The sequence below is a fragment of the Streptosporangium sp. 'caverna' genome (assembly GCF_003203775.1).
Classification (GTDB): Bacteria; Actinomycetota; Actinomycetes; order Streptosporangiales; family Streptosporangiaceae; genus Streptosporangium; species Streptosporangium subroseum.
Map to the genome: position 1 here is coordinate 3,331,105 of NZ_CP029711.1, position 57,671 is coordinate 3,388,775.

The following is a 57,671-nucleotide window of genomic DNA, read 5'->3' on the forward strand; positions in this document are numbered from 1 at the left end:
CCGCTGGTCCGTGACGACGCCAGCGGTGAGTGGCGGCAGGCCGACGACGACGGCGCCAGGGTGGAGCACCTCAAGGGCACCGCGACCGACACGGCCAACGGCGACAACGACAACGAATACTGGCGGATCACCACGACCGACGGCACGCAGTACTGGTTCGGCAAGAACCGCCTGCCCGGCTGGTCGTCGGGCAAGCCGGAGACCGGTTCGGTCAACGCGGCGCCGGTCTTCGGCAACCACGACGGAGAGCCCTGCCACACCTCGGCCTTCGCCGACTCCGCGTGCACCCAGGCCTGGCGCTGGCAGCTCGACTACGTCGTCGACGCCCAGGGCAACGCCATGGCCTACTACTACGCCAAGGAGACCAACTACTACGCCAAGAACATGGCCTCGACCGCCACGGCCGCCTACGTGCGGGAGAGCTATCCGACCCGCGCCGAGTACGGCCTCCGGGCCGGGCAGGCGTACGCCGCCATGGCCCCGGCCCGCGTCGTGTTCGGCGTCTCCGAGCGCTGCCTGTCCGCCTGCACCACCTTCGACGTCGCGCACGCCGCCAACTGGCCGGACGTTCCGGTCGACCAGAACTGCGCCTCCGGCGCCAAGTGCACCGCGATCGCGCCGACCTACTGGACCCGTAAGCGGCTGACCTCCATCACCACGCAGGTGCTGAACGGCTCGGTCTACCGGGACGTCGACTCCTGGGCGCTGGAGCAGCAGTTCCCCGGAACGGGGGACAGCTCCACGCCGGGCCTCTGGCTCGCCAGGATCACCCGGACCGGCAAGGCGACCGCGACCCCCGTCACGATGTCCCCGCTGACCTTCTACGGCACGCTCATGGAGAACCGCGTGGACGGCGCCGAGGGCCGCCCGCCGCTGCACAAGTATCGGCTCACCCGGATCGGCAGCGAGACCGGAGCCGACACCATCGTCGCCTACTCGGGCGCCGACTGCACCTACGGCGCCGCGCCCGATCCGGCGTCGAACACCAAGCGGTGCTATCCGTCCTGGTGGACCCCCGAGGGCTACGCGGACCCGGTCAAGGACTGGTTCCACAAATACGTCGTCACCCAGGTCACCGAGGACGACAAGGTCGCGGGCTCCGGCTCGGAGTCGAAGATCACCAGTTACGAGTATCTCGGCGGCGCGGCCTGGAAGAAGGACGACAGCGAGTTCATCGTCGACAAGCACCGCACCTACAACCAGTTCCGCGGCTACAAGACGGTCAGGACCAAGGTCGGCGCCTCGGTCAGGACCCAGACCGACACGATCTACTTCCGAGGTCTCGGCGGGGAGGCCGCCGACTCCGAGGGCAACGAGGTCAAGGACGACGACGCGCTGAACGGCACGGTCAGGGAGACCGTCACCTACGGCGGCGACGGCGGCCAGGTCGCCTCGGCGAGCGTCTCCGACCCGTGGGTCTCCGCGGTCACCGCCACGCGGGCCCGGCCGGGGCTGCCCGCCCTGACCGCGCGCATGACGGCCGTGGCGGCCCAGCGGGGCCGTACCCTCGTCTCCACCGCGTCCGGCACGGCCTGGCGGCGCACCCGCGCCGACTACACCTACAACGACCTCGGCCTCGTGACCACGGTGAGCGACCAGGGAGACACCGGTGTCTCCGGGGACGAGGAGTGCAAGCGCACCACCTACACCGCCCGCGACACGGCGAACTGGCTGACGTCCTACCCGTCGGCGGTGCTGACCACCGAGGGGACGTGCGCGGCTCCCGGGGCGACCACCTCCGAGACGCGGATGTACTACGACGGCCAGTCCCTCGGCGTGGCGCCCAAGGCCGGGCGGGCCGACGTCACCAGGACCGAGACGCTCGACCACAAGGACGGCACGACCCCGGTCTACGTCGCCACCATCGCCGACCACGACTCCTACGGACGGGTGGTGAGCGCCGCCGACGAGCTGGGACGGACCACCAAGACGGTCTACGCCCCGGCGACGGGGATCCCCACCGGCATGACGCTCACCGATCCCAAGGGCTTCGTGACCAGCACCGTCTTCGACGGGACGCGCGGGCTCACCCTGTCCACGGTCGACGCCAACGGGCGGACCACCTTCACCGACCACGACGCGCTCGGCCGGCTGACGGCGGTGTGGCTGCCGGGCCGCGCCAAATCCGCGAGCCCGCACACCACCTACGCCTACGCGACCTCCGTCACGCTCCCGACGGCCGTGACGGAGAAGGCGCTGCTGGAGGACGGCTCCTACCAGACCTCGATCACCCTGTACGACGGCCTGCTGCGTGAACGGCAGACGCAGAAGGACGCGCACAACGGCGGAAGGCTGGTGGAGGACACCTTCTACGACTCCCACGGGCGGTCCTGGAAGACCAACAGCACCTACTGGAACTCCGCCGCCCCCGCGGCCTCGCTGCTCTCCGTCGCCGACAACCTGGTCCCCGCGCAGACGGTCTCCGAGTATGACGGGCAGAGCAGGGAGACCGCCGAGATCTCCAAGTCGCTGAACGTCGAGAAGTGGCGCACCACCACCACCTACGGCGGCAACTACACCGCCGTCGTGCCGCCCGCGGGCGGCACGGCCACGCTCTCGGTGAACGACGCGCAGGGCTTCACCACGGAGGCGCGGCAGTACAAGGACCGTAACCCGGTCCTGGGCGCCCCGGCGTCCCAGTACAGCGCCACCCACTACGACCTCGACAGGGCGGGCCACCTGGAGAAGGTCACCGACGCGGCGGGCAACGTCTGGACCTACAAGTACGACCTGCGCGGCCGTGTCGTCTCGGTGTCCGACCCCGACGCGGGCACGACCACGACCCGCTACGACGCGGCCGGTCGCGTCTCCAGCGTCACCGACGGCAGGAACATCACCCTCGTCAGCGCCTACGACGAGTTCGGCCGCAAGAAGTCGGTGACCCAGGGCGGCGCCATGCTCGCCGAGTGGACCTACGACACCCTGCCCGGCGGGAAGGGGCTGCTCACGTCGTCGACCCGCTACGACAACGGCAACGCCTACGTCACGGCGGTCAAGGGCTACGACACGGCCGGCCGCCCGACCGGCTCCACCCTGACCGTCCCGCAGGCGGAGGGCGCGCTCGCCGGCTCCTACACCGTCGGCACGACCTACAAGCCGAACACCGGCCTGGCGGCCGGCACCTCCTACCCGGCGGCGGGCGGACTGCCGGCCGAGACCGTCCAGTACGGATACACCAAGCTCGGGCAGCAGGCCTCGCTGAACAGCGGCTCCACCCTGTACGTCAGCGGCACGCAGTACTCGCCCTACAACGAGGTCCTGCAGACCGTGCTCGGCGACGTCGGCGGCAGGGTCGTGCACACCATGGTCTACGAGGACCACACGCGACGCCTGGCCCAGGTGCTCAACGACCGGGAGAAGACGGGCCCGCAGACCATCGACAACGTGACCTACACCTACAACCCGGTGGGCGACCTCACCCGGGTCCGCAACGACCGCAACGACAAGACCTCGGCCGACACCCAGTGCTACACCTACGACCATCTGCGGCAGCTGACCGAGGCGTGGACCGCCGTCGACAACTGCGCGGGGGCGCCCACCGCGACGACCGTCGGCGGGCCCGACCGCTACTGGGAGACCTTCACCTTCGACGCGGCGGGCAACCGGCTCTCGGAGGTACAGCACACCACGGCGGGCGACGCCAAGCGGACCTACACCTACCCCGCCCCGGGGCAGCCGCAGCCGCACACCCTCCGCAAGGTCGAGACCACCGGCCCCGGAGCCCGTACCGACACCTACACCTACGACGCCGCCGGTAACACCGAGCGGCGCGTCACCTCCCTGGGCGACCAGGCGATGGAGTGGAACTCCGAGGGCGACCTGGCCGCCTCCACGGTCGCCGGCAGGCGCAGCACCTTCGTCTACGACGCCGACGGCAACCGGCTGCTGCGCCGCGACGCCGACGCCACGACCCTCTACATCGACGGACAGGAGCTCACCCTCACCAAGGCCACGAACAAGGTGAGCGGCACCCGCTACTACGAGGGCCCGCAGGCCACCGTGGTGCGGACCTCGGACGGCAAGGTCGGCTACCTGATCGGTGACCAGCACGACACCGACGAACTGACCGTCGACGCCTCCACCCTCGCGTTCACCCGCAGGCCCACCACGCCGTACGGCGCGGCCAGGGGAGTCGCGCCCGCCTCGTGGCCCGGCCAGAAGGGATTCGTCGGCGGCGCCGTCGACGCCTCGACCGGCCTGACCCACCTGGGGGCGCGGGAGTACGACGTCGCGATCGGCCGCTTCGTCTCCGCCGACCCGGTGATGGACCTGACCGACCCGCAGCAGATCAACGGCTACGCCTACGCCAACGCCAACCCGATCACCTGGCAGGACCCGACGGGTCTGAGGGTCTGCGACGGCGCCGAGTGCGCCCGGGAGGGCATCCGCCCGGACGGTCAGCCGATCAAGAAGGCCTCCGTCCACAAGTCCACCGGCGTGGTGAAGAACACCAAGAACAAGAAGAAAAAGAGCGGCGGCACCGCCTCCTCCTCGGGCGGCGGAGGCAGCTACAGGATGAACCCGGGCGCCTGCGCGACCTACGAGTGCTTCCGGGAGCTCACCGACGCCCAGTACGCCGCCGACACCCGCAAGCGGCTGGAGGAGCTCAACCGGCTCAACGCCCAGATCGCCGAGGAGCGGGCCAAGAAGGTCCGGGCCGAGATCGAGCTGGCGAAGGAGAAGGAGAAGGCCAAGAAGAAGAAGCGCGGCTGGTGGGACCGGTGGGGCCGTACCGTCGCCACCGTGGCGGTCGGCGTGGCCGGAGCGGTGGCGGTGGGCGCGTGCGGCGTCACCATCGTCTGCGGCATCGCCGTCGGGGCCGCCGTCGGAGCGGCGACCTACTCCACGAGGAACGCCGGGTCCAACCGGTTCAACTGGACGGACTTCGCGTTCAGCGCCGGAACCGGGGCCGCCCTCGGAGGCGCCGGTCGATATCTGAAGGCGGGCCAGGAACTCGCCAAGGCCCGGGCCGGCGTCAAGATTCCGATGTCCACCGAGGTCCTCAGAGGCGCCCGTAATATGGTCGGCAGTCCCAGGCAGACATGGGGGTACACCAATTGGTTCAAGCTCCACAAGCCGTGAGCAGGCTCAGGGCGGCGCTCCGTAAACCGCGCACCTGGGCGGTCATCGCCGGCATGGCGGCGCTGATGTTCGCCGCGGTCCTCCTCCTGCCGGAAGACTTCTCGATCTACGGCGTCATCGCGATCGCGGCTGTCGGCTCGATGCTCATCGACTACTCCGAATAACCGGCTTCTTCCGGATGACAACAAGCGGGGCCCGTCTTACGGCGGGCCCCGTTCGTTCATCCCTGGTAGACCTGCTCCCCGCCGACGAAGGTCATGGCGACCTTCGTCCGCCAGATGTCGGCCTGGGGCTCGGTGAACGGGTCGCGGTCCAGGACGACCAGGTCGGCGCGGTTGCCGGGGATGACGGTCCCCGCGTCGTCGTCGTGGTTGATCCAGGCCGAACCCGCGGTGTACGCCGTCAGCGCGGTGGCCAGGTCCAGCGCCTGGCCGGGCAGGAACGGGGTCTGCGCCGTCGGGTAGTCCGCGTGCACCGAGCCGCCCGGCTCGGTGCGGTTCACGGCCACGTGCATGCCCTGGATCGGGTCGGCGTTGGAGACCGGCCAGTCGCTGCCCGCGCAGAACCGGGTGCCGGCGTGCAGCAGGTCGGCGAACGGATACTGCCAGGAGGACCGCTCGTCGCCCAGGAACGGGATGGTCAGCTCGTCCATCTGGGCGTGGTGGGTGGCCCAGAGCGGCTGCAGGTTGGCCGTCACGCCGAGCCGGGCGAAGCGCGGCACGTCGGAGGGTTCGATGATCTGCAGGTGCGCGATGTGGTGCCGGTTGGCCGGGTCGCTGCCCTCGAAGCTGTCCAGCGCCTCGCGGACGGCCCGCTCGCCGATCGCGTGGAAGTGCACCTGGAAGCCGTGCCGGTCCAGCTCGGCGACGTATTTGTTCAGCAGCGCGGGATCGACGTAGGACAGGCCGGTCCCGCCGCAGCGGCAGTAGGGCTCGATCACCGCGGCGGTGAAGTTCTCGGCGATTCCGTCCTGCATGATCTTGATCGACGTGGCCTGGAAACGCTCCAGGCCCTCGGCGGCCCTCCGGCGCTCCACGAGATCGGGGATCTGCTCGGCCCCGCGCGTGCGGTCCCACCAGAGCGCGCCCACGACCCGGGCCTTCAGCCGCCCCGAGGCCGCGGCGGAGACGTAGGTGGGCAGGTGGTCGACGGAGCCCGCGTAGGAGCCGACGATGGCGTCCTGCCAGCCGGTGATGCCCTGGGAGAACAGGTGCGACTGGGCCTCCACCAGCGCGTCGGCCTGATCCTGGACGGTTGGACGCGGGGTGAGCAGGCCCACCAGGTCCATCGCGCCCTCGTGCAGCACGCCGCTCGGCGTGCCGTCGGCGTCGCGTTCGATCCTGCCGTCGGCGGGGTCGGGGGTGTCGCGGGTGATCCCGGCGAGTTCCAGGGCCCGGCTGTTCACCCAGGCGGCGTGGTGGTCGCGCTGGATCAGGTAGACGGGACGGTCGAGGAAGTCGAGCTGCGAACGGTGGGGGAGGCCGCCGGGGAAGGCCGACATGTCCCAGCCGCCGCCGTCGATCCACGCGCGGCCGGGATGGGATCCGGCGTAGGAGGCGATCAGCTCCAGATACTCCGGCAGGCCGTACACCTCGGCCAGGTCGCACTTGGCCCGCTCCAGCCCCGCCTGGACCGGATGGATGTGGGCGTCGGTGAAACCGGGGGTCAGCAGGCCGCCGCCGAGGTCAACGGTCTCGTGGCCGGGGGCCGCCAGCCGTGCGAGGTCGGACTCCCCGCCCACGGCGCTGATCCGGCCGTCGCGGACCAGCACCGCCTCGGCGAAGGCCTCGGCGGCGAGGAACACCCTGCCGCCGCGGAAGAGGATGTCGCTCATCCGGTCACCGCCGAAAGGCGGATCGCGCCGGTCGCTCGCGAGCCGGGGCGGTCGCAGGCCGGCGGCCCCGCGATCTCACTGCCTTCGTACAAGCGGGTCATTTCTCTCCTCAGCGTCCGGTGATGGAGTCGGCGATGCGGGCCAGCATGGAGGTGCGGCCGAGCCCGGCGTTCTCCCGGGCGTCGGCCCGGCGGTACAGGTCGTACATGGCGTGCACGCCGATCCATCGGAGCGGTTCAACTTCCCAGCCTCGCACCTTGCGACCCACCCAGGGCATGGACGCCAGCTCGGTGTCCTCGCGCAGGATCAGGTCGCGCAGGGTACGGCCGGCGAGGTTGGTCGTGGTGACCCCGTGACCGGTGTAGCCGCCCGCCCAGCCGATGCCGGTGGAGTGGTCCACGTGCACGGTGGCGCACCAGTCGCGCGGCACGCCGAGCACGCCCGACCAGGTGTGTGCCACCTTGGAGGCCTTCACAGCGGGGAACATACCGGTCAGCAAATCCCAAAGCGCCTCGATCGTCCACTCGTGGGTGTGGCCACGATCGTCCACATGTGATCCGTACAAATAGGGTTTGCCGCGTCCGCCGAACGCGATCCTGCCGTCGGCGGTGCGCTGGGCGTAGGTGTAGTAGTGCGCCATGTCGCCGAGCAGTTCGCTGCCCTCCCAGCCGATCGCGTCCCACAGGTCGCCCAGCGGCTCGGTGACGATCATCGAGCTGTTCATCGGCAGCCATGCCCGGTGATACTGCTTCAGCCCGGCGGTGAAGCCCTCGGTGGCGCGGATGACATATTCGGCGCGGACCGTGCCGTACGGCGTGCGGGCCTCCCGGGGGGCGATCTCGGTGACGGGGGTGCGCTCGAAGATCTCCACCCCCAGGTCCCGCACGGTCCGCGCCAGGCCGACGGCCAGTTTGGCGGGCTGGATCCGGGCGCAGTGCGGGCTCCAGATCGCGCTGACCGCCCCGTCCACCCGCATGCGGCTCTCCCGCTCGGCCGGATCGAGCAGCCGGACGTCCTCCTCGGTCCAGCCCCAGTGGCGCTCGTGGGCGAGCAACTCGCGCAGCCGCCGGTCCTGGGCGGCGTTGACGGCGACCGTGGTGACGCCGCCCTTGACGACGTCGGCGTCGATGCCCTCGTTCGCGGTGACGGCGATGACCTCGTCGACGGACTCGAACATCATCCGCTGGAGCCGCTTGGCCGCGTCCACACCGTGGGTCTTCGCATAACGCTCGGGGGTTCCCGCGAGCTCGCCGACCAGCCAGCCGCCGTTGCGCCCGGACGCGCCGTACCCGGCGAACTCCTTCTCCAGCACGATGATCCGCAAGCCGGGGCTGGCCTTCTTCAGGTAGTAGGCGGTCCACAGACCGGTGTAACCGGCGCCGACGATGACCACGTCGGCGTCACGGTCGCCCTCCAGGGGGCCTTTCGCCACGGGGACGCCGAGGGAGCGATACCAGAAGGAGACGTCTCCGTTGACAAAGTCCCCGGCCAGGGGAACACGCGTGCTCATGGCTTTATATCCTTCTATATCCGTTAATTAGAGTGCACCTTCCAACGGAAACCGTTGTACAACCGCTGTGTAACAGCGCAATAAGGGATCTTCGCAGACGTAACGATGGGCTCACTCCTGTGTAGCAGTCCCGTAACAGAGCTGGGTAAGGCTGTCCTCAACAGAGGGAGCGTTTTAATGGGATTTCTGCGGATTCGTACTACCGTCGACGAGCGGCCGGGGCGTCTGGCCTCGCTGGCCGCCGCGCTTGCGGCCAAGGGCGGCAACATCCTGGGTCTGAGCGTGCAGACCGACGCCGACGGCACGGTGGACGAGTTCGTCACGGACATCCCCGCCGGTGCCGAGGCGGTGCGCGAGGCGCTGGAGGCGGCCGGCGGACGGCGCGTCCAGGTTGTCACCGCCACCGCCCACGAGCTGACCGACGAGCCCACCCGCGTGCTCCTGCTCGCCTCCCGGCTGCGCACGACACCCTGGCGGCTGCCCGAGCTGCTCGGAGAGTTGCTGCGCGCCGACGACTCCCGCTGGGTCTACGGTTCGGATATGAGTGATCTTCCGGACCCGACGCTGCTGACCGTTCCCGTGGCCGCGCGCCGGGCGATCCGGGTGCGCAGGGCCGAGCTGCCCTTCACCCTGACCGAGGCCGCCCGGGCCGCCTCCTTCGTACGGCTCGCGCAGCCCCCCGTGCAGCAGACCGGGGCCGACCGCGACATCAAGCTGGCCGACGGCAGCGAGGTCCAGATCCGCCCGCTCACCCAGCTCTACCGCGAGGCCGTCCGCGACCTGCACGATCGCTGCTCGCCCGAGGCCCGCAGGTTCCGCTACTTCACCTCGATGCCGATACTGCCGCCCAAGGTCTTCGACCGGCTCTGCGACCGCAGCCGCGGTCACTCGCTCGTCGCCGGCCACGACGGGCAGGTGGTCGCGCTGGCCAACCTGATGTTCACCCCGGATCCCGGCATCGCCGAGATGGCCTTCCTGGTCGAGGACCGCTGGCAGGGCAGGGGGCTGGGCACGGTGCTGGCCAGGATGCTCGTCCGCCAGGCCCGCGATCTGGGCTTCGCCGAGGTCAGGGCCACCCTGCTCTCCGACAACGTGCGCATGCGCAGGCTCCTGGTCTCGCTCGGCGCGACCCTGAGCTATACCGAGGACCCCGGCGTGGTGGAAGCCAGGCTGGCCGTGGGCGTGATGGCGACGGTATCTCCGAGCTGAACCCATCACCTGGTCTCTCCGGTTCGGGATCGCTCAGGGATTGCGAACCGGAGAGACCAGAGCTCCGTACATGCCACGGTCTCCTGGGAGGCCGTGGCCTCGTGCGTCTCGCGGGAGCCCTGCGCGTCTCACGGGAAGGTCTTCATCCCGGCCGTTTCATGGGAGATCAGGAATCCGGTATCGGGTCCTGCGGCTGGTCCAGGGCGTCCAGGCGGCGCTCGATCCGGTCCAGGCTCTCCTGGATCCGGTCCAACTTGGCGGAGAGCGGCGACCCGACGCCCTGGAAGCCCTCCTCGCTCCTCAGGAGCCGGTCCCGGCCGCGCCGTCCGGTCAGCATGATCACCTGGGCGCGTACGGCCTCAAGCCGCGCCCCCCGGTTGACGAGCACCCGGGCCGCGACCCCCTCGGCCTCGCGGATCAGGCCGAGCAGGATGTGCTCGGTGCCGATGTAGTTGTGGTGCAGGTTGAGCGCCTCCCGCAAGGACAGCTCCAGCACCTTCTTGGCCTGCGGGGTGAACGGGATGTGGCCGTCAGGGGCTTCGTCCCCCCTGCCGATGATCTCTTCCACGTCGTTTCGTACCTGCTCGCCGCTGATGCCGAAGCTCTGCAGGGCGTGGCCGGCGGCGCCGTCCTTCTCGCCGATCAGGCCGAGCAGGATGTGCTCGGTGCCGATGTGGTCGTGGCTGAGGCGCCGGGCCTCTTCCTGGGCCAGGACCACGATGCGGCGGGCACGGTCGGTGAAGCGCTCGAACACGAGGGCCTCCGGGAGAGGTGTCGAGTTGCTTGTGTATCCACTATGCGCCAGACCGCTCGATACGTGAGGGGATATAGGCCACAGAATCCCCTTGAAACCGGGGCCGGACGTGTCCACGGGTGACGTTCCTCGGCGACTTCCGGCGTGCGCGGAGTGTGTGAGGGCGGGCGCGGTCTTCATGACCTCGCAGGTCCGACCGGTGTCGAGGGTGATGCGCCGGTGTCGCGTACCCCCTTGCCGGTGCCGCGTCCTCACCCCGCGAGCCGGCGAACCGATCGGAAACCGGCATGTCATGGCTGACACGGCCAGATCCGGCGCTTCCGTGGAATGAATCTTACATTTTCCTGTGAGATTAACGGCAAATATCTTTTCGGCGCGGACGGGGCGCGCATAGGGTCGGCCGCATGACGATCAACGCGTTCATCGACGCGCTCCCCAAGGTCGAGCTCCACGTCCACCTGATCGGCTCCGCCTCGGTCCCCACCGTGCTGGAGCTCTCCCGCCGCCACCCCGACAGCCGCGTGCCCACGACGGAGGAGGAGCTGCGCGCCTTCTACGGGTTCCGCGACTTCCCGCACTTCGCCGAGGTCTACCGGGCGGTCAACGCCCTGGTCCGCACCCCCGAGGACATCGCGACCCTGGTGACAGGGCTGGCCGGGGACCTGGCCCGGCAGAACGGGCGCTACGTCGAGCTGACCGTCACGCCGTACGCGCACCACATCATGGGCATGCCGATGCGGGAGGTCACCGAGGCGTTCGACCTGGCCGCCCGGCACTCCCGCGACGAGCACGGCGTCCAGGTGGCCTACATCTTCGACATCCCCGGCGAGTACGGCGTCGAGGCGGCCCGGGTCACCCTGGATCACGCCCTGCAGGAACCTCCCGAGGCATTGGTAGGTTTTGGACTGGCCGGAATCGAACAGGAGCGCCCGCAGTACCGCGACGCCTTCAGGGACGCCTTCCGCGCGGCCACCGCCGCCGGGCTGCACAGCCTGCCGCACGCGGGGGAGATGGACGGCCCCGAGCCGATCTGGGAGGCCCTCGACCATCTGGGCGCCGAGCGGATCGGCCACGGCATCGCCTGCCTGGACGACCCCCGCCTCGTCGCGCACCTGCGCGAGACCCAGATTCCCCTGGAGGTCTGCCCCACCTCCAACGTGTGCACCGGGCAGGTCGCCCACATCAAGGAGCACCCGCTCCCACGTCTGCTGGAGGAGGGCCTGTTCGTCACCCTCAACAGCGACGACCCGCCCATGTTCGCCACCACGCTGAGCAACGAGTATCGGGTCGCCGCCGAGGTCTTCGGCCTCGACCGGGAGGCTCTCGTCGGTCTGGCCCGCAATGCCGTCAACGCCTCCTGTCTGGACCCCGCGGGCAAGCAGACGCTCCTCACCGAGATCGACGGCCTCCTCGCCGACCCATCGACGCCGTGAACCACGCGGTCCGCGCCGAGCGCCGTCGAAGGTCAGGAAGCGGTGAGCGCGGCCCGCGCAGCGTCCGACCGCTGGATGTGAAGCGCCGTCTTGATCAGCCGTTCATTCATGATCGGAGCTGAGCGGTCGAAGGCGCTGAGGTTGTACTCCTCGCGGAGAGGCCGCGACTGCCAGGTCACGTCGTTGCGTTATAGCGGCGCCGTCGCTGTACGGCTCCGCGAAGCGCGGGCGCCTCGTCCGGCTCGTCGAGCGAGGACAGCAATTTGTTGAACTGCTCGGAGGACATCAACGTGACGTCGGGCCGGGCGAGCACTCGGCCGGCCTCCGCATGGGCCGCCCGGAGGACGAAGGACGAGATCGGCTCTCCCCGGGCCTGCGCTGCCTGCGTGATGAGCTCCTCGGCTGCCGCATCCACGCTTATCTCGATGCGACGTGTCTTGGCGGTCATCACCTCCACCTCCTCCCGCTGTACGTCGTTCGTACGACTCTTCTCAGACTGTTGCTCACTCTAATAGTCACTGGTCGATCGCTTAGCGTGATTCATGCGATCTTGGCGATAGTCGAATCCGCGTGGAAGAGAAAGGGCGGCCACGAAGGCCGGTGACGGACTCCCTGTAAAGCGGCGGGATCAGGGTGAGGAGATGCGGCCCAGGGAGGCGGGGATCTTGGAGGCGGCGGCCCGGTCCAGCAGGAAGAGGGTGCGCTGGCGTCCGCGGGCGCCGGCCGCCGGGACCTGCATGGTTCCCGACTCCGACAGGGCCAGCCGTACGGCGGCGGACTTCTCCTCGCCGGCGGCGATCACCCAGACATCGCGCGCGCCCTGGATGACCGGCAGCGACAGTGAGATACGGGTGGGCGGCGGCTTCGGTGAGCCGTGCACCGCCATCGCAGGGCGCGTGTCGTACAGCGCGGGCATGCCGGGGAACAGCGAGGCCACGTGGCCGTCCGGGCCCATGCCCAGCATCAGGACGTCGAAGGACGGCGCGGGGCCGTGGTCCTCGGGGCGCGAGGCCCGGCGGAGCTCCTCGGTGTACGCCTCGGCCGACTCCTCCGCGGTCATGCCCGAGTCGGGGCCGCGCATCACGTGGACCCGGGCCGGGTCCAGGTCGACGTTGTCGAGGAGGGCCTTGCGGGCACCGGTCTCGTTGCGCTCGGAGTCGCCGCTGGGCAGGAAACGCTCGTCGCCCCACCAGATGTCCAGGTTGCGCCAGTCGACGGCGTCACGGGCCGGGGAGGCGGAGATCTCGGCCAAAGTGGCGATGCCGACGGTGCCGCCGGTCAGAACCAGTGAGGCCGACCCCTTGGCCGCCTGGTCGTCGACCATGCGGGTGATCACCCGGGCGGCGACCGCCTTGGCGAGCACGTCGGCGTCACGATGGATGATCACAGTGGGAACGCTCACGACGGTTCTCTTTCGAAGGACGAGTTCGGTTCAAAGGAAAAGGATGAGCGCCCCGCGGCAGGCCGCGGGGCGCTCACGGGTCAGGACTTGTGCGTCCGGGCGAGTCGCCGGATCGCGGCCTCGTAGATCTCGTCGGGATCCAGCCGCCTGAGCTCCTCGGCGAGCAGCTCCGACTTCGGGCGCCGGGTCAGAGCGACCTGGCGGTCCGGCTGGCCCGGGCGGGACAGCATGGCCATGCGGCCGTCGCCGCGGGTGATGACGATGTCGCCCTCGGTCGTGGAGAGCTTCACCGCGGTCAGCCCCGGGCCCGCCGATTCGGTGACCTTCACCGAGGCGCCGAGACGCTCGCCGAGCCAGGCCGCCAGCAGCAGGGCGCTGGCGTGGCCGGTCACGGCCTCCACGGTGCCCTTCTTGACCTTGCCCACCGGCTGGTCGAACGCGGCGGCCAGCAGGCTCCGCCACGTCGTCAGCCGGGTCCAGGCCAGGTCGGTGTCACCCGGAACGTAGCCGTGAGCCCGGCCGGCGATCGCCGCGACCGAGTCGGCCGCCGCCCGCGCGTCGACGATGCGGCGCTGGGCGAGCATGCCGATCGGGTCCTTGGCCGGGATGTCGGGGCAGTCGCCCGGCCACCAGGCCACCACCGGAGTGTCGGTGAGCAGCAGCGGGCTGACCACCGAGTCGGCGTGCTTGGTGAGCTCGCCGTACAGGCGGAGCAGAATCACCTCGCCCGGCGTGGACTCGCCGAACCGAAGCTCGGCGTCGAGCCGGTTCGACTCCTTCGGATCGCGAGAGATGACAACCAGTATCCGGGAGGGGTGCTCCCTGGCCGCCTCGGTCGCTGCCCGTACCGCGTCGTACTGCTCGCTCTCGTCGCAGACCACCACCAGGGTCAGCACCATGCCGACCGCAGGGGTGCCCATCTGGTGCCGCAGCGCGGTGAGCTGGGAGGAGATCTTCGACGCGTTCGTGCCGCTGAGCATGAAACTCGTCATCTAGAGCCTCCTCCAGACGCGGCCGTCGCGGGCCATCAGTTCGTCAGCCGACTTGGGGCCCCACGTGCCCGCCGGGTATTCCTCCGGCGGTCCCTGGGAGGCCCAGAACTCCTCGATCGGGTCGAGGATCTGCCACGACAGCTCGACCTCGCGCTGGTGCGGGAAGAGCGGCGGATCGCCGATCAGCACGTCCAGCAGCAGCCGCTCGTAGGCCTCGGGGGAGGACTCCATGAACGACTCGCCGTAGGCGAAGTCCATCGAGACGTCCCTGACCTCCATCGCGGTGCCGGGCACCTTGGAGCCGAACCGCACCGTGATGCCCTCGTCGGGCTGCACCCGGATGACCAGGGCGTTCTGCCCCAGGATCTCGGTGTCGTCCTTGCTGAACGGCAGGTGGGGCGCGCGCTGGAACACCACGGCGACCTCGGTCACCCGGCGGCCGAGCCGCTTGCCGGTGCGCAGGTAGAACGGCACCCCGGCCCAGCGGCGGTTGGCGATCTCCAGCTTGATGGCGGCGTAGGTCTCGGTGATCGATTCGGGCGAGATGCCCTCCTCCTGCGTGTAACCGATGACCGGGTCGCCACCCTGCCAGCCCGGACCGTAACGGCCGCGGGCGGTGGACAGCGACAGGTCCGACGGCAGCCGCACGGCCTTGAGGACCTTCTCCTTCTCCCTGCGCAGCGAGTCGGCTCCGAACGACGTCGGATCCTCCATGCCGACCAGGGCCAGCAGCTGCAGCAGGTGGTTCTGGATCACGTCACGGGCCGCGCCGATGCCGTCGAAGTAACCCGCCCGGCCGCCGATGCCGATGTCCTCGGCCATCGTGATCTGAACGTGGTCGACGTAACCCCGGTTCCAGATCGGCTCGAACAGGTTGTTGGCGAACCGCAGCGCCAGAATGTTCTGGACGGTCTCCTTGCCCAGGTAGTGGTCGATGCGGAACACCGAACTCTCCGGGAAGACCGCGCTGGTGATCGCGTTCAGCTCCTGGGCGCTCTTCAGGTCGTGCCCGAAGGGCTTCTCGATCACAACCCGGCGCCAGCTCCCGGGAGGGGCGTCCGCGAGGTTGGTCCGCTTGAGCTGCTGGACCACGAGCGGGAAGAACTTCGGCGGCACCGACAGGTAGAAGCCGTAATTGCCGCCGGTGCCCCGGGTCTCGTCGATCTCCTTGAGCATCATGGCCAGCGCGTCGAACGCGCCGTCGTCGGTGAACTCACCCGGGCAGAAGAAGATGCCCTCCGACAGCTGCTTCCAGACCTCCTCGCGGAACGGCGTCCGCGCGTGCTCCTTGACGGCCGCGTGGGTGAGCTCCGCGAAGTCCTGGTCCTTCCAGTCACGGCGGGCGAAGCCCACCAGGGAGAACCCCGGGGGCAGCAGCCCCCGGTTGGCCAGGTCGTAGATCGCCGGCAACAGCTTCTTACGCGCCAGGTCGCCGGTCACACCGAACAGCACCAGCACGCACGGCCCCGCCACACGAGGAATGCGCTTGTCACGCGGGTCGCGCAGCGGGTTGGCCGCCGCCACCGCTTCGGTGGTGGCGGCGACCGCGGCCGCGGCCGCCGAAGTCATGGGCTCCCCGGCTTTGACATCGGAGTTTATGGGCTCCTCGGCTTTGACCTCGGAGTTTTCCTTGTTCATTCAGACCTCCAGCGGCCCATTCAGGCCTGCCGGGCGGCGGCGAGCAGACGCTCGACGCCTGCCACGCGATCGGTCAGGTGCAGCCGTACGGTGGGACGTCCGCGCTTGGCCAGCGCACCCTGGTCTCCCAGAGCCTGGGCCAGCTGCAGGCGGCCCAGGGTGTACGGCTTTCCGGGAACCTCGATGTCGTTCTCAACGGCCCCGGTGATCTGCAGGAACACTCCGTTCTGCGGGCCACCCTTGTGGTACTGGCCGGTGGAGTGCAGGAACCGCGGGCCCCACCCGAAGGTGACCGGGCGCTCGGTCCGCGTCGCGAGCTGGCCGCGCAGCGTGACCGGGTCGGCCCCGCTCCACGCGTCGGTCATCTCCTCGAACGAGGCGCCCTCGGGGTAGGGGGCGTCGAACGCCGCCTCCCGGTCGAGGTAGGCCATGATCGTGAGATAGCCGTCTTCGGGGATCGCGTCCAGCAGCCGGGTGAGCACGTCGGACAGGTCCTCGGGAGCCTCCGAGCCCGGCAGCTCGCCGTACACCTCGACCGGGCCGTCGACCAGGATCGGCGTGCCGACCGGCAGTTCGGCCTGGTCCAGCAGCTCGCCGGTGTTCTCCTTGGACTCGGCCACGTTCGGCTGGCTGAACGGGTCGATGCCGAGCACGCGGCCGGCGATGGCCGTGGCGTACTCCCAGACGAGGAACTGCGCGCCCAGCGGACCGGTGACGGTCACCGCGCCGTCGGTGTCGATCCCGACGACCAGCTCGTCGTCGATGCCACTCGGGTCGGCGCCGACGACGGGCAGGATGCCCTTGCCGGACTTGCCGGTGGACTCGGCGATGAGCTGCTCGATCCAGTCGGGCAGGCCGTTGATCTCCGAGAGGTCGTCCTCGATCACGAGCTTGTCACGCCCGTCGGCCGCGGCGGCGCCGAGGGCGGCGCCGAGGTCCAGGCCGGGGTTGCCCTCGGTCTGCGACAGCAGCGGCTGCACGGCGGCCGCGTCGTCGAGCAGCTCCTTGACGTCGGCTCCCGCGAGGGCGCTGGGCACCAGGCCGAACGCCGACAGGGCGCTGTAGCGGCCGCCGACGGTGGGGTCGGCCAGGATGACCGTGTAGCCCGCCTCGATGGCGCTCTGCTCCAGCGGGGAGCCGGGGTCGGTGACCACGACGATCCGGTCGGCCGGGTCGATCCCCGCGTCGCGGAAGGCCTTCTCGTAGATTCGCCGGTGGCTGTCGGTCTCGGCCGTGCCGCCGCTCTTGCTGGCGACCACCAGGATCGTGCTCTCCAGCCGGTCTTCGAGCGCGCGGCGCACCTGACCGGGGTCGGTGGTGTCGAGCACGGTCAGCGGCACGTCGGCGCTCGTCGTGATGACCTCGGGGGCGAGCGAGGAGCCGCCCATGCCCGCGAGGACCACGTGGTTCAGGTTCTCCGCGCGGGCCCGCTCGACCAGCTTCTCGATCTCGGGAAGCAGCTCACGGCTTGTCAGCGGAAGGGTGAGCCAGCCGAGGCGGACGGTCGCCTCGGGCTCGGCCTCCGGGCCCCACAGCGTGGGGTCCCCGCTCGCCAGGGCGGCGGGGACCCCTTCGGCGACGAGGCGGCCCACGGTCTCGGAGGCGAGCTCGGCCAGATTCTCGTCGTCGAACGTTACGGACACTGACATGCGTTCAGGCCTTCTTCAGTTCGGCGTCGACGGTTGACAGGAGCTCGGTCCAGGACGCCTTGAACTTGTCCACACCGTCTTCCTCCAGGAACCTCACGACGTCGTCGTAGTCAAGGCCGACTTCCTTGAGCGCGGCCATGGTGTTCCAGGCGTGCTCGTAGAAGGGGCGAACGGTGTCGTCGGTGATCTTGCTATGGTCGGCCACGGCGTTGAGGGTCTTCTCCGGCATCGTGTTGACCGTGCCGGCCGCGACCAGGTCGTCGACGTAGAGGGTGTCGGGGTAGTCGGGGTTCTTGGTCCCGGTGGAGGCCCACAGCGGGCGCTGCGGGCGAGCTCCGGCGGCGGCCAGGGCCTGCCAGCGCGGGGAGTTCATGACGTCCTCGAAGGCGGCGAAGGCCAGGCGGGCGTTGGCGACCGCGGCCTTGCCCTTGAGCTCCAGCGCCTCGGGCGTGCCGATCTTGTCCAGGCGCTTGTCGATCTCGCTGTCCACGCGGCTGACGAAGAACGAGGCCACCGACTCGATGCTCGACAGGTTCAGGCCGTTCGCCTTCGCCCGCTCCAGGCCGGTCAGCCAGGCGTCCATCACGCCGCGGTAGCGCTCGAGGGAGAAGATCAGCGTGACGTTGACGCTGATGCCCTCGGAGATCGCCTGGGCGATCGCGGGCAGGCCCTCGACCGTGGCCGGGATCTTGATGAACAGGTTGGGACGGTCGACCATCCACCACAGTGCGCGGGCTTCGGCGATCGTCTTGTCGGTCTCCCTGGCCAGGCGCGGGTCGACCTCGATCGAGACCCGGCCGTCCACGCCCTGGCTGGCGTCGTAGACCGGCTTCAGCACGTCGGCGGCCCAGCGGATGTCGTAGGTGGTGATGGCGCGCACCGCCTCCTCGAGGTCCACTCCACGCACCTTCAGGTCGTGGAGCTGGGTGTCGTAGGCGTCGCCCTTGCTCAGCGCCGAGGCGAAGATCGTCGGGTTGGAGGTGACGCCGACCACGGACTTCTCGCGGATCAGCGACTCCAGGTTGCCGGTACGGAGGCGCTCGCGGCTGATGTCGTCCAGCCAGATGGAGACGCCCTGCTCCGAAAGTCTCTTCAGGATCTCACTCATGATCAGTTTCCCGTCGTCTCGCCCTTGTCGGCCCCGGTCTTCGCGAGGCTGGCCTTCGCGGCGGCAGCGACTCGCTCGGCGGTGAGGCCGAACTGCTCGTAGAGGGTCTTGTATGGAGCAGAAGCACCGAAGTGCTCCAAGCTCACTACTTCCCCGTCATCTCCCACGAACTCCCGCCAGCCCAGTGCGATTCCCGCCTCCACGGCGACGCGCGCGCGGACCGCGGAGGGCAGCACCGTCTGCTTGTAGGCGGAGTCCTGGGCCTGGAACCACTCGACGCACGGCATCGACACGACCCGGGTCGGGAATCCCTCCGCCTCCAGGAGCTCGCGGGCCCCGACGGCCAGCTCGACCTCGGAGCCGGTGCCGATCAGGATCACCGCGGGCTGGCCGTTGGAGGCGTCCTGCAGGACGTAACCGCCCTTGGCGACCTTCGTGGCGTCCCCGCTGCCCTCGTAGACCGGCAGGTTCTGCCGGGTCAGGGCCAGCGCGGCCGGCCGGTCGTTGTGCTCCAGCACGGTCCGCCACGCGGCGGCCGTCTCGTTGGCGTCGGCGGGGCGGACCACGTCGAGGCCCGGGATGGCGCGCAGCGCCCACAGGTGCTCGACGGGCTGGTGGGTCGGGCCGTCCTCGCCCAGACCGATGGAGTCGTGCGTCCACACGTAGGTGACCGGCAGCTTCATCAGCGCCGCGAGCCGTACGGCGGGGCGCATGTAGTCGCTGAAGACGAGGAACGTGCCGCCGTAGGGGCGGGTGCCGTTGTGCAGCGCGATGCCGTTGAGGATCGACCCCATGCCGTGCTCGCGGATGCCGAAGTGCAGCGTGCGGCCGTAGCGGTTGCCGGGGAACTCCTTGGTCTGGAACTCCTCGGGGATGAAGGACGGCTCGCCCTTCATCGTGGTGTTGTTGGACTCGGCCAGGTCGGCCGAACCGCCCCACAGCTCGGGCAGCACCGGCGCGAGGCTGTTGAGCACCTCGCCGGAGGCCTTGCGGGTGGCGACGGAGGCGCCGGTCTCGAAGACGGGGAGCGCCTCGGTCCAGCCCTTGGGGAGCTGTCGCGCGGAGATGCGCTCGAACTCGGCGAAGCGCTCGGGGTTGGCGTCGCGCCAGCTCTGGAAACCCTTCTCCCACTCGGCGTGGGCCGCGCGGCCCCGCTCGACGACCTCGCGGGTGTGCTCCAGAACCTCGGCGGGGACGTCGAAGCTCTTGGCCGGGTCCTGCCCCATGATCGTCTTGGTGGCGGCGACCTCTTCGGCGCCCAGAGCCGAGCCGTGGGCCTTGCCGGTGTTCTGCTTCTTCGGCGCGGGCCAGCCGATGATGGTGCGCAGGCGGATGAACGACGGCCTGCCGGTCTCGGCGCGGGCGGCCTCCAGGGCCTGGTGCAGCGCCTCGACGTCCTCGACGTAGTCGCCGGTCTGCGTCCAGTCGACGGTCTGGGTGTGCCAGCCGTAGGCGTCGTAACGCCTGACGACGTCCTCGCTCAGCGCGATCTGGGTGTCGTCCTCGATGGAGATGTGGTTGCTGTCGAAGACGACGATCAGGTTGCCCAGCTTCTGGTGGGCGGCGATGGCGCTGACCTCGTGGCTGATGCCCTCTTCGATGTCACCCTCGGAGGCGATGCACCAGATCGTGTGGTCGAAGGGGCTCGTGCCCGCTTCCGCGTCCGGGTCGAACAGGCCGCGCTCGCGGCGGGCCGCCATGGCCATGCCGACCGCGTTGCCGAGGCCCTGGCCGAGCGGACCGGTGGTGGTCTCGACGCCGATGGTGTGGCCGTGCTCCGGGTGGCCCGGGGTCAGGCTGTTCCACTGGCGCAGTGCCTTCAGGTCGTCCAGGCTGAGGCCGTAACCCGAGAGGAACAACTGGATGTAAAGGGTAAGGCTGCTGTGTCCGGCGGAGAGGACGAACCGATCCCTGCCCACCCAGGTGGGATCAGAGGGGTCGTGCCGCATGGCCTGCTGAAAAAGCAGGTAGGCGGCGGGCGCCAGGCTCATCGCGGTGCCCGGGTGGCCCGAACCCGCCTTCTCTACCGCGTCCATCGCCAAGGCCCGTACGACGTCGACCGCCTGACGGTCCAGGTCGCTCCATTCAAGGGCTGGCACGAGTTCGCTGCTCAAGTGCTCGTTCTCCGGATCTTGTCGTGTAATGATGGCGCCGGTCTGGTATTTCCCGCCCACACCGGACCCTAACGGTTCGGCCTCGCCTGCTGCTGCGCAGGCCCACGTCGGGGCGAGTCCGCGGGGGCGATGAGGAGCGCGGACGGGTTCCCGGAGGGGATCCCGTCGCGCGGCTTCAGCACCCCATGCCGGGACCGGCCCCCCCAACAACTACAGTGAGTTCTCAAAGCTGGCTGGTGCCCGCAATTCACGGATCCGCTCTAATCAGAGGTTACGCGTTGACCCCGCACGTGCTGGAAGCGCCTTAGATGGTGCTGACCGACAAGCAATCGATGACCCCTCCCGGGGCGGCCGCGGCATCCGATGCCGCGCCGCACTCGTTCGGCGACACGGTGAAGGCGTATATCGCCCTCACCAAACCGCGGATCATCGAGCTGCTGCTGATCACAACACTACCGGTGATGTTCCTGGCCGCACGAGGCCTGCCACCGCTGTGGATCGCCGTCAACACCCTGGTGTTCGGCACCCTCTCGGCCGGCAGTGCGAACGCCCTGAACTGCTACATCGACCGTGACATCGACGCCACGATGCGCCGCACCCGGCGCCGCCCGCTCGCCCGCGACCTGGTCCCGCCGACCAACGCGCTGATCTTCGGCGTCATCCTCGGGGTGCTGTCGACTCTTGGCCTCGGGTTGATGGTGAATTGGCTCGCGGCGGGCCTCTCGCTGGCCGCGAACCTCTTCTACGTGCTCGTCTACTCGATGATCCTCAAGCGGAGGACCTCCCAGAACGTGGTGTGGGGCGGCCTCGCCGGCTGCATGCCGGTGCTGATCGGCTGGGCGGGTGTCACCGGCAGCCTCGACTGGGCCCCGGTGGTCCTCTTCGGCGTGGTGTTCTTCTGGACGCCTCCGCACACCTGGACCCTCGCCATGCGCTACAAGGAGGACTACGCCGCGGCGAAGATCCCCATGCTGCCGGTGGTCGCCACCGAGCGCCGCGTGGTGCTGGAGAGCATCGTCTACACCTGGGCCACGGTGCTCTGCTCGCTGCTGCTGTGGCCGATCGCCGGGACCACGCTGATCTATCCCGCCGTGGCCCTCGTCCTCGGCGCGGCCTGCCTGTGGGAGGTCCACCGCCTTCTCGGCCGGGTCAACGCGGGCAAGACCGGCGTGGACCTGCGCCCGATGCGCTTCTTCCACTGGTCCAACGCCTACCTGGCGCTGCTCTTCCTGGCCGTCGCCATCGACTCGATGTTCGTCTGAGCCGGTTCAGGCGAACATCCAATCCTGTTAGGGCCATCGCCCCCGTGACCGTTCACGGGGGTTCTTCTTTTCCGGTTTTTTGGCGTCGAATGTGTCTTTCGTGGTTGACCCCAGGTCAAGCGCGGGGGTGGAGGGGACAGGTCGTGGTTGATCGGTTACGGTTGCCACATGGCAAGCCGTGATCCTCGGTGGGTGCTCAGGGAGCGCCCGTCTGTCGCACTGATCGCGGGGCTTGTCCTTACCGGGTTGTGCGCGCTGGTGTCGTTCTCCTTCGACGTGCTGAACGGTGATCCGGTCTACTTTTTCATCGCGCTCGGGCTGGCCCTGGCGCCGGTCCCCGTCCTGCTGGCCGCCGTGCTCGCGCTCGACCGCATGGAGCCCGAACCCCGGAGCAACCTGATCTTCGCGTTCGCCTGGGGCGCGGGCGTGGCGGTCCTCGTCGCCGGAGTCATCAACTCCTTCAACCTGTTCTACATCGAGAACGCCGTCCGGATGGGCTACGACTACGCGCGCAACGTCGCCGCGACGTTCGGCGCCCCGGTGGTCGAGGAGACGATGAAGGGGCTGGTCCTGCTGGGCCTGCTCAGGTTCAAGAGGGCGGAGCTCGACGGGCCCACCGACGGCATCATCTACGCCAGCATGGTCGGCTTGGGCTTCGCGATGAGCGAGAACGTCAGCTACTACGTGGCCGCTCTCGACGACCTGGGCGCGCAGGGCCTGGCGGTGACCGTCGTGCTGCGGGGGATCCTGTCGCCGTTCGCCCATCCGCTGTTCACCTCCATGATCGGCGTCGCGGTGGCCTACGCGGCGCAGCGCCAGGGGCCGATGCGGATCTTCGTGATCGCCGCCGGCTGGATCGGCGCGATGGCGCTCCACGGGATCTGGAACGGCTTCGCGTCCTACGTCGGCATCGGCGGCCTGGCCATCGCCTACCTGCTGCTGATGGTCGTGCTGTTCGTCATGATCTGGATCGTCTTCCGCGACCGCAAGCGCATCGTCGGCCTGATCCAGAGTTATCTGCCCGCCTACCAGCCGACCGGGCTCGTCGCCCAGTACGACGTCAACATGCTCTCCTCCCTGCCCGGACGCCGCCACGCCCGGCAGTGGGCGAAGACACACGGCGGCAGGGGAGGGCTGCGGGCGATGAACGACTACCAGCTCGCGGCCACCGAGCTCGGCCTGCTCCACGAGCGGGCCAGGCGCCGCGTGATCGACGAGCGCACGTTCGACGAGGAGCAGCAGGCGCTGCTGGAGTGCATGGCGGGCGCCCGCGCGCAGTTCCCCGCGCCGCCGGCCGCGCCCCCCGGCGGCGGTGCCTCATCGGGATACCGGCCCGGCCAGGGCAGCCCGCCCAACCTGCCGGGCGCCTCCTACCGGCGTCCGTTCCCCGGGTACGGCGCTCACCCCGACTGAAGCGCGGCGTCCAGGCTCGTCTCGCGCGGACCGGGGAAGACCGGGTCGGAGTCGAGGACCACGGAGTCGAGAAGCCCCTTCGCCGAGGCGAAGAACTCGCGGGCCGCGAGGGCGTAGGTGGAGACCCACTGTTTGCTCGAGTCGTCGCCGACGCCGAAGGTCTCCACGCCCGCCGTACGGCACAGGGTGACGGCCCTGGGCAGGTGGAAGACCTGGGTGACCACGGTGAGCCGGTGGGCGCCGAACACGGTGCGGGCCCGCACGCACGAGTCCCAGGTGTCGAAGCCCGCGTAGTCGAGGACGAGCGCCCTGCCCGGCACTCCGCGCGCGAGCAGGTAGTCGTGCATCACGGTCGGCTCGTCGTATCCCACCCGTCCGTTGTCGCCCGAGAGCAGGATCGCCCTGACCTTGCCCGCCCGGTACAGCTCGGCGGAGATGTCCAGCCGCCTGGCCAGCATGGGCGTCGGGTTCTCCCCGGTGATGCCCGCCCCCAGCACCAGCGCCACCGGCGCCTCGGGGACCTCGGCCATCCAGCCGGGGGAGTCGGCGACCACCCGATGTCCGGAACTGGCCAGCCAGACCCAGGTCAGCGGCGCGATCATCAGCACGCTCAGCAGCACCGCGCCCTGGTAGGAGAGCCGGAAGGTCCTGCGTGACACGCGCATCCGGTCATTGTCCCGGTTGGGCGCGGGTGGCGTCGAGCCTGTCCCGGTCGAGCATGGGCGGCATCGAACCTGTCCTGATCCGGTCCTGTGTGGCGCTGATCCGTCCCGTCGGGTCCCGGGTGGCGCCAAATCCACCCCGGTCGGGTGTGGCCGGCGCCGTACCCGTGCCGATCAGGCGTTGACGGTGTCGAGCTCGTCCCGGTTCGTGGCGGTTGTGTCCAGCGGGCCCCGCGACCGCATCATGAACACCACCCGCAGTGTGCAGATCCACACCAGCGTCGAGCCGAGCACGTGCAGGTCGACCAGGGCCGCGGGCACGCCCAGGAAGTACTGGACGTATCCGACGCCTCCCTGGGCCAGCTCGACGATCAGCAGCACCAGCGCCGCCCGTCGCACGTAGCCCGGTGCGTCGGTGACGTGAACCGCGAACAGCAGCGCGAACGTGAGACCGACCACGATGTAGACGAAGTCGGTGTGGATCCTCACCACGCTCTCGATGTCGAACTGGAATCGGGAGGCCATCTGGTCGCCGGAGTGCGGCCCGGTGCCGGTCACCACCACGCCCGCGATGAGCAGGACGAACACCGCGGCGGTGAGCGCGAAGCCGAGCGTGCGGATGTCGCGGTGGACCAGGCGTCGCGGTGGGGCGTCTCCCTCGCGTGAGCGGGCGTACAGCGCGTAGGCGGCGGCGATCAGGCCGGTGGAGATCAGGAAGTGCACGCTGACGGTGACCGGGTTGAGCAGGCTCCGCACGACCAGGCCGCCCCAGAGCGCCTGCGCGGCCACGCCGACGGGCTGGATCCAGGCCAGCCGGACCAGGTCGCGGCGGCGGGGAAGGAGTCTCATCGCGTTGATCAGGCAGACCAGGGCGACGGCCAGGACCAGGAAGGTCAGCATCCGGTTGCCGAACTCGATGGCCATGTTGATCGGCGCGGTCTCGCCATGGGCGGCGGGGATGAAGCTGCCGGGGGTGCACCTGGGCCAGGTCGGGCAGCCCAGGCCCGATTTGGTGACCCGCACGGCCGCGCCGCTCACCGTGATGCCCGCGTTGACGACCACCGCCGCCAGCGCCCATCGGCGCATGGTGACGGGGGTGGGGGACCACACGGTATGCCACAGTTTCACGGCATTGCGGCCGATCTGGTCAAGGAGGTGCTTCACGGCTCACATGTTAGGCGGCGAGGTGGTCGGTCCTGCTCTGGACCCCATGCGCGTCCCGCCTCGGGCCGTGCACGTGTCCACCGTGGAGCGCGTACGCGCCCGGCTCGCGGGCCGTGTGCGCGTCCGTCTTGGACTCCGCACGCGTCCGGCTTCCGGTCGTGTGCGCTGCGGTGCGCGTCCTGTCCTGGGCCGTACGCGTCCGGTTTCCGGCCGCGTGCGCCGCCGGTGTCCGTACGGCCTGCCCCGGTGCGTACGGCTTGCCTCGCGGGCCGTCCGGGTAGGGGTCGCTGAGTCGGAGAACGTGAGCTACGTCCCATTGATCCCCTCAAAGGTATGTGACATAGTACTGGCGAGTCGAGGCGCGGAGCGAGGTGAGTCATGCCGGACGTCGTGGTGGTCGGCGCCGGGATCGTCGGGGCTGCCTGCGCCTACTACGCGGCCCGAGCGGGACTGGACGTGGTGGTCGTCGACCGCGGGGCCGTGGCGGGCGGCACGACCGGTGCGGGAGAGGGCAACGTGCTGGTCTCCGACAAGGAGCCGGGCCCCGAGCTCGATCTGGCGCTGCTCTCCAACCGCCTCTGGCGTGACCTGGCGAGCTCCGGCCCCGGCGACGGGTTCGAGTTCGAGTCCAAGGGCGGCCTGGTGGTCGCCGAGACCGGCGAGGTGCTCGGCGCACTCACCTCCCTGGCCGCCAATCAACGCCTTGAGCACACCGTGGTCGCCTCCGACGAGCTCGGCGACTACGAGCCCCACCTGACCCGGGACCTCGCCGGAGGCGTGTTCTACCCTCAGGACGCCCAGGTCCAGCCCATGCTGGCGGCGGCCAGGCTGATCCGGCAGGGCGCGGAGAGATTCGGCCAGAGCGCCCTGATGCTGCGCACCGGCGTCACGGTCACCGGCTTCGTCCGCGACGGCGACCGGGTCACCGGTGTCACGACCGACCAGGGCGACATCCTCGCCGGAGCCGTCGTCAACGCCGCGGGAACCTGGGGCGGCGAGATCGCCGCGCTGGCCGGAGTGCGCGTCCCCGTCCTGCCCCGGCGCGGCTTCATCCTGGTCACGGAGCCGCTCGAAAGACCGCTGATCAGGCACAAGGTCTACACCGCCGCCTACGTCACCGACGTGGCCAGCGATTCGGAGGGCCTGGAGACGTCCGCCGTCGTGGAGGGCACCCCGGCGGGACCCGTGCTCATCGGCGCGAGCCGCGAGCGGGTCGGCTTCGACCGTACGGTCTCCATCCCGGTGCTGGAACGCCTCGCGGCCCAGGCCGTCGCGCTGTTTCCCGCGCTTGCCGAGCGCAGGGTCATCCGGGCCTACTGCGGCTTCCGCCCCTACTGTCCCGACCACCTCCCCGTGATCGGAGAGGACCCCCGGGCCCCCGGCCTCTATCACGCCTGCGGCCACGAAGGCGCGGGAATCGGCCTGGCCCCGGCCACCGGCCACCTCATCGCCCAGGCCCTGATCGACGACCGCCTCGACCTGGACCTCCGCCCCTTCCGCCCGGACCGTTTCACGAAGGAGGACTCTCGATGAGGCAGCCGTACCGCCTGGTGCGGGCGCGGCCGGAGCCGGAGTTCGAGATCAGCGTGGACGGCGTTCCCGTCCCGGTGGTCCCCGGCCAGACCGTCGGCGCCGCCATGCACGGCGCGGGCATCCGCTCCTGGCGCACCACCAGGTTCGGCGGGCGCCCCCGCGGGCTGTTCTGCGGCATAGGCGTCTGCTTCGACTGCCTGGTCACGGTGAACGGCAGCCCGTCCCTGCGCGCCTGCCTGACCGAGGCCCGCCCGGGAGACCTGGTGACCACCGGCCACGACGCGGGCGACGGTCCGCACGGCGACGCGCCCCGCCCCGGCGAGCCCTTCTCCGGCGGTTTCTCCTCCGACGCGCCGACCCATGGCGCGTCCACTCCCGAGGCGTCCACGTCCGGCGCGTCCGATCCCGATGTGCCCGGCCTCGGTGCGGACGGGGAGCGGTGAGCGGCCGATGAAGCCGATCTACGATCTCGCCGTCGTCGGCGCGGGCCCCGCCGGAGTGGCCGGCGCGCTCACCGCGTCCCTCGCCGGGTTGAGCGTCGTGCTCGTCGACGCCGGAGCCAGGCCCGGCGGCCAGTACTTCCGGCAGCCGCCGGAAGGCTTCCACGCGGAGAATCCCGGAGCGCTCCACCACGGCCTCGGCGGGTTCATGCGCCAGTGGGACACGCTCCGCGGCCGGGCCGACATACTGCTCCACCACCGGGTCTGGGCGGTCGAACGCTCTGATGAGGCGATGACCGTACGGTGCCTGGAGGGCGACCGCGAGGAGCGGCCCCGCACGGTCACCGCGCGCAGGCTGCTGATCGCCACCGGCGCGCACGACCGGCCGGTGCCGTTCCCCGGCTGGGACCTGCCGGGCGTGCTCACCGCGGGCGGCGCGCAGGCGCTGCTCAAGGGCGACCTCGTGGTCGCGGGCCGCAGGGTCGTGGTCGCCGGGACGGGGCCGTTCCTCCTCCCGGTCGCCGCGGGGCTGGCCGACGCGGGCGCGGACGTGCTCGGGATCCACGAGGCCAACGGCCGTTTCGGGCTGGCGGGGCACCCGCTGCTCGCCGCGGGCAAGGCCGGGGAGGCCCTCGGGTACGGCGCGCGCCTGGCCCGCCACCGGGTCCCCTACCACGGCCGCCAGGCGGTGATCGCCGCGCACGGCGACCCCGGCGGCACCGCGCTGACCCACGTCACCGTCGCCAGACTGGACTCCGGCTGGCGGCCGATCGCGACCAGAACCGTCGAGTGCGACACCCTCGCCTACGGCTACGGCTTCGTTCCCCAGCTCGATCTACCGGTCCAGCTCGGCTGCGTGACCCGTCACGACATCGACGGCAGCCCGGTCGTCGCGGTGGACGCGGGCCTGCGCACCAGCGTGCCCGGCGTCTACGCGGCGGGGGAGTCCACCGGCGTCGGCGGGGCCGTGCTCGCCGAGGTCGAGGGCCGCATCGCGGGCCGGGCCGCCGCCGCGGACCTGGGCCGCCGGGTGCCGCCCGATCCGGCGCTGTCCCGGCGCAGGGACAGGCTCGCCGCCTTCGCGCGGGCGCTGCAGAGCGCCTACCCGGTGCGGCCCGGCTGGATGGGATGGCTCCGCGACGACACGCTGATCTGCCGCTGCGAGGAGGTGCCCCTGTCGGCCGTGCGCGAGGCACAGGAACTGGGCGCCGTCGACGCGCGCTCCGTCAAGCTGCTGGCGCGCCCCGGCATGGGCTGGTGCCAGGGCCGGATATGCGGCTACGCGGTCGCATGTCTCGCCGGTGAGGACCCCGCGGCGCCCCGGCGCCCGATCGCCCAGCCCATCAGGCTCGGCGACCTCGCCGCGTCGACCCGGCCCCCCTCGGACTGACCCGGCCACCTCGGGCTCTCCCGAGCCTCTCGGCTGTGACCCGACCCCATTGGAAGGAAGATGACGATGACGACCCGCCCGAAGCCCTGGCACGGCGTGATGGTGGCCACCGCGCTGCCCCTCGGCGAGGATCTCTCCGTAGACCTGGACGGCTACGCCGAGCACTGCCGGTGGCTGGTCGCCTCCGGGTGCGACGGCGTGGTGCCGAACGGATCGCTGGGCGAGTATCAGACGCTGACCCCCGAGGAGCGGGCCTCGGTCGTGGAGACCGCCGTCGCCGCCGTCGGCGGGGACCGGGTCATGCCGGGAGTCGCCGCCTACGGCGCGCTGGAGGCCCGTCGCTGGGCGGAGCAGGCTCGCGACGCCGGGTGCCGGGCGGTGATGCTGCTCCCGCCGAACGCCTACCGGGCCGACGACAGGATCGTGGTGGAGCACTACCGCGAGGTGGCCAAGGCGGGCCTGCCGGTGGTGGCCTACAACAACCCCTTCGACACCAAGGTGGACCTCACCCCGGCGCTGCTCGCGCGGCTCCACGGAGAGGGGCTGATCGTGGGGGTCAAGGAGTTCAGCGGCGACGTCCGCCGGATCTACGAGATCGCCGAGCTCGCCCCCGGCCTGGAGGTGCTGGTCGGCGCCGACGACGTGCTGCTGGAGCTGGCTGTGGCCGGCGCGGTCGGCTGGGTGTCCGGTTTCCCCAACGCGCTGCCCACCTCCACCGTGGCCCTGTACCGGGCGGCCATGGCCGGGGACCTGACCACCGCGCTCCCGCTCTACCGCGCGCTGCACCCGCTGCTGCGCTGGGACTCCAAGCCCGAGTTCGTGCAGGCGATCAAACTCTCCATGGATCTGGCCGGGCGCAGGGGCGGCCCGTGCCGCCCGCCGCGACTGCCGCTCATCGCCGAGCAGGAGGCCACCGTCCGCGCCGCCACCGAGAAGGCCCTGGCCGAGGGTCTGCGCTAGGCGGTCGTTCCCGGACCCCACGGCCGCGGACGACGCCCGTCGCGCCCGGCCGCCGGTTCGGGAGGCACCTCCGGCTCCGAATCCTGTGCCGCGGTCGTTCACCCAGAAAGCGACCGTAGGCTCGAAAAGCAGTCACCCCCCGCGAGGAGAATCAATGAGGACAAAAAGGGTCTTTCATGCGGTGGACTCCCACACCGAGGGCATGCCCACCCGTGTGATCACCGGGGGAGTGGGAGTCATCCCCGGCGCGACCATGGCCGAGCGCCGGAAGCACTTCCTGGCCGAGATGGACCACATCCGGACCCTGCTCATGTATGAGCCGCGCGGCCACTCCGCGATGAGCGGGGCCATCTTGCAGCCGCCCACCCGGCCCGACGCCGACTACGGCGTGCTCTACATCGAGGTCTCCGGCTGCCTGCCCATGTGCGGCCACGGCACCATCGGCGTCGCCACCGTCCTGGTGGAGACCGGGATGGTCGAGGTCGTCGAGCCGGTCACCGTCATCCGGCTGGACACCCCCGCGGGACTGGTCGTCGCCGAGGTCCAGGTCGAAGACGGCGCCGCCATGGCCGTGACCATCACCAACGTGCCCTCGTTCAGCGTCGGCCTGGACCGCACGGTCAAGGTGGCGGGCATCGGCGAGGTCACCTACGACCTGGCCTACGGGGGCAACTACTACGCGATCCTGCCGATCGAGTCGGTGGGCCTGCCGTTCGAGCGCTCGCACAAGCAGCAGATCCTCGACGCGGGCCTGGCGATCATGGGTGCGATCAACGAGCAGGACGAGCCCGTCCACCCGCTGGACGACGGCTTCCGGGGCTGCCACCACGTGCAGTTCACGGCGCCGGGTTCGGACGCCGGGCACTCGAGGCACGCGATGGCGATCCACCCCGGCTGGTTCGACCGCTCGCCCTGCGGCACCGGCACCAGCGCCAGGATGGCCCAGCTCCACGCCCGGGGCGAGCTCGCGCTGAACACCGACTTCGTGAACGAGTCGTTCATCGGCACCCGTTTCGTGGGGCGGCTCGTCGAGGAGACGGAGGTCGCCGGCCTGCCCGCGGTGGTCCCGACCATCACCGGGCGGGCATGGGTCACCGGCACCGCCCAGTACTTCCTCGATCCCCGTGACCCCTTCCCCGAGGGCTTCCTGCTCTGACGCGCTCCCCGATCCGGGAGGACTCCGTCGGCCGATTCCCATCGGGCCACGTCCGGTGTCGACCACGCAGGTCGAGAGGATCCACAACGAATCGACCGGCGGAGTCCTGGGAGATCGAGGATTCCCGGGCGGTTCACGGTCGTGATCGGCCGCTCGGCGGGCACGTCCGGGCACGACCGAGAGCGGTTGTGCCCGGCCTGACCGGGGGTCACGGTCGGGGGGGTGCCTCCTCGTGTGGCCCCCGTCACATGCGGCGAAACAGTGTATGAACGTTAACGGTCTTGTTTCGGCCCTTGACGCGCACATCCACGCAAAGTGCAATGTCACACATCATTCGATGTGAGGAGCCGCGCATGCGTGCCATCCCCTTGAAATCCCTCGCCTCCCTGGCCGTTCTCGGTCTCCTGGCCACCGGATGTGGCCAGGGTCTGCTCGGTGGCGGCGACAGCGGCGACCAGGCGGCGAAGAAAGACGGTCCGATCCTCCTCGGGATGCTCATCCCGCAGTCGGGCAGCGAGGCCGCCATCGGCCCCTATATGAGCAACGCGGCGCAGCTCGCGGTCGACGAGATCAACGCCAAGGGCGGGGTGCTCGGACGCCAGCTGGAGCTGAAGACCGCCGACGACGCCTGCGACGCCCAGTCGGCGGCCGCCGGGGCGAACAAGCTGGTCACCGAGGCGGTGGACGTCTCCGTGGGCGGTTACTGCTCGGGTGCGACGCTACCGACCCTGCCGATCTTCGGCAAGGCGAACATCCCGATGATCATTCCGGCCGCCAACTCCCAGGAGCTGGTCGACCAGAAGCTCAAGCACGTCTTCCTGATCAACGGCACGGGCTCCCAGCAGGCCATGGCCGCGGAGAAGTGGATCACGAAGCAGGGCGCCAAGAGCGTCGCGCTGATGCACGACAACACCAGCTACTCCAAGGACATCGCGGTCCGCACCCAGGCCCTGCTGGAGGCTCCCGGCGGCGCCGAGCCCGTGATCACCGAGGCGGTCACGCCCAAGGAGAGCGACTACAGCGCCAACATCACCAACGTGCTCGACAAGAAGCCCGACTTCGTCTACTGGACCGGCTACTTCCAGGAGGGCGGGCTGATCGCACGCCAGCTCCGCCAGGCCGGGTACAAGGGCTCGATCATGGTCGGGGACGGCTCGGTCTCGCCCAAGCTGATGGAGATCGCCGGCGCCGAGGCCGCCGAGGGCGTCTACGCCACGATGACCCAGACCCCCGACACGCTTGAGGGCGCGGAGGGCTGGATCGCGGCCTACCAGAAGAAGTACAACGCCGCCCCCGGCCCCTACTCCAACCAGGCCTACGACGCGGTGCGGCTGGCCGCCGAGGCGATCACCAAGGCGGGCGGCACCGACGGCGCCAAGGTCATCGCCGCACTCGAGGCGATCGACGGGTTCCCGATGTTCTCCGGGCCCCTGAAGTTCACCCCCGAGCACACCCTGGCCAGCGGCGGCTTCCAGATCCTCGTCGTCAAGGGTGACAAGTTCGCCCTGCAGGACGCCCTCAAATGATCAGAGTGACGCGGGCGGTCGATGAGGGTGCCGACGAGCTCGGCACCCTGGTCCTCCGGCCGGTGAAGGAGGCCGCCGCGTGACCCAGCTCGTCTGGAACGGCCTGTTCGTCGGCTCGTTCTACGCCCTGGTGGCCCTCGGCTACAGCATGGTCTACGGGATCATCAAGCTGCTCAACTTCGCCCACGGCGACCTGTACATGCTCGGGGCGTTCGTCGGCTTCGCCATTCTCGGCGCGGTCGGCGGCGTCTCCCCCTCCATGGCCCTGCCGCTGCTGCTCGTGGTGCTCCTGGCGACCATGGTGGTCACCGGCCTGGCCGGGGTGGCGCTGGAGCGGATCGCCTACCGGCCGCTGCGCCGCGCGCCCCGGCTCTCTCTGCTGATCACCGCCGTCGGCGCGTCCTTCGCCCTGGAGTACGGCATGCGCGCCGTGGCCGGCGCCGACCCGCAGGTCTACCCGGTCCGGCTCGGCGGCACGGCGATGGAGGTGCTCGGCGCCCGGCTGACCCTCCAGCAGCTCGTCCTCATGGGCGTGGCCGTCGTGCTCATGATCGCTCTCAACCTGCTGGTCACCCGGACCCGGGAGGGCCGGGCGATGCGGGCCATCGCGCTGGATCCGCGCACCAGCGCGCTGATGGGCATCAACGTGAACTCGGTGATCTCCCGGACCTTCTTCGTCGGCTCGGCCCTGGCCGGGGCCGCGGGGGTGATGGCCGGGGCCTACTACGGGAAGATCGACTTCATGATGGGCTTCCTGATCGGGCTCAAGGCCTTCACCGCCGCGGTCATCGGCGGGATCGGCAACATCCCCGGCACGATGCTCGGCGGGCTGCTGCTCGGGCTGCTGGAGTCGTTCGGCACGTACTGGCTGGGCGGGGAGTGGCGCGACGTGTTCGCCTTCGGGGTGCTGATCCTGTTCTTGACCGTGCGGCCCACGGGCCTGCTCGGCGAGCGCGTCACGGAACGCGTATGAGCACGACCAAGGTCCGCCGCCTCGGCACGGACAAGCCCCCGACCCGGGCGTCGAGGCTGATGCGGAACAAGTGGGCCGGGACCGCCGGGCTGCTGATCGCGCTCCTCGCGCCCTTCGTCGACGCCACGCCGTACGCACTGTCGATCATGACCAGCGCGGCCATCGCCGTGATGCTCGCCGCCGGGCTGAACATCGTGGTCGGCTACTGCGGCCTGCTCGATCTCGGCTACGTGGCCTTCTTCGCGGTCGGCGCGTACACCAGCGGCGTGCTCGCCACCCGCTTCGACCTGCCGCTGCTGGCCACCGTGCCCATCGTCATCGTGGTCACGGTCATCGCCGGGATCATCATCGGCGCGCCCACCCTCCGGCTCCGCAGCGACTATCTCGCCATCGTGACCCTGGGCTTCGGCGAGATCATCCGGATCACCGCCAACAACCTGGACGTCACCGGCGGGCCCTCGGGGATCTACGGCATCCCGCACCTGGTCGAGAACAAGGTGCTCTTCTACTACGTCACCGTGGTCGTCGTCTCGCTGGCCGTCCTCGGCGCGGCCCGCCTGGGCCGCTCCCGGCTCGGCCGGGCCTGGCGTTTCGTCCGGGAGGACGAGGACGCCGCTGAGGCCATGGGCGTGCACACCTACCGCGTCAAGCTCGCCGCCTACATCGCCGGAGCCGTCTGGGGCGGCCTGGCCGGCGTCCTGTTCGCCTCCCAGCTGTCGGCGATCTCCCCGGGAAGCTTCACCTTCCTGCAGTCCGCGCTGGTCCTGATGGCCGTCGTCCTCGGCGGCATGGGCTCGATGCCCGGCGTCGTCATCGGCGCCGTCGTGATCAGCCTCCTGCCGGAGGTCCTCCGCGGCCTCGCCGACTACCGTTTCCTGCTGTTCGGCATCCTTCTCATCATCGTCATGCTCCTGCGCCCGCAGGGGCTCTGGCCCGCCCGTTCCAAGGAGGTCTCGTGAGCCTGCTGAGCGTGGAGGACCTGCGCCTGTCCTTCGGCGGGCTGGCGGCCATCGACGGGCTCTCGTTCTCGGTGGACGAGGCGGAGATCGTCTCCGTCATCGGGCCCAACGGTGCGGGCAAGACGTCGGCCTTCAACTGCGTCACCGGTTTCTACCGCCCGACCTCGGGCCGGATCACCCTGCGGGACAAGAACCTCCTCGGGCTGAGACCGTCGGCCGTCGCTGGTCTCGGCGTCGCGCGGACGTTCCAGAACCTGCGCCTGTTCGGCGAGCTGTCGGTCCTGGACAACGTGCGGGCCGGGTCGCACCTGTGGCTGCGGCAGAGCGTCCTCGACGCCCTGCTGCACACCCCCCGCTACCGCCGCTCCGAGCGCGAGTGCACCGAGCAGGCCCACCACTGGCTGGACTTCGTCGGCCTGCGCGGTGACCGGTACGGAGCCGCCCGCAACCTGCCCTACGGCGAGCAGCGCCGTACGGAGATCGCCAGGGCGCTCGCCCGCCGTCCCGACCTGCTGCTGCTCGACGAGCCCGCGGCCGGGCTCAACCACGGTGAGAAGGAGGAGATGCTCGACCTGATCCGGCGCATCCAGGAGCTGGGCGTGGCCATCGTGCTCATCGAGCACGACATGGGCCTGGTCATGGAGGTCTCCGAACGCGTGGTCGTGCTGAACTTCGGCAAGGAGATCGCCGACGGCCGCCCCGAGGACGTCCGCGAGAACCCGGCCGTCATTGAGGCCTACCTCGGGAGCGACGCCCATGCTTGAGATCCACGGACTCGACGTCCACTACGGCGGCGTGCACGCGCTGCGCGGCCTGTCCCTCACCGTCGCGAAGGGAGAGATCGTCGCCCTTCTGGGCAACAACGGCGCGGGCAAGACCACCACGCTGGCGGCGGCCTCCGGCCTGGTGCGGCCCAGCGCCGGAAAGATCGTCTTTGACGGCAAGGACATCACCAGGGAGAAGCCGCACAAGATCACCGCAAGCGGCCTGGTGCACGTCCCCGAGGGCCGCAAGATCTTCAGTACGCTCACCGTGCATGAGAACCTGCAGCTCGGCGGCTACCTCGTCCGGGACCAGGCCGAGATCCGCAGGCGGATCGAGCGCGTCTACGAGCTGCTGCCCCGCCTGGCCGAGCGGCGCGGCCAGCACGGCGGCACGCTCTCCGGCGGCGAGCAGCAGATGCTGGCCATCGGCCGGGCACTGGTCACCGGGCCCAGTCTGCTGTTGCTCGACGAGCCCTCGATGGGATTGGCCCCGCTGGTGGTCGCCTCGGTCATGGAGCTGATCGCCGGTATCAACGCGGACGGCACCTCGGTGCTGCTCGTCGAGCAGAACGCGACCGTCGCGCTCAAGATCGCTAACCGGGGTTACGTCATCGAGAACGGCGAGTGCGTGCTCGACGGCCCCGCCGCCGAGCTCCGCGAGGACGCCCGGGTGGTCGAGGCCTACCTCGGCGGAGTGCGGCGGAACGGGGGCACGTGATCTTCTCCCCGCGGCCTCCCCGAAGCCGAAGCCAGAGGTCTCCACGCTGGAAGGACTCAGGATGATCGAGACGATCGACTACCACACCGCGGGGGAGCCGTTCCGGATCGTCGTCGCCGGGGCGCCGGGCATCCCCGGTGACACGGTGCTGGAGCGCCGTGAGGCGGCGGGGGCTCCGGAGATCGACGCCGTGCGGCGGCTGCTCTGCCACGAGCCGCGCGGGCACGCGGACATGTACGGCTGCTTCCTCGTCCCTCCGGACGACCCCGGCGCCCATCTCGGCGTGCTGTTCTGGCACAAGGACGGCTACTCCACCGCCTGCGGCCACGGCACCATCGCACTCGGTGTGTACGCCGTGGACAGCGGGCTGGTCAAGGCCGACCCCGACGGGGAGACCGACGTGGTCGTCGACGTCCCCTCCGGCAGGGTGACGGCCAGGGTCCGCTGCGTGGCGGGCCGGATCGAGGCCGTCACCTTCAGGAACGTCCCCTCCTACGTGGTCGCGCGAGGCGTCCGGCTGGGCTCTGCTCCCGGCGTCCCCGGCTCCGGCCCGCGGCCCGCCGGGGCCCAGGACGCCGGCACGGTGGGTGGGAGCCGTCCGCCGGAGCCCTCCGGGACGGAGCGCCCCGCCGGGATCCAGGACGCCGGCGCCGCGGTGAGCGGGGGCCGCCCGCCGGAGCTCGCCGGGCTCGCCGGCGTCACCGTCGACGTCGCGTACGGCGGGGCCCTCTACGCCTCGGTTCCGGCCGCGGCGTTCGGGCTGAGCGTGGTCCCCGAGCATCTCACCGAGCTGATCGCGCTCGGCCGGGCGATCAAGGCCGCCCTGGCCGGCCACCCCGCCGCCAGGCATCCGGGCGACGACCGGCTCTCCGGGATCTACGGCGTCATCTTCCACGACGAGCTGGGCCCCGGCCACCAGCGCAACGTGACGGTCTTCGCCGACGGAGAGGTGGACCGCTCGCCCTGTGGGTCGGGCACCGCGGCCCGGCTGGCGCTGCTGCACGACGACGGCTTCACCGGCACGCTCGTCCACGAGAGCATCGTGGGCACCTCCTTCCGCGCCCGGGTGGCCGAGGTGACCGACGAGGGGGTCGTCGCCGAGGTGGAGGGCATGGCCTACCGCACGGGGGAGCACCGGTTCGCCCTCGATCCGCGCGACCCGGTGGGCACCGGGTTCACCCTCCGGTGAGCGGCCTGCCGTACCTCGACGGGGAGAGGTTGCGCGAGCTGGTGCCGATGGCGCGGGCCGTACAGGTGCTGGAGGACGCGCTGCGCGACGGGCTCGACCCGGAGGAGACGCCGCGGCGGCCCGTCGTGGAGGTCCCCGCCGGGCAGCTGCTGCTGATGCCCGCCGCGTGGGGACGTCACGTGGGGATCAAGATCGCCGCAGTCGCCCCGGCCAATCCCTCGCGCGGGCTGCCCCGGATCCAGGGCACCTACCTGCTCATGGACGGGGAGACCCTGGCCCCGCTGGCCACACTGGACGGTGTGGCGCTGACCTCGCTGCGCACCCCGGCCGTCTCCGCGCTCGCCGTACGGCACCTGGCCGGACCCGGCGCCGCGACGATGGCGGTGTTCGGCACGGGCCCGCAGGCGTGGGGACACGTCGAGGCATTCCGCGCGGTCCGCCCCGTGGACCGGGTGATCGTGATCGCCAGGGACCGGGGGAGGGCGGAGGCGTTCGCCGGGCGGTGCGCGGACGAAGGGCTCCGGGCGGACACCGTGGCCGGTCTCGGACAGGCCGATCTCATCGCCTGCTGCACGAGCGCCAGGGTGCCCCTGTTCGACGGTAGGCTCGTCCGCGACGATGCGACCGTGGTCGCGATCGGCTCCCACGAGCCGGACGCCCGGGAGATCGACGATGATCTCGTCGCCCGTTCCACCGTTTTCGTCGAAGCCCGCGGCGCCGCCCTGGCCGAGGCAGGGGATCTGATCATCCCGTTGCGGAACGGTACGATCACCGATGGTCATCTCGCTGGGAACCTCCGGGAACTGATCACCGGTGCCGTGCCCCCGGGACCGGGCCCCAGGGTGTTCAAGAGTGTGGGCATGGCCTGGGAGGACCTGGTGGTGGCGGCCGCCGCCTACGGGGCGTGGACGCGAGCGAGATGAGAGGCGCCGGTATGAGTTCTTCGGCGGACAACCGGCTCGACCTGCCGGTCGTGAGCGAGCGGCAGAGCCTGCGAGAGCAGGTGGCTCACGCGCTGAGGGCGGCACTGATCACCGGTGAGATGAGGCCGGGCACGGTCTACTCGGCGCCGGTGCTGGCCGCCCAGTTCGGGGTCTCGGCGACCCCGGTGCGCGAGGCGATGCTCGACCTGACCAAGGAGGGCCTGGTCGAGGCGGTGCGCAACAAGGGTTTCCGGGTCACCGAGATGTCCGACCGCGACCTGGACGAGCTCACCGAGATCCGCAGGCTCATCGAGGTGCCCACGGTGGCCCGGCTGGCCGGCACGGACCGCGCGGAGAGCTTCGACCTGCTCCGCCCGGTGGCTCAGGAGATCGTCGACGCGGCGGAACGCGGCGACCTGCTCGCCTACGTCGACGCCGACCTCCGCTTCCACGTGGAGCTCCTGGCGCTGGCGGGCAACGTCCACCTCGTGGAGGTGGTGCGCGACCTGCGCAAGCGGGCCCGGCTGTATGGCCTGTCCGCCCTCCACCAGCGGGGCCGTCTCCCCGACTCCGCCCGCGAGCACCTCGATCTGCTGGAACTGCTCGCGGCCGGCGACGCGGGCGCCGCCGAGCAGCTGATGCGCGACCACATCCAGCACGTCCGGGGAATCTGGGCCCGGCCCCCGCAATAGCCCCCGACGCGGCGCGGCCGGTCGGCGTCTGCCACGTCATCCATGACCACGATGTGGCCGTGGCCCGCGACGCGACGCGGCCCTGCGGCCGGTCGGCGGCGCCACGGCCACATCGACGGTCGGTGCGTGTCGCGGGTCGCGCCCACGCCGACGGTCGGTGCGTGTCGCGGGTCGCGCCCACGCCGACGGTCGGTGAGTGTCGCGGGTCGCGCCCACGCCGACGGTCGGTGAGTGTCGCGGGTCGCGCCCACGCCGACGGTCGGTGAGTGTCGCGGGTCGTGCCGACGGTCAGCGGGTGCTGCGGGTCGCGCCCACGCTGGCGATGACCACGCAGCCGATGGCGGCCCACTCGCGCACCTCGAGCACCTCGCCCAGCACGAGCAGGCCGACGATCGCGGCCACCGCGGGCTCCAGGCTCATCAGGATGCCGAACACCCGCTTGGGCATCCTGCGCAGCGCCTCCAGCTCGATGGAGTAGGGGATGACCGATGACAGCAGGCCCACCCCGAGCCCGATCAGCAGCAGCTCCGGCTGGAGCAGGTCGGCCCCGCCGGTGGTGATCCCCACGGGGGCGATCACCACGAATGACACGATCATCGCGAAGGAGAGGCCGGTCGTGCCGGGGAAACGCCCGCCCACCGAGGCCGACAGCAGGATGTAGCCCGCCCAGCAGACCGCCGCGACCAGCGCGAACCCGATCCCGGCCCAGCTGATCCGGGAGGTCGCCGTCCCCCACGGGGCCAGCATCACCACGCCCGACCCGGCCAGCACGACCCAGATCAGGTCCATGCGGCGGCGCGAGGCGGCCACCGCCACGCCGAGCGGGCCGAGGAACTCGATCGCCACGGCGATGCCCATGGGCAGCCGCGCCAGGGCCTCGTAGAACGACAGGTTCATCACGCCCAGCGTCACGCCGAACGCCACGCCCGCCCCGAGGTCGGCCCTGGTCAGCCCCTTCAGCCGGGGCCGGGCGACCACGCCCATGATCAGCGCACCCATCGCGATCCGCAGGAACACCACCGCGCTCGGCGGCAGCTGGGAGAACAGGTCCTTGGCGAATCCCGCGCCCACCTGCACGGACAGGATGGCCAGCAGCACCAGCCCGGACGGCGGGATGGCGTCGGACGCGGCGCGCAGCAGCGCTCCGGGCCTGGGCAGCCCGGGCTCGTACGGCTCGGCGGGCCCGTCCAGGGCTTGGGCGGTCACGGGACTCCTCGGTGCCAGGTGCAATGGGGTGATTCAGACCTTACTGTCGGTCCGACCCTACTCATGGAGGGTGCCATTTCCAGGGCGATGTCCGTCATGTGAGACGACCCCGCTGCCGTGGGGCGTCACGATTGTTCCGGCGGTGTGGAACATCGCGATCATGCCCGCCGGGCATGGAATGTCACGGTTCTTCCCGTCGGAGGCAGGGGGCGTCGTGGTCATGCCCGCCGGGCATGGAATGTCACGGTTCTTCCCGTCGGAGGCAGGGGGCGTCGTGGTCATGCCCCTCCAGGCGCGGAACGCCATGGTCGTCTCCGGGGGGGCCTCGCGGTCAGGTCCGCCGGGTGTAGAGCGCCACGGTCATGCCGGGCACCCGTCCCGTCCGCCACGCCCTGTCGCGGACGAACCCCTCCCCGACCAGGGTGATGACCTTGTCGACGCGAGAGCCCGCCTCGGGGGCGCCCCGCCAGATCACCCAGACCCGTTCGACCCCGCCGACGGCCGCGGCGACGTCGGTCCGTTCCGGATAGCCGAAGGACTCCGGCAGGGGGTCGTCGCCCAGGAGCAGCACGTCGTCGGGGAGGCTCGCCCCGCCGTAGTAGCGGAAGCCCTCACGCAGCGAGGACCGTCCGTAGATGATCGCGTCGCCGGGACGGGCCTCGCCCGTGATGACCCGTACCGCCCGGGGGAAGTTCTCGTGGTGGCCGTCCTCCCCGCGGAGGTCGAGCTGCCCCGGCAGCCCCGCGGCCAGAAAGCCCGTCAGCGTGAGGGCGGTGAGCACGTGGGGCACCGAGGCCAGGGCGATCCCGGCCAGCAGCGCGTAGGCGGGCACCGTCGCGAACAGGTAGCGGTCGACGTAGATCGGGGAGACCAGGTGGGACAGGGTGAACAGCAGGAGGGGCGGCAGGACGGCCCAGCCGGCCAGAGCCGTCATCCAGAGCCGGTCGGCGCGGAGCCGCCGCCACAGGAACAGGGCGGACAGCGCCAGGACCAGCAGGACGCATCCCGCGAGCGAGGTGCCCCCCACCATCTTGGGCAGTGCCAGGAACACGTCCGGGCCGGGCAACGTGATCCAGCTGATCGCGTGCCGTTCGTTGAAGCCGATCACGACCCAGACCGCCCCGGGAAGGCACCCGAGGGCCATGCTCGGCAGCATCCTCCTCAGGAGGCCCCTGTCGTACAGCGTCACCGCGAGCAGGTGGGCGGCCAGCACGAGCAGCGCGAACACCTGGGTGCAGCCGAGCAGCGCGACGGCCGCCGCGTATCTCCACCAGCCGCCGGGCCGCTCGGGCTCCTCCGCGGCCCGGTGCAGCGCCCAGATGGCCAGGACCGTGGCGGCGGCCGCGAACGCGTAGGAGCGGATGTTCTGCCCGTGGTAGGAGACCGAGGGCACGAGCATGTAGACGGCCGCCGCGGCCAGGCCGGCGGGCGGGGAGTGCAGCCGCCGTCCCAGATCGGCGATGAGCGCGGTGGCCACGCCCGTCGCGATCGCCGAGGGCAGCCGCAGCCACCACTGCGCCTGGCCGAACTCCATCCACAGGTGCATGAAGCCGTAGTAGGGCAGGAAGTGCCCGTCGATGTTCAGGGCCAGCTCCCAGAGCCCGCCCGCGCTCCGGCCGGCCGCGCTGAGGGTGGCCAGCTCGTCGGATGACTGGGAGACCGTCGATGAGCCGACGACGGCGACAAGCGTGGCAACAATCCCGATGGCCAGACTTGGCCACATTCGCCCCGAATGTCGTGTCGCCGATACGGATGAAGATCGCGTTTCGGTAATGATCACTCGGAGGATGCTAAAGCGTGTTGATCATTCCCAGCGAAAAGTTCGCGAAGTTATGAAAAGTGACACCACGGCCCAGGCCGCGAGGATGGCCACCGCGGCCAGCGGCAGCCCGGCGCCGTCGGTTAGGACCGAACGGAGCCCGCCGGTCAGCGCGGAGATCGGCAGCGCCTCCAGCACCGGCCGCACCGACTCCGGGAACTTCGAGAGCGGGAAGACGACCCCGCCGCAGCCGAGCAGTACCAGGTAGACGAGGTTGGCCCCGGCGAGCGTGGCCTCCGCGCGCAGGGTGCCCGCCATCAGCAGGCCCAGACCGCTGAACGCGGCGGTGCCCAGCAGGATCAGCAGGACCAGGGAGACCACGGCCAGGGGGGAGTGCGCGGGACGCCAGCCCAGGGCGATCGCCACCCCGCTGAGGACCACCACCTGGATGATCTCCACGGCGACCACCGCGAGAGTCTTGGCCAGCATGAGCCCGGTCCGCGACAGCGGGGTCGCGCCCAGCCGTTTCAGCACGCCGTACCGGCGCTCGAAGCCGGTCGCGATGGCCTGCCCGGTGAAGGCCGTGGACATCACGGCCAGCGCGAGCACGCCGGGGGTCATGAAGTCCACCCGGGAGCCGCCGCCGACGTCCACCAGCGGGGCGGCCGAGAAGCCGACGAGCAGCAGCACCGGAATGATCATTGTGAGCAGGAGCTGCTCGCCGTTGCGGAGCATGGACCGGATCTCCGCGCCCGCCTGCGCCAGCACCATCCGGCGGAGCGGCGCGGCACCCGGGGCGGGTGCGAAGTCCAGGGTCGTCACGATGCTCTCCTGCGGTCTGGCGCGGGCCGTGCCCGTCGATGGGCGGGCCGCATGCGGCGGTGAGGGGAGTGCGGGGAGCGAAGAGGCGTCATCGGAGCTCACGGCCGGTCAGTTCGAGGAAGACGTCCTCCAGGGTGCGGCGCTCGATGCTCAGGTCGTCGGCGGTGACGCCCTCGGCGGCGCACCAGGTGGTCACGGTCGCCAGAAGCTCGGGCCCGACCTGTCCCTCGATGATGTAGTGCCCCGACGGCGACTCCTTGGCCGCGCTGCCGCCCGGCAGCGCGGCGAGCAGCTCGTCCAGGGAGAGCCCGGGCCGGGCGCGGAAACGCAGTTGCCGCTCGGCGCCGGTCAGCGAGGTGGGCGTGCCCTCGGCCACGACCCTGCCGTGGTCGATGATCACGATCTGGTCGGAGAGCTTCTCCGCCTCGTCCATGTGGTGGGTGGTGAGCACCACCGAGACCCCGGCGGTGCGCAGGTCGCTCACCAGCTCCCAGCAGGCGTGCCTGGCCTGCGGGTCCAGGCCCGCGGTGGGCTCGTCGAGGAAGACCAGCTCGGGGCGGCCGATGACGGCCGCGGCCAGCGACACGCGCTGCTGCTGGCCGCCGGACATCCTCCGGTACGGCGTGCGGGCGTGCTCCGTCAGTCCCAGGCGGTCCAGCAGCTCCGCCGGGTCCAGGGGGCTGGCGTGGAAACGGCTCATCAGGCGCAGCCACTCCCCGCAGCGCATCGCCGGGGGCACGCCGCCCGCCTGGAGCATCACCCCGACCTTCGCCCGCAGCTCCGCCCTGGAGGGGTCGAGCCCGAGCACGTTCACGGTGCCGCCGTCGGCTCGCCGGAACCCCTCGCAGATCTCGACGGTCGTGGTCTTGCCCGCGCCGTTGGGGCCGAGGATCGCGGTGACCGCGCCGCGGGCGGCACTGAAGGTGAGGCCGTCGATCGCGGTCGTTCGGCCGTATCTCTTGACCAGATCGATGATCTCGACGGCTGGGGACTCCATGGCCACGAGTTTAGGGACTGCCCGTGCCGGTCACGCGCCCGGACCACCTGCCAGGAGCCTGTTCTGCCCGGCGTCCACCCGGCTTCCGGCGGTGAAGGGCTCCGGCCGGATCCCGCGGAAACCATCGGCCCTCCGCGGCCTCCGACCTGGGAGCGCGGCCGCATGGGGCCGTCCGCCGGCCCGCCGGTCCGGTGCCCGGACACCCGGTGGGGCGGGCGTCTCCGCTCCCGCTCTTCCACCCGCCCGAGCATCACATATAGGTATTTTTACCGAAATTTCCGTTACTAAGGAATTCGGATGACCCGGTCGTGGTTTAGACCCTCTGGCCCTCGTGGGTCCATCGTGGCCTGCGAGGAAAAGGGGATCGGGTATGACTGCGGCCGTCATCGCGCCGGAGGTCGCGCCGATCACACGGCGCAGGGGACTGCTGCTCATCCTGGGCGCACTGTCGGCGATCGGTCCCCTCTCGATCGACATGTACCTGCCCGCGCTGCCCGCCATCGCCGGGGAGATGGCCGCCGGACAGGCGGAGGTGCAGCTCACCCTGACCGCGTGCCTCATCGGCGTCGCCGTGGGACAGGTCATCGCGGGCCCCCTCAGCGACGTGCGCGGCCGGCGGACGCCACTGTTGCTCGGCATCGCGGCCTACGCCGTCGCCTCCCTGCTGTGCGCGTTCTCGCCCTCGGTGTACGGGCTGGTCGGATTCCGCCTGCTCCAGGGCATCGCGGGCGGCGCCGCGCTGGTGATCGTCCGCGCGGTCGTCCGTGACCTCTACGAGGGCGCGGCCATCGCCCGCATCTTCGCCACCCTCATGCTCGTCAGCGGTCTCGCGCCGATCCTGGCCCCGATCGCGGGCGCGCAGCTGCTCAACTACACCTCCTGGCGCGGCGTCTTCGTCGTGCTCAGCGCCGCGGGGCTCCTCCTGCTGGCCGCCGCGATGTTCTGGGTCCGGGAGACGCTCCCGTCCCACCGGCGCGAGGGAGGCGGGCTCAAGCACACCCTCGTCACCTTCGGCCACCTGCTCCGGCACCGCTCCTTCATGGCCAGCGCGCTGGCCGGCGGCCTGGGCTTCGGCGGCCTGTTCGCCTACATCTCCGGCTCGCCGTTCGTGCTCCAGGAGGTGTACGGCGCCTCGCCGCAGACTTTCTCCCTGGTGTTCGCGCTGAACTCCTTCGGCCTGACCATCACCGCGCAGATCGGCGGCCGTCTCGCCGGTCGAAAGATGACCCCCGAGCGGCTGATCCTCGTCGGGCTGTTCCTCAACGCGATCGGAGCCGTGGCACTGCTCGCCACCGCCCTGTTCGACCTGCCCCTGGGGGTGCTGATCGCCGCGCTGTTCGTGATGATGTGCGGCGCGGGCTTCGTCCTGCCGGGCAGCGGCGCGCTCGCGCTGGCCGGCCAGCCCCAGCAGATCGCCGGGAGCGCCTCGGCGCTGACCGGTGTGCTGCAGTTCGCGATCGGCGCGGTCGCCGCCCCGCTCGTGGGGATCGGCGGCGGAGGTTCGGTGCTGCCGATGGCTCTGGTCCTGGCCGGGTTCACCCTCGCGGCGATCATCGCCTTCGTCGGTCTGCGGTGGTCGCCGAGGAGCGTTTCCGCAGGTTAGGTAAGCCTTACCTGCGTGACAAACCGCATTCCCGGGGGGTCCGATACCGGTTGTCACCCGGGAAGTAATTAAGGCACACTGATGTTGTGAAATACGTGACCGAGATGTCAGGCACCGAGGAGACCGCCGTCGTGCGGCTCTCCGGCGTGTCCGCCGAGCGGAGCACGCGTGCGCGTGTCGCCCGGCTCATCCTGGAGCACGGACCCATCACCGCCGCCTCCCTCGGCGAACGGCTCGGGCTCACCCCCGCCGCCGTCCGCCGCCATCTGGACGCGTTGCTCGCCGACGGCCTGACCGAGGTCCGTACGGCGAGGCCCCGCGGCCAGCGCGGACGCGGGCGTCCGGCGAAGATGTTCGTCATCACCGACGCCGGGCGGAGCGCCTTCGAGCACGCCTACGATGGGCTCGCGGGAAGCGCGCTGCGTTTCCTCGCCGAGCGCGTGGGCGAGGAGGCCGTGGCCGAGTTCGCGCGGTCACAGGTGTCCGCTCTCGTCGAGCGCCTGCGGCCGGAGATGAGCGAGGTCCCCGTCGACCAGCGCGTCCGCGTCCTGGCCGAGGCACTGTCGGCCGAGGGCTACGCCGCCTCGGCGAGCAAGGCAAACCTCGGTGGCGAACAGCTGTGCCAGCACCACTGCCCGGTGGCGCACGTGGCCGCGGAGTTCCCGCAGCTCTGTGAGGCCGAGACGGAGGCGTTCGCGCAGATCCTCGGCACTCCCGTGCAGCGGCTCGCGACCATCGCCCACGGCGACGGCGTATGCACCACTCACGTCAGCCCCCACAGAACGACCGAGCCGGGTGCGAAAGAGCGTAGGACCAGCTCGAAGGCATCGGGGCCGGGGCAGTCGTCAGCAATCCACGAAACGATCGACACATTGAGTAAGGAGACCGGAAGGTGACTGTCACCGACCGCCCGGAGCTGGAAGGCCTCGGGAATTATAAGTTCGGCTGGGCCGACTCGGACCTCGCTGGTTCCACAGCACGTCGTGGCCTGTCCGAGGAGGTCGTCCGCAACATCTCCGCTCTCAAGAACGAGCCGGAGTGGATGCTGGAGCTCCGCCTGAAGGGCCTGCGCCTGTTCGGCAAGAAGCCCATGCCCAACTGGGGTTCCGACCTCAGCGGCATTGACTTCGACAACATCAAATACTTTGTGCGCTCCACCGAGAAGCAGGCCGCTTCCTGGGAAGAGCTGCCCGATGACATCAAGAACACCTATGACCGGCTTGGCATCCCGGAGGCGGAGAAGCAGCGCCTGGTCGCCGGCGTCGCCGCCCAGTACGAGTCCGAGGTCGTCTACCACCAGATCCAGAAGGACCTTGAGGACAAGGGTGTCATCTTCGTCGACACCGACACCGCGCTCAAGGAGCACGAAGAGCTCTTCAAGGAGTACTTCGGCACCGTGATCCCGGTCGGCGACAACAAGTTCGCCGCCCTGAACACGGCCACGTGGAGCGGTGGCAGCTTCATCTACGTGCCGCCGAACGTCAACGTGGAGATCCCGCTCCAGGCCTACTTCCGGATCAACACCGAGAACATGGGCCAGTTCGAGCGCACCCTGATCATCGTGGACGAGAACTCCTACGTCCACTACGTCGAGGGCTGTACGGCGCCGATCTACTCCTCCGACTCGCTGCACAGCGCGGTCGTGGAGATCGTCGTGAAGAAGGGCGCCCGCTGCCGTTACACGACCATCCAGAACTGGTCGAACAACGTCTACAACCTGGTCACCAAGCGCGCCGTTGCCTACGAGCACGCGACCATGGAGTGGGTCGACGGCAACATCGGCTCCAAGGTCACCATGAAGTACCCGGCCGTCTACCTCATGGGCGAGTACGCCAAGGGTGAGACGCTGAGCGTCGCCTTCGCGGGCGAGGGCCAGCACCAGGACGCCGGCTCCAAGATGGTGCACCTCGCGCCGCACACCAGCTCCAGCGTCATCTCCAAGTCCGTCGCCCGTGGCGGCGGCCGCACCTCCTACCGCGGTCTGGTCCAGATCGAGGAGGGCGCGTACGGCAGCGCCAGCACCGTCAAGTGTGACGCGCTGCTGGTCGACCAGATCAGCCGCTCCGACACCTATCCCTACGTGGACGTGCGTGAGGACGACGTCTCCATGGGACACGAGGCCACGGTCTCCAAGGTCTCCGACGACCAGCTCTTCTATCTGATGAGCCGCGGTATGGGCGAGGACGAGGCGATGGCGATGATCGTGCGCGGCTTCGTCGAGCCGATCGCGCGTGAGCTCCCGATGGAGTACGCCCTCGAGCTGAACCGCCTGATCGAGCTGCAGATGGAAGGGGCCGTCGGCTGATGGGTCTCGAAACCAAACCTCTGTCGACACTCCACGAGAAGGCCTCGTACAACGTGGAGGACTTCGCGGTCCCGACCGGCCGCGAAGAGGAGTGGCGGTTCACCCCGCTCTCCCGCCTCAAGGGTCTGCACAGCGGTGCCGCGACCTCCGGGAGCGTGGCCGTCCACGTGGACGCCGCCCCCGAGGTCACGGTGGAGACCGTGGGCCGCGACGACCAGCGGCTCGGCAAGGCCTACGTGCCCGCCGACCGGGTCAGCGCCCAGGCCTACGCCGCCTTCGAGAAGGCCACCGTGCTCACCGTGGCGCGCGAGGTCGTCGCCTCCAAGCCGACCGTGATCACCTTCACCGGATCCGGTGAGGGCCACGCCTACGGCCACACGGTCGTCAGGCTCGAGCCGATGGCCGAGGCCGTGGTCGTCCTGGACCACCAGGGCAGCGCGGTCTACGCCGACAACGTCGAGTTCGTCGTGGGCGAGGGCGCCACGCTCAAGGTCGTCAGCCTGCAGGACTGGGCCGACGACACCGTGCACGTCTCCCACCACCACGCCCAGCTCGCCAAGGACGCGACCTTCCGCAGCTTCGTGGTCACCCTCGGCGGCGACCTGGTACGGCTCTCGCCGTCGGTCTCCTACGCGGGGCCCGGCGGCGACGCCGAGCTGATCGGCCTCTACTTCGTGGACGCCGGCCAGCACCTGGAGCACCGCCTGCTGGTGGACCACTCCCAGCCGAACTGCAAGAGCAACGTCGCCTACAAGGGCGCGCTGCAGGGTCAGGACGCCCACGCGGTGTGGATCGGCGACGTCATCATCAGGGTCGAGGCCGAGGGCACCGACACCTACGAGCTGAACCGCAACCTGCTGCTCACCGACGGCGCCCGCGCCGACTCGGTGCCGAACCTGGAGATTCTCACCGGTGAGGTCGCCGGGGCCGGCCACGCCAGCGCCTCCGGACGCCTGGACGACGAGCACATCTTCTACCTCCAGGCCCGCGGCATCCCGTTCGAGGACGCGCGCCGCCTGGTCATCCGGGGCTTCTTCGCACAGCTCCTGGAGAAGATCGAGCTTCCCGAACTCCGTGAGCGGGTGCTCGCCAAGGTTGAGGCGGAGCTCGAAAAGTGACCTTCGAGAAAGTCTGCAAGCTGGCCGACATCCCCGATGACGGTGTGATCGGCCTGGAGGTGGGGGAGACCCCGATCGCCCTGGTCCGCCAGGGCGAAGAGGTCTTCGCCCTGCACGACGTGTGCTCCCACGCCGAGGTGAAGCTCAGCGAGGGCGAGGTCTACGAAGGCACCCTGGAGTGCTGGCTGCACGGCTCGTGCTTCGACCTCCGCTCGGGCAAGCCCACAGGTCCGCCCGCCAACAAGCCCGTTCCCGTATACCGAGTAAAGATCGACGGCGATGACGTCCTCGTCTCGCTTTCGAAGGAGTCATAACAGTGTCTGATGTGAGCCGAGTCCCCTCGGGGTCCACCCTTGAAATCCATGACCTGCACGTCGCCGTCGGAGACAAGGAAATCCTGCGCGGTGTCAACCTGACCGTGAAGGCCGGCGAGACCCACGCCATCATGGGCCCCAACGGCTCGGGCAAGTCCACGCTCGCCTACGCGATCGCGGGCCACCCGAAATACACCATCACCGGCGGCCGGGTCCTGCTGGACGGTGCCGACCTGCTGGAGATGAAGGTCGACGAGCGTGCCCGCGCGGGCCTGTTCCTCGCCATGCAGTATCCGGTCGAGGTCCCCGGCGTCAGCGTCTCCAACTTCCTGCGCACCGCGGTCACCTCCATGCGCGGCGAGGCTCCCAAGCTCCGCCAGTTCGCCAAGGACCTGAAGACCGGCATGGACGCCCTGTCCATCGACGCCGCCTTCGCCCAGCGCAACCTGAACGAGGGCTTCTCCGGCGGCGAGAAGAAGCGCCACGAGATCCTCCAGCTCGAGCTGCTCAAGCCGAAGATCGCCGTCCTCGACGAGACCGACTCCGGCCTGGACGTCGACGCGCTGCGCGTGGTCTCCGAGGGCATCAACCGCTTCCGCTCCTCCGGCGAGACCGGCGTGCTGCTCATCACCCACTACACCCGCATCCTGCGCTACGTGAAGCCGGACTTCGTCCACGTCTTCGCCGCGGGACGCATCGTGGAGCAGGGCGGACCGGAGCTCGCCGACAAGCTCGAGGCCGAGGGCTACGAGGCATACACGAAGGCATCTGCGTAATGAGCACAGGCTTTGACGTGGAGAGGATCAGGAAGGACTTCCCCGTCCTCTCCCGGGAGCTGCCCGGCGGCAGGCCGCTGGTCTACCTTGACTCGGGAAACTCCGCTCAGAAGCCCACCCAGGTGATCGAGGTCATGCGCGATCACCTGGCCATGCACTACAGCAACGTCGGCCGTGCCCTGCACGCGCTGGGCGCCGAGTCCACCGAGGCGTACGAGACCGCCCGCGACAAGGTCGCCGCCTTCATCGGCGCACCGAGCCGCGACGAGATCATCTTCACCAAGAACGCCTCCGAGGCGCTCAACCTGGTGGCCTACGCCTTCGGCAACCCCATCACCGAGGACCCCCGTTTCCGGCTCGCCCCCGGCGACGAGATCGTCATCTCCGAGATGGAGCACCACTCCAACATCGTGCCGTGGCAGATGCTCGCGCAGCGCACCGGCGTGAGGCTGAGGTGGTTCTCCGTCACCGACGAGGGCCGCCTGGACCTGTCGAACCTGGAGGAGCTGGTCAACGAGCGCACGAAGATGGTGTCGATCGTGCACCAGTCGAACGTGCTCGGCACGATCAACCCGGTCGCCCAGGTGCTCGCCAGGGTCCGCGAGGTCGGCGCGCTGATGATGCTCGACGCCTCGCAGTCGGTGCCCCACCACTCGGTGGACGTGGCCGCGCTGGGCGTCGACTTCCTGGCCTTCACCGGGCACAAGGTCGTCGGCCCCTCCGGGATCGGCGTGCTGTGGGGCCGCGGCGAGTTGCTGGACGCCATGCCCCCGTTCATGGGCGGCGGCGAGATGATCGAGGCGGTCTGGATGGACCGCTCGACCTACGCGCCCGCGCCGCACAAGTTCGAGGCGGGCACCCCGCCGATCGTCGAGGCCATCGGTCTCGGCGCCGCGGTGGACTACCTGTCCGAGATCGGGATGGACGCCATCGCCCATCACGAGCACGAGCTCACCGGCTACGCGCTCGACGCGCTGGGGGAGATCCCCGGCCTGAAGGTGATCGGCCCGAAGAGTCTCGAACAGCGCGGTGCGACTGTTTCATTCACTCTTGAAGGGATTCACCCGCACGACGTCGGGCAGATCCTGGATGACAACTTCGGCGTGGCCGTGCGGGTGGGGCATCACTGCGCCCGCCCGCTCCACCTGAGGTTCGGGATTCCCGCCACCACGCGGGCGTCCCTCTATCTTTACAACACTCCGGCCGAGATCGACGCCCTGGTCCGCGGCCTCCATCACGTGCGGAAGGTGTTCGCCTAGTCATGCCGGAGCAGTCAAGCCGGCGAGCGGGCAACGAGCCGGCCGGGCCCCTGCGGGGCGCGGTCACCGGTGACGCACGGGCATACGGTGCAGCGAACGAGAAGGTGAGCACGACCATATGATCGCCGAGTCCATGTACCAGGAGCTGATCCTGGAACATTACAAGCATCCACAGGGGCGAGGTCTCAGGGACCCGTACGACGCCGAGGTTCACCACGTGAACCCGACGTGCGGCGACGAGATCACCATGCGTGTGAAGGTGGGCGACGGCGGCAAGGTCGAGGACGTCTCCTACGACGGCCAGGGCTGTTCGATCAGCCAGGCCGCCGCCTCCGTTCTGCACGAGCTGACCACGGGCTCGACCGTGGACGAGACGCTCGCCGTGGTGGACGAGTTCACCCGGCTCATGCAGGGCAGGGGCAAGGTGGAGGCCGACGAGGACGTGCTCGGGGACGCCGTGGCGTTCGCCGGGGTCGCCAAGTTCCCCGCCCGGGTGAAGTGCGCTCTACTGGCTTGGATGGCCTACAAGGACGCGGTCGTTAGGAGTTCTAAATGAGCAAGGCTGTTGAGACGCCGACGACGGCGTATGACGGAGATGTCTCCCTCGACGAGATCATGGAGGCCCTCAAGGACGTCGTGGACCCCGAGCTGGGCATCAACGTGGTCGACCTGGGCCTGATCTACGGGGTCAACCTCGACGCCGCGGCGCCCGGCACCCCGCCGATCGCCACCATCGACATGACGCTGACCAGCGCGGCCTGCCCGCTGACCGACGTCATCGAGGACCAGGCGCACTCCGCCCTGGACGGCATGGTCTCCGATGTGAAGATCAACTGGGTCTGGCTGCCGCCGTGGGGCCCGGACAAGATCACCGATGAGGGTCGCGAGCAGCTCCGCATGCTCGGATTCAACGTTTGATCCGCACTTCCAGGTACGGCTCGCGCCCTCGGGTGCGAGCCGTACCGAATTATGTGAGAGGATGCCCGGTGCCGGGAAGAAAAGCCCGGCACGGAGTGTTGACTCCATTCGACGGACAAGCGTCCATCTCATGATGGACGCCCCGACCGAGCCTGGCACTGCGAACGCCGGGTATGCTTGATCGTGGTTTGACTGCGTGCGGGTAAGCTAGACCCGCCCCGTGCGGTGCGCCTCGACTTGCACCGCACTACCGCCCCCATGTGGGTGTTGATTGAGCGCGGCCTCAGGCCGCGCGTTCCAGGCTCGTCCTTTCGCAGAAGTGACGTGCCCCGTACTTCTATCGAAAGGCACGAGTCTTCGTGACCATGCTTGACGCTGCCCTGCCCGAAATCACCGAGATCTCTGAGGCCCCCGCCGGCCCGTCCGAGTTCACGCTCCTCGGCCTGCCGAAGCCGCTGGTGACCGGGCTTTCCCGCCAGGGCATCGACAGTCCCTTCCCCATCCAGCGGGCCACGATCCCCGACATTCTCGCTGGAAGTGACGTCCTCGGTCGCGGCCAGACCGGCTCCGGCAAGACGCTGGCCTTCGGTCTGCCCATGATGACCCGCATCTCCGGTTCCAAGGCCCGCCCCGGCCACCCGCTGGCCATCATCCTGGTGCCGACCCGCGAGCTGGCCATGCAGGTCACCGACGCGCTCGAGCCCCTCGGCCGCGGTCTGTCCCTGCGGATGAAGACCGTCGTCGGCGGCATGTCCATGGGCCGCCAGATCGAGGCCCTGCGTCGTGGTGTCGAGGTCGTCGTGGCCACGCCGGGCCGCCTCACCGACCTGATCCAGCAGGGCGAGTGCACGCTGGACGAGGTCCGCGTGACCGTCCTGGACGAGGCCGACCACATGTGCGACCTCGGATTCTTCCCGGTCGTCAGCGCGATCCTCCAGCAGACCCCGTCCGACAGCCAGCGCCTGCTGTTCTCGGCCACCCTCGACGGCGACGTCGACAAGCTCGTCCGGCGCTTCCTCACCAACCCGGTGACCCACTCGATGTCCCCGGCCCTGTCGTCGGTGGACACCATGGAGCACCACGTGCTCGAGGTTCACCGCGACGACAAGTTCCCGGTGACCGCCGAGATCGCCAACCGCGAGGGCCGGACGATCATGTTCGTGCGCACCCAGCACGGAGTGGACCGTCTCTGCAAGCAGCTCGCCCAGGTCGGCATCAAGGCCGGCGGCCTGCACGGCGGCAAGCGCCAGAACCAGCGCACCCGCATCCTGGCCGAGTTCAAGGAAGGTGCGATCAACGTTCTGGTCTGCACCGACGTCGCGGCCCGCGGCATCCACGTCGACAACATCAGCCTGGTGCTGCACGTCGACCCGCCGCAGGACCACAAGAGCTACCTGCACCGTGGTGGCCGTACCGCTCGTGCGGGGGAGAAGGGCACCGTCATGACGCTGGTGCTCCCCAACGAGCGTCGCTCCACCGACGCGATGACCCGTCGCGCCGGCATCAAGCCGTTCCGCATCAAGGCGACCCCGGGCCACCCGCGCCTGGAGGAGGCCGCCGGTGCGCGCCGTCCCAGTGGCGAGCCGATCCCGGTCTGGGAGCCCTCGGCCCCCGCGACCAAGCAGCGTCAGCGCCGTGAGGGCTTCGGCGGCAGCGGTGGCGGTGGCGGCCGTGGCCCGCGCCGGTTCCGTGAGCGTCCCACTCACAGCGGTGGCGGCGAGGGCTACCAGCCCCGTGAGCGTCCCGCCGGTGACGACAACCGCGGCGGCGCCGCGAGTGGCGGCTACCGCTCCGACCGTCCGGCGAGCGACCGCCCCACCGGTGGTGGCTACCGTTCGGACCGTCCGGCCGGTGACCGTCAGCCGTTCCGCGCCGACAGGCCGAGCACGGGCGGCGGCTACCGCTCCGACCGTCCGGCCAGTGACCGCCCCACCGGTGGTGGCTACCGTTCGGACCGTCCGGCGGGCGACCGTCAGCCGTTCCGCGCCGAGGGCCGTCCCGACAACCGCGGTGGTGGCCACTACGGCCGCTGATCATCTCAGCGATTGATCAACGCATAGAACGACCCTGAAAGGGCCGGTACGGCAGTCGCCGTACCGGCCCTTCTGTCATCTCCGACGGGGAGCCACCGATGCCGCGGGCGGGTGGGCGATCCCTGTCTCCGGACGTCTCCGGGCCGGGCAGGGCTTGATGGAAACCCCGGGGCCGGTGAGGGGCGACGGGTTTTTCCAAGGGCGGGCAGGACGCGGGGAGAAAATTGTTGGACGGCCGAGGAGGAGACTGCCAACCTCTGATCATGACGACGCGAACGTTCGAGGAGCTGGTCGCCGAGGCCGCGTCCGTCTCGGTCGACGGCTGGGACTTCTCCTGGCTGGACGGCCGGGCGACGGAGGAGCGTCCCTCATGGGGTTACTCACGGCTCGTGGAGGAGCGGATGGCGCACGCCGTCGCCGCACTCGACATCCAGACCGGTGGGGGTGAGGTGCTCGCCGGTGTTCCGCGGCTCCCCACCCTGACGGTCGCCACGGAGTCCTGGCCCCCCAACGTCGCGCTCGCCACCGCGAGGCTGCGACCACGGGGGGTCGCGGTCGTCGTCGCCGACGAGCCGAGGCTTCCGTTCGGTGACGACGTCTTCGACCTGGTGATCAGCCGCCACCCGGTGACCACGTGGTGGGAGGAGATCGCCCGGGTGCTCCAGCCTGGAGGAACGTATCTCTCCCAGGAGGTCGGCCCGGGGAGCGTCGGGGAGCTGACGGAGTTCTTCATGGGACCGCAACCGTCCGGCTCGGCCCGTGACCCCGAACGTGCCAGGGTGGCGGCCGAGGCCGCCGGTCTCGAGGTGGTCGACCTTCGCCCGGAGTCCCTGCGCATGACGTTTCGCGACATCGGCGCCGTGATCTACTTCCTGCGGAAGGTGATCTGGATCGTGCCGGGGTTCACCGTCGACCGGTACCGCGGCGAACTCGAGACCCTCCACGACCGGATCCTGGCGACGGGGCCCTTCGAAGCGCATTCGACGCGGTTTCTCATCGAGGCCCGCAAACCGGCCTGACGGCCCGCGGGCTCGCGCGGCGAAAACCGAGTCGGACGATCCTTGAACCGGTCCGACCGCCCCCGGCTCATGGGGCGAAGATCGAGGCGGACGGTCCCTGGTTGCGGGCAACCAGGGACCGCCGGTGTCACGGCGGCGAGGGAACCGCCGCCGACGGCTCCTCGCCGAGGACGCGATGGCCGCACTCGCGGTTGCCTCGTCCCCGAACGCTCCGGTCGGAGCGACTTCCTGGGTGCCGCTGTCCGGCATGCTCACCCCCGTTGTCCGGAAACGCAGAGTGATCAATCGGAGACTTACGGCCAGAGTCATGGGTGAGTAAAAAGGCTGATTTGTATCTGTGCAGGTGAGGTGATCATTGGGGTCGGGTCATTTGCGTACGGCCTGTGACACCGAACAGGCTCGGTCGGACTCGCGTTGACTTGTATAAGTCCTTGCTGAAATTCTGATGTCTGTGCATGCGTTCGATGTCCTGGGGGATCCGGTCCGGCGCCGGATCCTGGAGCTGCTCGCCGACGGCGAGCAGGCGGCCGGCGCGATCAGCGCGATCGTTCAGGAGGAGTTCGGGATCTCCCAGCCGGGGGTGTCGCAGCACCTGCGAGTGCTGCGCGAGAACGGCTTCGCGACGGTCCGGGCCGAAGGCACCCGCCGCCTGTACGCCGTCGATCCCGCGCCCCTGCGGGAGGTCGACGTGTGGCTCGAACGCTACCGGCGCTTCTGGACCCCGCACCTGGACGCGCTGGCCACCGAGCTCGCACGGGGCAAACGCGCCCGGCGCATGGCCGGTGAATCCGGGGGCGCTTCCGGAGCGGAGCCGGTGAAGCCGGGGAGCGTGCCGGAGCGGGGCCGGTGAAGCCGGGGAGCCAGGGGAAGTCCATGAACCCCGGAAACCCATGAACCCCGGAAACCCATGAACCCCGGGAATGCGGCCCGGCGTGGGGTCGGCGACGCCGGCTGAGGCCGGGCGCCGCCTGCCGGCGCCCATCGGGTCCATTCGTGGCATGTCGATGACCCCGGGATGCCGGTGCCCGTCGAGATCTATCCGTGCGGGACGCCGGAGGGCGGGGGAGCGGTGCTGCCGCGGGGGGTGAGGCGAGCCGCCTCGTCCTCGAAGGCGCCCACGTCCTCCCCGGCGATCAGGGCGAGCAGCCGGCGGGCCGCGTGCCCGCCGTACGCCGAGATGTCGCGGCTGAGGGCGGTGAGCGGGGGCCGGACCACCTGGGAGAGCGGTGAGTCGTCCCAGGCGACGATGGACAGGTCGCGCGGGACGTCCAGGCGCAGGTCCTGGGCCGCCGACAGCCCGGCCACGGCCATGATGTCGTTGTCGTAGACGATCGCGGTGGGCCGGTCGGGGGAGCTGAGCAGCCGCCGGGTGGCGCGCGCGCCCTCCTCGCCGGTGTAGTCGGTGTGCACCGTCACCTGCTCGGCCACGCCCTCGCAGGCCTCGGCGAACGCCCGGTCCCGCAGCGCCGTGTGGACCAGGCGGGGCAGTCCGGCGACCCTGGCGATCCTGCGATGCCCCAGCGCGACCAGGTATTCCACCGTCTCCCGCACGGCGCCGCCGTCGTCGGACCAGACGGAGACCAGCGCCCCCGACTCCGACGGATGGCCGATCACCACGGTCGGCAGCCCCAGCGCCTCGAACTCGGCCACCCGGGGGTCGCCGACGTGCAGGTCGACGAGGATGGCGCCGTCGACGCGGCCCTCTCCCCACCAGCGGCGGTAGACCGCGACCTCCTGCTGGTGGTCGCCGACCACCTGGAGCATGAGCGCGTAGGAGCGGGCGGAGAGCTCGCCCTCGATCCCGCTGATGAGCTCCATGAAAAACGGCTCCATGCCGAGGGTGCGGGCGGGACGGCACAGGGCCAGGCCGACGGCGCCCGCCCGCGCGCCGTTCAGCGCCCGGGCGGCGCTGTTGGGGCGCCAGCCGATCTCCTCGGCGATCGCCATGATCCTGGCGCGGGTGCTCTCCGAGACGCCGGGCTGCCCGTTGAGGGCATAGGAGACCGCTCCCTTGGAGACTCCGGCCTGCCTGGCGACGTCGGCGATCGTCGGTCTTCTCATGATCCCCCTCGTTGACGGAGGCGATTATAGCTGAACCGGTCCAGTTGCCTATTGACACCTTCGACACATGGACTTTACGGTCGCGTTACTTATCCGGTTCAGAAAGTGCATGCGATCGCGGCCTTCGACTGGGAGCGCTCCCATGCCGGAAAGGGGAACGTCGATGCGGACTCGATGGAGATTGTTCGTCCTCGGCGCGGCGACCTGCCTGGTCGCCGCCGGCTGCACGGGGGGTTCCACGCAGCCGTCCGCCCCGAGCGGGGCGCCGCAGGCCTCGGGCGGCGCGGCCCCGGCCCCGGCGGGGGGCGGGGCGGACGCGGCGAACGCGGCGTTCCCGCGTAACGAGACGCTGTACACCAGCGGCACCCAGTGGGGCCCGCCGGCCAACTGGAACCCCCTGCGGACCTGGGACTCGGCCACCGGCACCAAGGGCCTCGTCTACGAGACGCTGTTCCTGTACGACCCCCAGACCGACAGGTTCACGCCCTGGCTGGCGGAGAACGGCACCTGGACCGGCGACAAGACCTACGAGCTCAAGCTGCGCAAGGGGGTCACCTGGGCGGACGGCAAGCCCTTCACCGCCGCCGACGTGGTCTTCACCGTCGAGCTCGGCAAGATGAAGACCGTCCCCTACGCCAACCTGTGGACCTGGCTGGAGAAGGCGGAGGCGACCGACGACCAGACGGTGACGTTCACCTTCTCCAAGGCCAACTACCAGCAGTGGGCCAACTGGGTCTACAACAACGCGATCGTCCCCAAGCACCTCTGGGAGGGGCGCTCCGAGGACGAGGTGATGAACGGGACGAACGAGAAGCCGATCGGCACGGGGCCATATGCCTACCACAGCCACGACCAGGACCGCATGGCCTGGGTCAAGCGTGACGGCTGGTGGGCCACGGCGGCGCTGGGCAGGGACGTCAAGCCCAAATACGTCGTCGACATCGTCAACTCCAGCAACGAGGTGGCGATGGGCCTGCTGCTGCAGAAGGGCCTCGACCTCAGCAACAACTTCCTGCCCGGGATCGCCAACCT

At 70.1% G+C, this 57,671-nt stretch carries 48 protein-coding genes and 1 pseudogene (2 of these 49 only partly in view); 32 read left to right on the forward strand and 17 right to left on the reverse strand.

Going from position 1 to position 57,671, the window contains the following annotated elements; all coding sequences use genetic code 11:
* Both DKM19_RS52720 and DKM19_RS49435 read left to right on the forward strand, forming a co-directional pair.
* A protein-coding gene (locus DKM19_RS52720; protein ID WP_162641488.1) for an RHS repeat-associated core domain-containing protein crosses the window boundary here: on the forward strand, positions 1-5,082 show its 3' portion. It extends 1,053 nt beyond the left edge of the window; 5,082 of the gene's 6,135 nt are visible here — the last part of the coding sequence; its start codon lies off the left edge, out of view; it ends in the stop codon at positions 5,080-5,082.
* Positions 5,079-5,246, forward strand: a complete 168-nt coding sequence (locus DKM19_RS49435) for a hypothetical protein (RefSeq protein WP_162641489.1) — start codon at positions 5,079-5,081, stop codon at positions 5,244-5,246. Before DKM19_RS52720 ends, DKM19_RS49435 begins: the two co-directional genes overlap by 4 nt.
* A gap of 56 nt (positions 5,247-5,302) precedes the next feature.
* Here the strand turns inward: DKM19_RS49435 and DKM19_RS14735 are convergent, their stop codons facing one another.
* Positions 5,303-6,916 carry an amidohydrolase gene (locus DKM19_RS14735; RefSeq protein WP_110696176.1) on the reverse strand — a complete coding sequence of 538 codons (1,614 nt, stop codon included), beginning with the start codon at positions 6,914-6,916 and terminating at the stop codon, positions 5,303-5,305.
* A gap of 109 nt (positions 6,917-7,025) precedes the next feature.
* Positions 7,026-8,426, reverse strand: a complete 1,401-nt coding sequence (locus DKM19_RS14740) for an FAD-binding oxidoreductase (protein WP_110696177.1) — start codon at positions 8,424-8,426, stop codon at positions 7,026-7,028.
* 177 nt (positions 8,427-8,603) lie between these two features.
* Between DKM19_RS14740 and DKM19_RS14745 the strand changes: the two genes are divergently transcribed.
* On the forward strand, positions 8,604-9,635 hold the full coding sequence (locus tag DKM19_RS14745) for a GNAT family N-acetyltransferase (protein WP_110696178.1): 1,032 nt from the start codon (positions 8,604-8,606) through the stop codon (positions 9,633-9,635).
* Between the two features lie 310 nt (positions 9,636-9,945).
* Here the strand turns inward: DKM19_RS14745 and DKM19_RS14750 are convergent.
* Positions 9,946-10,389: pseudogene (locus DKM19_RS14750) on the reverse strand (Clp protease N-terminal domain-containing protein); the annotation flags it as partial.
* 404 nt (positions 10,390-10,793) lie between these two features.
* On the opposite strand from DKM19_RS14750, the gene add reads away from it, so the two are divergent.
* Positions 10,794-11,822, forward strand: a complete 1,029-nt coding sequence (gene add, locus DKM19_RS14755) for an adenosine deaminase (protein WP_110696180.1) — start codon at positions 10,794-10,796, stop codon at positions 11,820-11,822.
* A 175-nt stretch (positions 11,823-11,997) separates the two neighbouring features.
* On the opposite strand, the gene DKM19_RS14760 is transcribed toward add, so the two are convergent.
* The 7 genes from DKM19_RS14760 to tkt form a co-directional block, all read right to left on the reverse strand.
* Positions 11,998-12,270: a DUF1778 domain-containing protein gene (locus DKM19_RS14760; protein ID WP_162641491.1), complete on the reverse strand. Its 273-nt coding sequence runs from the start codon at positions 12,268-12,270 to the stop codon at positions 11,998-12,000.
* 180 nt (positions 12,271-12,450) lie between these two features.
* Positions 12,451-13,224 (reverse strand): 6-phosphogluconolactonase, encoded by a 774-nt coding sequence (gene pgl / locus DKM19_RS14765; RefSeq protein WP_110696182.1) that lies wholly within the window; start codon positions 13,222-13,224, stop codon positions 12,451-12,453.
* 80 nt (positions 13,225-13,304) lie between these two features.
* Positions 13,305-14,216 carry a glucose-6-phosphate dehydrogenase assembly protein OpcA gene (locus DKM19_RS14770; RefSeq protein WP_110696183.1) on the reverse strand — a complete coding sequence of 304 codons (912 nt, stop codon included), beginning with the start codon at positions 14,214-14,216 and terminating at the stop codon, positions 13,305-13,307.
* Positions 14,217-15,785 carry a glucose-6-phosphate dehydrogenase gene (gene zwf, locus DKM19_RS14775; RefSeq protein WP_110705724.1) on the reverse strand — a complete coding sequence of 523 codons (1,569 nt, stop codon included), beginning with the start codon at positions 15,783-15,785 and terminating at the stop codon, positions 14,217-14,219.
* A gap of 89 nt (positions 15,786-15,874) precedes the next feature.
* The gene (locus DKM19_RS14780; RefSeq protein ID WP_110696184.1) at positions 15,875-17,503 is read right to left on the reverse strand and encodes a glucose-6-phosphate isomerase; all 1,629 of its coding nucleotides are present in this window, start codon (positions 17,501-17,503) and stop codon (positions 15,875-15,877) included.
* A gap of 4 nt (positions 17,504-17,507) precedes the next feature.
* On the reverse strand, positions 17,508-18,611 hold the full coding sequence (gene tal / locus DKM19_RS14785) for a transaldolase (RefSeq protein WP_110696185.1): 1,104 nt from the start codon (positions 18,609-18,611) through the stop codon (positions 17,508-17,510).
* 2 nt (positions 18,612-18,613) lie between these two features.
* On the reverse strand, positions 18,614-20,647 hold the full coding sequence (gene tkt, locus DKM19_RS14790) for a transketolase (RefSeq protein ID WP_239514446.1): 2,034 nt from the start codon (positions 20,645-20,647) through the stop codon (positions 18,614-18,616).
* 386 nt (positions 20,648-21,033) lie between these two features.
* Between tkt and DKM19_RS14795 the strand changes: the two genes are divergently transcribed.
* Positions 21,034-21,987 carry a heme o synthase gene (locus DKM19_RS14795; protein WP_110696187.1) on the forward strand — a complete coding sequence of 318 codons (954 nt, stop codon included), beginning with the start codon at positions 21,034-21,036 and terminating at the stop codon, positions 21,985-21,987.
* 168 nt (positions 21,988-22,155) lie between these two features.
* Positions 22,156-23,400 carry a PrsW family intramembrane metalloprotease gene (locus DKM19_RS14800; protein WP_110696188.1) on the forward strand — a complete coding sequence of 415 codons (1,245 nt, stop codon included), beginning with the start codon at positions 22,156-22,158 and terminating at the stop codon, positions 23,398-23,400.
* On the opposite strand, the gene DKM19_RS14805 is transcribed toward DKM19_RS14800, so the two are convergent.
* On the reverse strand, positions 23,388-24,065 hold the full coding sequence (locus tag DKM19_RS14805; protein WP_110696189.1) for a vancomycin high temperature exclusion protein: 678 nt from the start codon (positions 24,063-24,065) through the stop codon (positions 23,388-23,390). The genes DKM19_RS14800 and DKM19_RS14805 overlap by 13 nt on opposite strands.
* Positions 24,066-24,236: 171 nt before the next feature.
* The gene (locus DKM19_RS14810; RefSeq protein WP_110696190.1) at positions 24,237-25,226 is read right to left on the reverse strand and encodes a heme A synthase; all 990 of its coding nucleotides are present in this window, start codon (positions 25,224-25,226) and stop codon (positions 24,237-24,239) included.
* 378 nt (positions 25,227-25,604) lie between these two features.
* On the opposite strand from DKM19_RS14810, the gene DKM19_RS14815 reads away from it, so the two are divergent.
* The 13 genes from DKM19_RS14815 (at position 25,605) to DKM19_RS14875 (ending at position 38,449) form a co-directional block, all read left to right on the forward strand.
* Complete coding sequence (locus DKM19_RS14815) at positions 25,605-26,759, forward strand: FAD-binding oxidoreductase (RefSeq protein ID WP_110696191.1); 1,155 nt, start codon at positions 25,605-25,607, stop codon at positions 26,757-26,759.
* Positions 26,756-27,202 (forward strand): (2Fe-2S)-binding protein, encoded by a 447-nt coding sequence (locus tag DKM19_RS14820; protein WP_110696192.1) that lies wholly within the window; start codon positions 26,756-26,758, stop codon positions 27,200-27,202. Before DKM19_RS14815 ends, DKM19_RS14820 begins: the two co-directional genes overlap by 4 nt.
* Positions 27,203-27,209: 7 nt before the next feature.
* Entirely contained in the window at positions 27,210-28,589 is a 1,380-nt protein-coding gene (locus DKM19_RS14825) for an NAD(P)/FAD-dependent oxidoreductase (protein ID WP_110696193.1), read from the forward strand.
* A gap of 66 nt (positions 28,590-28,655) precedes the next feature.
* Positions 28,656-29,549 carry a dihydrodipicolinate synthase family protein gene (locus tag DKM19_RS14830; protein ID WP_110705725.1) on the forward strand — a complete coding sequence of 298 codons (894 nt, stop codon included), beginning with the start codon at positions 28,656-28,658 and terminating at the stop codon, positions 29,547-29,549.
* A gap of 154 nt (positions 29,550-29,703) precedes the next feature.
* Positions 29,704-30,705 carry a proline racemase family protein gene (locus tag DKM19_RS14835; RefSeq protein ID WP_110696194.1) on the forward strand — a complete coding sequence of 334 codons (1,002 nt, stop codon included), beginning with the start codon at positions 29,704-29,706 and terminating at the stop codon, positions 30,703-30,705.
* Positions 30,706-31,058: 353 nt separating this feature from the next.
* The gene (locus DKM19_RS14840; protein ID WP_110696195.1) at positions 31,059-32,231 is read left to right on the forward strand and encodes a branched-chain amino acid ABC transporter substrate-binding protein; all 1,173 of its coding nucleotides are present in this window, start codon (positions 31,059-31,061) and stop codon (positions 32,229-32,231) included.
* Between the two features lie 79 nt (positions 32,232-32,310).
* The gene (locus tag DKM19_RS14845; RefSeq protein ID WP_089210292.1) at positions 32,311-33,204 is read left to right on the forward strand and encodes a branched-chain amino acid ABC transporter permease; all 894 of its coding nucleotides are present in this window, start codon (positions 32,311-32,313) and stop codon (positions 33,202-33,204) included.
* Positions 33,201-34,163, forward strand: coding sequence for a branched-chain amino acid ABC transporter permease (locus DKM19_RS14850; RefSeq protein ID WP_179282240.1), 963 nt, complete (start codon positions 33,201-33,203; stop codon positions 34,161-34,163). Before DKM19_RS14845 ends, DKM19_RS14850 begins: the two co-directional genes overlap by 4 nt.
* Entirely contained in the window at positions 34,160-34,927 is a 768-nt protein-coding gene (locus tag DKM19_RS14855) for an ABC transporter ATP-binding protein (protein ID WP_110696196.1), read from the forward strand. The genes DKM19_RS14850 and DKM19_RS14855 overlap by 4 nt, the downstream gene beginning before the upstream one ends.
* On the forward strand, positions 34,920-35,645 hold the full coding sequence (locus tag DKM19_RS14860) for an ABC transporter ATP-binding protein (protein ID WP_110696197.1): 726 nt from the start codon (positions 34,920-34,922) through the stop codon (positions 35,643-35,645). Before DKM19_RS14855 ends, DKM19_RS14860 begins: the two co-directional genes overlap by 8 nt.
* Before the next feature lie 61 nt (positions 35,646-35,706).
* Positions 35,707-36,834, forward strand: a complete 1,128-nt coding sequence (locus tag DKM19_RS51635) for a proline racemase family protein (RefSeq protein WP_110696198.1) — start codon at positions 35,707-35,709, stop codon at positions 36,832-36,834.
* Positions 36,831-37,757 (forward strand): ornithine cyclodeaminase family protein, encoded by a 927-nt coding sequence (locus tag DKM19_RS14870; protein WP_110696199.1) that lies wholly within the window; start codon positions 36,831-36,833, stop codon positions 37,755-37,757. Before DKM19_RS51635 ends, DKM19_RS14870 begins: the two co-directional genes overlap by 4 nt.
* An 11-nt stretch (positions 37,758-37,768) precedes the next feature.
* The gene (locus DKM19_RS14875) at positions 37,769-38,449 is read left to right on the forward strand and encodes a GntR family transcriptional regulator (RefSeq protein ID WP_110696200.1); all 681 of its coding nucleotides are present in this window, start codon (positions 37,769-37,771) and stop codon (positions 38,447-38,449) included.
* Positions 38,450-38,737: 288 nt separating this feature from the next.
* Here DKM19_RS14875 and DKM19_RS14880 read toward each other — a convergent pair whose 3' ends face one another.
* From DKM19_RS14880 to DKM19_RS14895, 4 genes are all read right to left on the reverse strand, one after another.
* A complete protein-coding gene (locus DKM19_RS14880; protein WP_204358805.1) occupies positions 38,738-39,655 on the reverse strand; it encodes a DMT family transporter in 918 nt (305 codons plus the stop codon).
* Positions 39,656-39,986: 331 nt separating this feature from the next.
* The gene (locus DKM19_RS14885) at positions 39,987-41,378 is read right to left on the reverse strand and encodes a glycosyltransferase family 39 protein (protein WP_110696201.1); all 1,392 of its coding nucleotides are present in this window, start codon (positions 41,376-41,378) and stop codon (positions 39,987-39,989) included.
* Positions 41,379-41,459: 81 nt separating this feature from the next.
* A complete protein-coding gene (locus tag DKM19_RS14890) occupies positions 41,460-42,185 on the reverse strand; it encodes an ABC transporter permease (RefSeq protein ID WP_110705727.1) in 726 nt (241 codons plus the stop codon).
* A 139-nt stretch (positions 42,186-42,324) separates the two neighbouring features.
* Positions 42,325-43,233, reverse strand: a complete 909-nt coding sequence (locus DKM19_RS14895; protein ID WP_110696202.1) for an ABC transporter ATP-binding protein — start codon at positions 43,231-43,233, stop codon at positions 42,325-42,327.
* Positions 43,234-43,603: 370 nt separating this feature from the next.
* Here DKM19_RS14895 and DKM19_RS14900 point away from each other — a divergent pair, with 370 nt between their 5' ends.
* From DKM19_RS14900 to DKM19_RS14955, 12 genes are all read left to right on the forward strand, one after another.
* On the forward strand, positions 43,604-44,836 hold the full coding sequence (locus tag DKM19_RS14900; RefSeq protein ID WP_110696203.1) for a multidrug effflux MFS transporter: 1,233 nt from the start codon (positions 43,604-43,606) through the stop codon (positions 44,834-44,836).
* A gap of 104 nt (positions 44,837-44,940) precedes the next feature.
* Positions 44,941-45,732 carry a metalloregulator ArsR/SmtB family transcription factor gene (locus DKM19_RS14905; RefSeq protein WP_110705728.1) on the forward strand — a complete coding sequence of 264 codons (792 nt, stop codon included), beginning with the start codon at positions 44,941-44,943 and terminating at the stop codon, positions 45,730-45,732.
* The gene (gene sufB, locus DKM19_RS14910) at positions 45,729-47,141 is read left to right on the forward strand and encodes a Fe-S cluster assembly protein SufB (RefSeq protein WP_110696204.1); all 1,413 of its coding nucleotides are present in this window, start codon (positions 45,729-45,731) and stop codon (positions 47,139-47,141) included. Before DKM19_RS14905 ends, sufB begins: the two co-directional genes overlap by 4 nt.
* Positions 47,141-48,259, forward strand: a complete 1,119-nt coding sequence (sufD, locus tag DKM19_RS14915; protein ID WP_110696205.1) for a Fe-S cluster assembly protein SufD — start codon at positions 47,141-47,143, stop codon at positions 48,257-48,259. Before sufB ends, sufD begins: the two co-directional genes overlap by 1 nt.
* Complete coding sequence (locus DKM19_RS14920; protein WP_089210281.1) at positions 48,256-48,573, forward strand: non-heme iron oxygenase ferredoxin subunit; 318 nt, start codon at positions 48,256-48,258, stop codon at positions 48,571-48,573. Before sufD ends, DKM19_RS14920 begins: the two co-directional genes overlap by 4 nt.
* A gap of 44 nt (positions 48,574-48,617) precedes the next feature.
* On the forward strand, positions 48,618-49,349 hold the full coding sequence (gene sufC / locus DKM19_RS14925) for a Fe-S cluster assembly ATPase SufC (protein ID WP_239514447.1): 732 nt from the start codon (positions 48,618-48,620) through the stop codon (positions 49,347-49,349).
* Positions 49,349-50,608 (forward strand): cysteine desulfurase, encoded by a 1,260-nt coding sequence (locus tag DKM19_RS14930; protein ID WP_110696207.1) that lies wholly within the window; start codon positions 49,349-49,351, stop codon positions 50,606-50,608. The genes sufC and DKM19_RS14930 overlap by 1 nt, the downstream gene beginning before the upstream one ends.
* A 118-nt stretch (positions 50,609-50,726) precedes the next feature.
* Positions 50,727-51,164, forward strand: a complete 438-nt coding sequence (gene sufU / locus DKM19_RS14935) for a Fe-S cluster assembly sulfur transfer protein SufU (protein WP_089210278.1) — start codon at positions 50,727-50,729, stop codon at positions 51,162-51,164.
* Complete coding sequence (locus DKM19_RS14940; protein ID WP_089210277.1) at positions 51,161-51,526, forward strand: metal-sulfur cluster assembly factor; 366 nt, start codon at positions 51,161-51,163, stop codon at positions 51,524-51,526. The genes sufU and DKM19_RS14940 overlap by 4 nt, the downstream gene beginning before the upstream one ends.
* Positions 51,527-51,891: 365 nt before the next feature.
* A complete protein-coding gene (locus tag DKM19_RS14945) occupies positions 51,892-53,559 on the forward strand; it encodes a DEAD/DEAH box helicase (RefSeq protein ID WP_110705729.1) in 1,668 nt (555 codons plus the stop codon).
* Between the two features lie 263 nt (positions 53,560-53,822).
* Entirely contained in the window at positions 53,823-54,578 is a 756-nt protein-coding gene (locus tag DKM19_RS14950) for a class I SAM-dependent methyltransferase (protein ID WP_110696208.1), read from the forward strand.
* 445 nt (positions 54,579-55,023) lie between these two features.
* Positions 55,024-55,428, forward strand: coding sequence for an ArsR/SmtB family transcription factor (locus DKM19_RS14955; protein ID WP_369988901.1), 405 nt, complete (start codon positions 55,024-55,026; stop codon positions 55,426-55,428).
* Positions 55,429-55,613: 185 nt separating this feature from the next.
* Here the strand turns inward: DKM19_RS14955 and DKM19_RS14960 are convergent, their stop codons facing one another.
* Positions 55,614-56,639 (reverse strand): LacI family DNA-binding transcriptional regulator, encoded by a 1,026-nt coding sequence (locus DKM19_RS14960; RefSeq protein WP_110696209.1) that lies wholly within the window; start codon positions 56,637-56,639, stop codon positions 55,614-55,616.
* Positions 56,640-56,802: 163 nt separating this feature from the next.
* On the opposite strand from DKM19_RS14960, the gene DKM19_RS14965 reads away from it, so the two are divergent.
* On the forward strand, positions 56,803-57,671 hold the beginning of the coding sequence (locus DKM19_RS14965; RefSeq protein ID WP_110696210.1) for an ABC transporter substrate-binding protein. It continues 913 nt past the right edge of the window; the window shows 869 of its 1,782 coding nt (coding positions 1-869); its start codon is at positions 56,803-56,805; its stop codon lies off the right edge, out of view.

Excerpts from the sequence above, each read along its gene's own strand:
- DKM19_RS14735 (WP_110696176.1), bottom strand. The coding sequence starts at position 6,916 with ATGAGCGACATCCTCTTCCGCGGCGGCAGGGTGTTCCTCGCCGCCGAG.
- DKM19_RS14740 (WP_110696177.1), bottom strand. The coding sequence starts at position 8,426 with ATGAGCACGCGTGTTCCCCTGGCCGGGGACTTTGTCAACGGAGACGTC.
- DKM19_RS14745 (WP_110696178.1), top strand. The coding sequence starts at position 8,604 with ATGGGATTTCTGCGGATTCGTACTACCGTCGACGAGCGGCCGGGGCGT.
- add (WP_110696180.1), top strand. The coding sequence starts at position 10,794 with ATGACGATCAACGCGTTCATCGACGCGCTCCCCAAGGTCGAGCTCCAC.
- DKM19_RS14760 (WP_162641491.1), bottom strand. The coding sequence starts at position 12,270 with ATGACCGCCAAGACACGTCGCATCGAGATAAGCGTGGATGCGGCAGCC.
- DKM19_RS14770 (WP_110696183.1), bottom strand. The coding sequence starts at position 14,216 with ATGACGAGTTTCATGCTCAGCGGCACGAACGCGTCGAAGATCTCCTCC.
- zwf (WP_110705724.1), bottom strand. The coding sequence starts at position 15,785 with ATGACTTCGGCGGCCGCGGCCGCGGTCGCCGCCACCACCGAAGCGGTG.
- DKM19_RS14780 (WP_110696184.1), bottom strand. The coding sequence starts at position 17,503 with ATGTCAGTGTCCGTAACGTTCGACGACGAGAATCTGGCCGAGCTCGCC.
- tal (WP_110696185.1), bottom strand. The coding sequence starts at position 18,611 with ATGAGTGAGATCCTGAAGAGACTTTCGGAGCAGGGCGTCTCCATCTGG.
- tkt (WP_239514446.1), bottom strand. The coding sequence starts at position 20,647 with ATGGACGCGGTAGAGAAGGCGGGTTCGGGCCACCCGGGCACCGCGATG.
- DKM19_RS14795 (WP_110696187.1), top strand. The coding sequence starts at position 21,034 with ATGGTGCTGACCGACAAGCAATCGATGACCCCTCCCGGGGCGGCCGCG.
- DKM19_RS14800 (WP_110696188.1), top strand. The coding sequence starts at position 22,156 with ATGGCAAGCCGTGATCCTCGGTGGGTGCTCAGGGAGCGCCCGTCTGTC.
- DKM19_RS14805 (WP_110696189.1), bottom strand. The coding sequence starts at position 24,065 with ATGCGCGTGTCACGCAGGACCTTCCGGCTCTCCTACCAGGGCGCGGTG.
- DKM19_RS14815 (WP_110696191.1), top strand. The coding sequence starts at position 25,605 with ATGCCGGACGTCGTGGTGGTCGGCGCCGGGATCGTCGGGGCTGCCTGC.
- DKM19_RS14820 (WP_110696192.1), top strand. The coding sequence starts at position 26,756 with ATGAGGCAGCCGTACCGCCTGGTGCGGGCGCGGCCGGAGCCGGAGTTC.
- DKM19_RS14825 (WP_110696193.1), top strand. The coding sequence starts at position 27,210 with ATGAAGCCGATCTACGATCTCGCCGTCGTCGGCGCGGGCCCCGCCGGA.
- DKM19_RS14830 (WP_110705725.1), top strand. The coding sequence starts at position 28,656 with ATGACGACCCGCCCGAAGCCCTGGCACGGCGTGATGGTGGCCACCGCG.
- DKM19_RS14835 (WP_110696194.1), top strand. The coding sequence starts at position 29,704 with ATGAGGACAAAAAGGGTCTTTCATGCGGTGGACTCCCACACCGAGGGC.
- DKM19_RS14840 (WP_110696195.1), top strand. The coding sequence starts at position 31,059 with ATGCGTGCCATCCCCTTGAAATCCCTCGCCTCCCTGGCCGTTCTCGGT.
- DKM19_RS14850 (WP_179282240.1), top strand. The coding sequence starts at position 33,201 with ATGAGCACGACCAAGGTCCGCCGCCTCGGCACGGACAAGCCCCCGACC.
- DKM19_RS14860 (WP_110696197.1), top strand. The coding sequence starts at position 34,920 with ATGCTTGAGATCCACGGACTCGACGTCCACTACGGCGGCGTGCACGCG.
- DKM19_RS51635 (WP_110696198.1), top strand. The coding sequence starts at position 35,707 with ATGATCGAGACGATCGACTACCACACCGCGGGGGAGCCGTTCCGGATC.
- DKM19_RS14875 (WP_110696200.1), top strand. The coding sequence starts at position 37,769 with ATGAGTTCTTCGGCGGACAACCGGCTCGACCTGCCGGTCGTGAGCGAG.
- DKM19_RS14885 (WP_110696201.1), bottom strand. The coding sequence starts at position 41,378 with ATGTGGCCAAGTCTGGCCATCGGGATTGTTGCCACGCTTGTCGCCGTC.
- DKM19_RS14890 (WP_110705727.1), bottom strand. The coding sequence starts at position 42,185 with ATGGTGCTGGCGCAGGCGGGCGCGGAGATCCGGTCCATGCTCCGCAAC.
- DKM19_RS14895 (WP_110696202.1), bottom strand. The coding sequence starts at position 43,233 with ATGGAGTCCCCAGCCGTCGAGATCATCGATCTGGTCAAGAGATACGGC.
- DKM19_RS14900 (WP_110696203.1), top strand. The coding sequence starts at position 43,604 with ATGACTGCGGCCGTCATCGCGCCGGAGGTCGCGCCGATCACACGGCGC.
- DKM19_RS14905 (WP_110705728.1), top strand. The coding sequence starts at position 44,941 with ATGTCAGGCACCGAGGAGACCGCCGTCGTGCGGCTCTCCGGCGTGTCC.
- sufD (WP_110696205.1), top strand. The coding sequence starts at position 47,141 with ATGGGTCTCGAAACCAAACCTCTGTCGACACTCCACGAGAAGGCCTCG.
- DKM19_RS14930 (WP_110696207.1), top strand. The coding sequence starts at position 49,349 with ATGAGCACAGGCTTTGACGTGGAGAGGATCAGGAAGGACTTCCCCGTC.
- sufU (WP_089210278.1), top strand. The coding sequence starts at position 50,727 with ATGATCGCCGAGTCCATGTACCAGGAGCTGATCCTGGAACATTACAAG.
- DKM19_RS14940 (WP_089210277.1), top strand. The coding sequence starts at position 51,161 with ATGAGCAAGGCTGTTGAGACGCCGACGACGGCGTATGACGGAGATGTC.
- DKM19_RS14945 (WP_110705729.1), top strand. The coding sequence starts at position 51,892 with ATGCTTGACGCTGCCCTGCCCGAAATCACCGAGATCTCTGAGGCCCCC.
- DKM19_RS14950 (WP_110696208.1), top strand. The coding sequence starts at position 53,823 with ATGACGACGCGAACGTTCGAGGAGCTGGTCGCCGAGGCCGCGTCCGTC.
- DKM19_RS14955 (WP_369988901.1), top strand. The coding sequence starts at position 55,024 with ATGTCTGTGCATGCGTTCGATGTCCTGGGGGATCCGGTCCGGCGCCGG.
- DKM19_RS14960 (WP_110696209.1), bottom strand. The coding sequence starts at position 56,639 with ATGAGAAGACCGACGATCGCCGACGTCGCCAGGCAGGCCGGAGTCTCC.